The organism is Mesorhizobium sp. CNPSo 4689 (assembly GCF_057784325.1).
On sequence record NZ_JBWLUZ010000014.1, the window covers coordinates 56,327 to 110,565 of the forward strand.

Genomic DNA, 54,239 nt, shown 5'->3' on the forward strand with positions numbered 1-54,239 from the left:
CGACGTCGACTGGCTAAAGCCGGGCGATCGCGTCGCCTATGCCGTCAATGTCGGCGCCTATGCCGAGCAGCGCGTGGTTGCCGCCGACCGCGTTGTGAAAGTGCCGGACGGCGTCAGCGACGAACAGGCCGCGGCCATGATGCTCAAGGGCATGACGGCCGAATACCTTTTACGCCGCACCTTCAAGGTGAAGGCCGTCGACACCATCCTGTTCCATGCGGCGGCCGGCGGCGTCGGTCTGATCCTCGGACAATGGGCCAGGCATCTCGGCGCGACCGTCATCGGCACAGCCAGTTCCGCCGACAAGATCGAGCTCGCCAGGGCGCACGGCTTCGACCATGTCATCAACTACAAGGAGCAGGACTTCGTCGCCGGCGTCGCCGCCATCACCGGCGGCAGGAAATGCGATGTCGTCTACGATTCCGTCGGCAATGATACATTCCCGGCCTCGCTCGACTGCCTGAGGCCGCTCGGCACGTTCGTCAGCTTCGGCCAGTCGTCGGGGCCGATCCCGCCTTTCTCGATGTCGCTGCTGGCGCAGAAGGGCTCGCTGTTCGCCACCAGGCCGACGCTCTTCGTCTACAATGCCAAGCGCGAGGACCTCGAAGCCTCAGCGGCGGCATTGTTCGACGTCGTGCTCAGCGGCGCGGTCGAGATCAGGATCAACCAGCGCTATTCGCTTAAAGACGCCGGCAAGGCGCACTCCGATCTCGAGGGCCGCAGGACGACCGGAACAACCATTCTCATCCCTTAGTCCCGTCTGCCTTGCTATCCCTTGAGTTTCCGCTGAAATTCTTGAAGCTCTTTCAAGTCGTGTGCCGCTTTCCGACGGGAGCCGGCAGCGCATACCATGCTTGCGGGAACACAGAACATATCTGGCAAACCAGATGGGAGGCACTGTGAGTGCAAATCATGACAGCACGATCCTGCTTGAGGTTCGTGGACTGACCAAGATATTCGGCACGCTGACGGCGTGCGACCATGTTGATCTCAACATCGCCAAGGGTGAGATCCACGCCTTGCTCGGCGAGAACGGTGCCGGCAAGTCGACGCTGGTCAAGATGCTGTTCGGCTCGCTCGAGCCCAATTCAGGCGAGATCTTCTGGAACGGCCAGGCGGTCAGGATCACCAGTCCGGGCGCCGCCAAGAAACTCGGCATCGGCATGGTTTTCCAGCATTTTTCGCTGTTCGAGGCGTTGACGGCGGCCGAGAACATCGCGCTGTCGCTGGACGACGGCTCGCCGATCAGCAGCATTGCGGCGAAGGCGAGGGCGCTTTCCTATAGCTACGGCCTGCCGCTCGATCCGGAATCGCTGGTTGGCGATCTTTCGGTCGGCGAACGCCAGCGTATCGAGATCATCCGCTGCCTGCTGCAGACGCCGCAGCTCATCATCCTCGACGAACCGACCTCCGTGCTGACGCCGCAGGAGGCCGACAAGCTGTTCGAAACGCTCGAGCGGCTGCGCTCGGAAGGCAAGTCCATCCTCTACATTTCGCACCGGCTGGAAGAAGTGAAGCGCATCTGCGACCGCGCCACCGTGCTGCGCCACGGCAAGGTGGTCGGCCACTGCAATCCGCGCCAGGAAACAGCTTCATCGCTAGCCCGCATGATGGTCGGCAACGAGGTGAAAGCGGTGGTTCGTGCGCCGGCTGAAGGCATCGAGACCGCGCCGGCACTGCTCGATATCCGTGCGCTGACCCGCAAGCCGGCAACGCCGTTCTCGATCCCGCTCAAGAACATCAATCTGAGGGTACGCGCCGGCGAGGTGATCGGCATCGCAGGTGTGGCCGGCAACGGCCAGGGCGAATTCTTCGAATCCGTCTCCGGCGAGGTGCTGCAGCAGGACGCCGGTTCGGTGCGCATTCACGGCAAGGATGCCGGCGGCCTCACCATCACCGGCAGGCGGCTGATGGGCGCTGCCTTCGTGCCCGAAGAGCGGCTTGGCCATGGTGCAGCACCCCGCATGAAATTGTCGGAAAACCTGCTCCTGTCGCGCCACGCCACCGACGGCAAGGCTTTTGTCGGCTCCGGCGGCATGGTCAAAAGCGGTGCGGTCTACAGCGCCGCCCAGCGCATCATCGAAGCGATGGACGTGCGCAAGAGCGCGCCGGATCCGGAAGCCGCCGCACTTTCCGGCGGCAATCTGCAGAAATTCATCGTCGGCCGCGAGCTCGACCGCAGGCCGAGCGTGATGGTGGTCAACCAGCCAACCTGGGGTGTCGACGCGGGTGCGGCCGCGCATATCCGCCAGGCCCTGATCGAACTGGCCCGCAGCGGCTCGGCCGTGCTGGTGATCAGTCAGGACCTCGACGAATTGTTCGAGATTTCGGACGCCATCGCGGTCATGCACAATGGCGAATTGTCGAAGCCGCTGCCGATCGCCGAAGCCACATTCGAGAAGATCGGACTGCTGATGGGCGGTGCCGAACCCGGCCACGCCGAACACACGCTGGAGACGGCATGATGCGCCTCGAACTCGTCAAACGCCCGCAGCGCTCCATGCTGTTTTCAGCGCTGTCGCCCTTCATCGCCTTCGGGCTGACGATCGTCGCCGGCGCCATCATGTTCGCGCTGCTCGGCGTCAACCCGCTGAGCGCGTTTCGTATCTATTTCATCGAGCCGATCAGCCAGGTCTGGCAGCTGCATGAACTCGCGATCAAGGCAGCGCCCTTGATCCTGATCGCGGTCGGCCTGTCGGTTTGCTTCAAGGCCAATATCTGGAACATCGGCGCCGAGGGCCAGTTCATCCTGGGCGCCATCGTCGGCTCGATGATCCCGGTGTTTTTTCCTCAGTTCGAGGGACCGCTGGTGCTGCCGCTGATGCTTCTGCTCGGCATGGTCGGCGGCGCCGCCTATGCGGCAATCCCGGCTTTGCTGAAGACGCGCTTCGGCACCAACGAGATCCTGACCAGCCTGATGCTGGTCTATGTCGCGCAGCTCTTCCTCGACTGGCTGGTTCGTGGCCCGTGGCGCGATCCGCAGGGCCATGGTTTCCCGCAGACCATTCAGTTCAACGACTCGGGCATCCTGCCGGAATTGATGCCGGATGCCGGCCGCGCCAACTGGGGCTTCGTCTTTGCGCTGGTCGCGGCGGTGGCGATCTGGATCCTGATGAGCCGCATGCTGAAGGGTTTCGAGGTCCGCGTACTCGGCTCGAGCCCGAGGGCAGGGCGCTTCGCCGGCTTCGGCCTCAACCGCATGGTTTTCTTCGCCTTCCTGCTGTCGGGTGCGCTGGCCGGGCTTGCCGGCATCTCGGAAGTCTCCGGCGCCATCGGTCAGCTGCAGCCGGTGATCTCACCCGGCTACGGTTTCACAGCCATCATCGTGGCCTTCCTCGGCCGACTCAATCCGCTGGGCATCGTCGCCGCGGGCCTGGTGCTGGCGCTGACCTATCTCGGCGGCGAGGCAGTGCAGAGCGCGCTCGGCATCTCCGACAAGGTGGCACGTGTGTTCCAGGGCATGCTTTTGTTCTTCGTGCTCGGCTGCGACACGCTCATTCACTACCGCATTCGTCTGATCGGATTGCCCGCGCCGAAACTCGAGGCCGCGCCGAAGTTGAAGGAAGCCCGCTGATGGACATCACCGTCAACATCCTTTTGACCATCGCCACGGCGGCGACGCCGCTGCTGATCGCTGCGATCGGCGAACTGGTCGTCGAACGCTCCGGCGTGCTCAATCTCGGCGTCGAAGGCATGATGATCATGGGTGCGGTCGGCGGCTTCGGCGCCGGCTACCTCACCGGATCGCCATGGATCGGGCTGCTCGCGGCGGTCGCCATGGGCGCAGTGTTCTCGCTGCTGTTTGCCGTCATGACGCTGTCTCTGGCCACCAACCAGGTGGCGACCGGCCTGTCGTTGACGCTGCTAGGCCTCGGCCTGTCCGGCATGATGGGAACCAGCTTCGTCGGCCAGCCGGGCGAACGGCTGCCGAACCTCGACATTCCCGGCCTGACGTCGATCCCGGTCGTCGGCAGGCTGCTGTTCGGCCAGGACCCGATCTTCTACATCTCGATCGCGCTGACCGCCGCCGTCATGTGGTTCCTGTTCAAGACCCGCACCGGACTGACGCTGCGCTCGATCGGCGACAGCCACACCTCGGCGCATGCGCTTGGCATCAAGGTCATCCGCTATCGCTATCTTTCGGTGATCTTCGGCGGCGCCTGTGCCGGCCTTGCCGGCGGCCACCTGTCGCTGGTCTACACGCCGCAATGGGTTGAGAACATGACCGCTGGACGCGGCTGGATCGCGCTGGCCCTGGTCGTCTTCGCCTCCTGGCGGCCATGGCGGGTGCTGGCCGGCGCCTACATCTTCGGCGCCGTCTGGATCGGCCAGCTTCATGCACAGGCTTTCGGCATTCCGGTGCCTTCGCAACTGCTTTCTTCGCTGCCCTATCTGGCAACCGTCGTGGTTCTCGTTCTAATCTCGCGCAACAAGCGTCTGACGATGATGAACACGCCGGCTTCCTTGGGGCAGCCATTCGTTCCGGATCGTTGACAATAACAAAGACGGGAAGCTCCAAGGCTTAACTCAGAGAGGTAACACAATGAAAAAACTGCTTATTGCCCTGATGACCACCACCGCCGCCATGTCGCTGGCGGTAACCGCCGAGGCCGCGGACAAGTTGAAGGCCTGCTGGGTCTATACAGGCCCGATCGGCGACTTCGGCTACTCTTACCAGCATGACCAGGGCCGCCTCGAAGTGGAGAAGGCGCTCGGCGACAAGGTCGAAACCGCCTATCTCGAGAACGTCGCCGAAGGCCCCGATGCCGACCGCGCTTTCGAGCGTCTGGCACGCGAAGGCTGCAAGCTCATCTTCGGCACCTCCTTCGGCTTCATGGATCCGGAAGTGAAGGTTGCCAAGAAATTCCCCAAGGTGATGTTCGAGCACGCCACCGGCTACAAGACATCAGACAATCTCGGTATCTACAATGCGCGCTTCTATGAAGGCCGCTATGTGCTCGGCCAGATCGCCGCCAAGGAATCGAAGGCCGGCGTTGCCGGTTACATCGTTTCCTTCCCGATCCCCGAAGTGGTGATGGGCATCAACTCCTTCATGCTCGGCGCGCAGTCGATCAACCCGAACTTCAAGGCCAAGATCGTCTGGGTCAATTCCTGGTTCGATCCCGGCAAGGAAGCCGACGCCGCCAAGGCGCTGTTCGACCAGGGTGCCGATATCATCGTTCAGCACACCGATTCCACCGCCGCCCTGCAAGTGGCGGAAGAGCGCAAGCTGCACGGCTTCGGCCAATCCTCCGACATGATCAAGTTCGCGCCGAACGCGCAGCTGACCTCGCTCACCGACGAATGGGGCCCGTACTATATCAGCCGCGTCCAGGCGGCGCTCGACGGCACCTGGAAGCCGGGCAATGTCTGGCTGGGCATCAAGGACGGCGCCGTCAAGCTCGCGCCCTTCACCAACATGCCCGACGACGTGAAGGCGATGGCCGAGGCGACCACGAAGAAGATCGCCGACGGCTGGAATCCCTTCACCGGACCGATCGCCAAGCAGGACGGCACGCCGTGGCTGAAGGACGGCGAAGTCGCCGATGACGGCACGCTGCTCGGCATGAATTTCTACGTCAAGGGCGTCGACGACAAGCTGCCACAGTAAGTGTAGGAAAACTCAAACGAAAAGGGCGCCGCGAGGCGCCCTTTTTCATTCGGCGGGTTGCGCATCGGTGGAGGCGCGCCGAAATCGCGCCAGCGTGACCTCAACCGCGTGGCCAAGCCAGGTCTTGAGCGTGCGTTGGACCGGTCGCTCGAAATAGCGCCAGATCACCCATGAAGCAAAGAGCATGAGGGCGACGCAGCCCAGGGCGGCGGTCCATTTGCCGACCAGCGGTGCGGCGGCATTGATCGCGAGATAGCCGATGTTTTGGTGCAGAAGGTAGAGCGGATAGGTCAACCCGCCCAGCGCCAGCGTCAGCCCGGATGGGCCAATCTGGCTACGCAACAGAACGCCGCCGATCAGCATGGCATGCATAGCGAAATTGGCGATCACGAGATGCGGCTGCGAAACGGCAATGCCGTATTCGTTCAGCATCCAGTCGCGCGTCACCGATATCGTGCTGCAGGACAGCAGGAAGGAGGCTACGAGTAGCAGCAGGGCCACCGGTGAACGGTCATGCGCATGGATATGGTGGACCAGTATGCCGGCGGCGAAAAACGGGCCGAACTCGGTGATGAACAGCAGCCTTATTGCACGACTGCCGACGAAGAACTCGTTCAGCGCCGAGATTGCCAGCCAGATGAAGATCAGCTCCAGCTTGCGTTTCTGGAAGACGCCCGTGAACAGAGCGAGCGTCACCCATCCGTAGAAAGCCAGCTCGAGGACGATCGACCAGTAGACGCCGTCCATGAACGATTGGCCGAAGGCCGGCGCAAACATGGACAGGTTGGCGGCATATTGAGCGAAGGAGGTTGAAAACAGCGGTTCGCCGACAGAAAGGATGACGATGAAGGTGATCGTCATGCAAGTGAGAAAGCCCGGATAGAGACGCACGAAGCGCGCCATCGCAAACTGTTCCCAGTTGCGGCCTTCCGCCGACCAGGCGATGACGAACCCGCTGATCAGAAAGAACAAATTGACGCCGAGGTAGCCGTACAGGGCGAACGGCGCGGCAAGCGAATAGGCTTCGGCGAGAGCGCCGCCGGAGGCCGCGCCGCGAAAGAAATAGTGGAAGATGACGACAGCCAGCGCAGCCGCCAGCCTCAACAGGTCCAGCGTAGCGATGTAATCCTGCCGCGCCGGTTTGACGTGCATGCGAACCCCCGCATTGACAGTTTGAAACCATTAATGCGGATTGCGGCCGAATGGGTTAAGACGCCGGAACTATCGCCGGTTGTAGTAAATGCGGCGAGGTTGAAACGACGTCAGGCCGCCGAGCCGTGGAGGTCGCAGACGTCGCGCGGTCGATCTTGAAGGATCGCTCGACGGTCTTTCGCAAAGTGTTCAAGCCGGCATTTCTTGTGAGTTCCATGTCTTCGTGCGCCAGTCACAATATCCGTGATGCGGCTCCGTGACCGCCTTCACATACACCAACGGCTTTTACTTCCATGCTGATCTTGCGGCCCGGACTAAATCGGTCCACGTGACAAGCGTCAGCAGAAGGAGGTCTTATGCAATTGAATAAAAAACTCTTGGCGATCATCGGGAAACGCATTCCCGCCATCTTCGACGTCATCCCGCGCGGACCACAGGGGCGGCTTGTGCAGATCGCACTCAATCCTCAGCCGCTCCCGCCTCACGAACTGGGCGCCGCGATCGCCGACGAATTCGTCCGCTGCGCGTGGTTCGCCGAGCGAGGCGGGCTCGGTATGCAAGCGTTATTGAGCGACCTTGACGATTGGTGCCCCACGCGACCGAAGATACCGAAGCTTCCGCCGTGGTGGGGGCCATTTCCAGACCCGGAGCCGCGACCCGATTGGTTCGTGGACTATCATTTAGGATTTGCCGCACGCCTGTCGGTAGTCGCAGCCGAGTCGACGGGCATGCAACTGGATAAGACCCTCGATCAGGTGATCGATCGGTCCCTGGCTGCAATCGAGGCGGTGAAGCTCTGACGAAACGCAACACAGATTGCCGAAGGGTGTGCCAAAAAATCTGAGGGCGCCGGGAGGCGCCCTTTCGGCGGCTTCCGGTCTCGCAGGGACGTGGCGAACCGCATCGGCCCGCCTTAGATCCTGAGCCGGCTTCGTATCGCCCGTTCGAAAATGTTGATTCTAAACCGCCGAGCCATAGAGATCATAGGCATCGGCACGGTCGATCTTGACGGTGACGATGTCGCCGGCGCGCAGCGGACGGCGCGACTGGATATGTACCGAACCGTCGATCTCCGGCGCATCGTATTTGGTGCGGCCCTTGGCAGACGTGCCATGCGCCTCGTCGATCAACACCGGCAGGCGCTTGCCGACCTTCTTGGCCAGCTGCGTCGCCGAGATCTTCTGCTGGCGCTGCATGAAGCGATGCCAACGCGCTTCCTTGATCTCCTGCGGCACCTGTTCGAGACCGAGGTCGTTGGAACGCGCACCCCTGACCGGCTCGTATTTGAAACAGCCGGCGCGATCGATCTTGGCCTCGTCCAGCCAGTCGAGCAGCATCTCGAAATCCTCGTCCGTCTCGCCGGGAAAGCCGACGATGAAGGTCGAGCGGATGGCGAGATCCGGGCACACCTCGCGCCAGCCGCGAATGCGCTCCAGCGTCTTTTCGCCATGCGCGGGGCGGCGCATGTTCTTCAGCACCTGTGGCGAAGCATGCTGGAACGGGATGTCCAGATAGGGAAGGATTTTTCCCTCGGCCATCAGCGGGATGACGTCGGCGACATGCGGGTAGGGATAGACATAGTGCATGCGAATCCAGATGCCGAGCTTTCCGAGCTCTTCCGAAAGATCGAGGAACTTCGCCCGCACTTCGCGATCGCCGAACATGCTTGTTTGGTACTTGATGTCGATGCCGTAGGCGCTGGTGTCCTGCGAGATGACCAGGATCTCCTTGACGCCGGCCTTGGCCAGTTTCTCGGCTTCGCGCAACACGTCGGCGGCCGGGCGCGAGACGAGGTCGCCGCGCAGCGCCGGGATGATGCAGAAGGTGCAGCGGTTGTTGCAGCCTTCGGAAATCTTGAGATAGGCGTAGTGGCGCGGTGTCAGCTTGACGCCTTGCGGCGGTAGCAGGTCGACATACGGATCGTGGCTGGGCGGTGCTGCTTCATGCACCGCCGCCATCACGCTCTCATAGGCTTGCGGTCCGGTGATGGCGAGAACGTTCGGATGCTTTTCGCGGATGACATCGGGCTCGGCGCCAAGGCAACCGGTGACGATGACCCTGCCATTTTCCGAAAGCGCGGAACCGATTGCGTTGAGCGACTCGTCGCGGGCCGAATCGAGGAAGCCACAGGTGTTGACGACGACGAGATCGGCGCCGTCATGCTTGCGCGCGATCTCATAACCTTCGGCGCGCAGGCGCGTGATGATGCGTTCCGAATCCACCAGGGCTTTCGGGCATCCAAGACTGACGAAACTGACGCGGGGAGCTGCGGACATTTGCGGTTTCCAATGGACGCGGGCCGGAAACCCTGAGGTCCGGCCCGGAAGTCTCAATACATATCGATCTTTTGGGCTCTCGCGGGAGCCTGATTTGCGCGGCGCAATAGCACAGTTCCGCAGTCAAGCAAACCGCGAACGGGTCGCCGCGATGCGCGCCGACCGCCCAAGCTCAATGATGGCTCGGTCCGAACCAGGGCGCCAGGAACGCAAACCGCTCGGGAAACTGCTGCACGGCACCATCCAGAAACATCTTCACCGCGACGTAGAGAATGATCAGGAGGCCGATATAGGCAATCCAGCGGTATTTGTGCAGCAGCCGTGCGACAAACGAAGCGGCGAAGCCCATCAGCGCAATCGACAGCGCCAGGCCGATGATCAGCACCGTCGGATGGTCCATCGCCGCCCCCGCGACCGCAAGGACGTTGTCGAGAGACATTGAAACGTCGGCAATGACGATCTGCCATGCTGCCTGGGCGAAGGTCTTGCGCGGTCCCTTGCTGCCAATCGTTCCGTCCTTGTCGTAGTCGACATTGGACAGCGATTCCGTCGCATCATGTTCCTGCTCGTGGGTGACACGCAGTTCGCGCCACATCTTCCAGCACACCCAAAGCAGCAGCAGACCGCCGGCGATGAGGAGCATGGGGCCGATGGCGAGCAGCCACTGCGTGATCAGGGCAAAGAAGATGCGAAGCACAGTGGCCGCCGCGATGCCGACGAGAATCGCCTTCTTGCGCTGGTCGGAGGGAAGGCCGGCTGCGGCAAGGCCGATAACGATGGCGTTATCGCCGGCAAGTACGAGGTCGATGGCGATGACCTGGAGCAGGGCCGAGAGGCCTGCGGCGGTGAAAATTTCCATCGGCTGGAGGCCCTTTGCTTGTTCGCCGAGTGTCGGTCGTCGAATATCCAGACGCCCTAACGTGTATGGTTCGTGCGCGTCAAGAGATTGCAGGGAACAATGTCGGATGCCCGCCTTGCCGCATCAGCGATACACGGCAAGCAGCACTGTCGCCGAAGGCGGCCAAGGCCCGCAAATGCCAGGAATCGGGGGGTAGAGGATTCTAGTCGTAGAGATTGTACTTCGTCCAATCGGCCTGCGGAATTTCGTCGCCGATCCGGTATCGGAGCTGCAGCACCTGCATATGGTCCGGCGCGGTCTGGCACTTGAATTTCAGCCGATACCACTGGCCCTTGCTGCGGAAGGCAGCCCCTGGGCTTCTGATCGCGTCGGTGCCCATTTCCGGGGTCGCGAAGGCGTAGGCGACGACGCGATCCGCCTTGAACTTGCGGTCGTCGTGGGAAATCCGGTCCAGCACCTCTGCATCGCAACGCTGTTCGAGCCGCGTCTGTGGATCGAGTTTCAGCAGGCCGGCGCGTAGCGCGCTATCCATCGCGCTGGCCGGCCACGCCAGCGTGAGGGACGCCAGCACCATAAGGCAGAGCTTTTTCATGGGCGCGACAAGCAGCATATTTCGTCCAAGAAATCAACCAAGCGCGATCGCACGCTTCGTCTCGAAACCATCGGGCAGGCAGGCGCAGAACGGCCTGACGTCAGGCGTCAAGTTCAACTCGCCTGCCAATTCCGCATGGTGTATATTCGCCTCCAACACCTTCGCAGAAGCGCTTGTTCGCGGGCTCCCGCTACAGCGTCTGGCCAGTCGCCACAGGGTGATTTGGATGTGAGATTGATCACATCTCACGCGCAGCAGATGCGAGATGATGCGCTGCGATCCGTGACGTCAGCACTGGAGGCGGCAATGCGGGCAACCATTTCAATCTTCGTTCTGGCGGCAGCACTGGCGGCGTCGAATTCGTCGCTTGCCGACCCGGTCCAATCGTCGGAAGACATCATCAAGTTTTTCGCCAAGACGTCCGATCTGGGCGCATCGCGTGGGATATGCGTCGGCGCCCAGGATCAATGCGAGAGCAAGACCGATGCGCCGGCGCCAAGCGGCCTCGATATGCTGATCAACTTCAACCTGAATTCCGCCGAGCTGCTGCCTGAAGCGCGAGCGAAACTGGGCGAATTCGCCAAGGCGCTGAAAGACAACCGCCTGAAGACACACAATTTCGTCGTTGAAGGCTATACCGACGCTTCGGGCGCGCCGGCCTACAACGATCGCCTCTCGGAGCGGCGGGCTCAATCGGTGACGGCATTCCTTTTGTCGAGCGGAATAGAACCGGCACGCGTCAAGGCTGTCGGCCTCGGCGCGACCAATCCGCGCGTTCCCGACCCCTACGATCCGGTCAACCGGCGGGTCGAAATGCGGCTAAGCGTGCAATAGACGGCATTCACCTGACGATGATGCCTGCCAGATGGCAGGCTTGGGTTCTCTAGAACACGCCACCTATACCGATCCCGCCACTGATGTCGGGCGGAGGAGGTGCGGGACGCGAGGCTTGCGGTTTCGACGCTTTGCCGGCTTTGCGGTTGGTTACCGCCTTGCCGCGCGCCGGAGCCAGACCAGTGGAACCCCCCACCGGCTTGGCCTTCACAAGCACGGGATCCTTGCAGACCCTGCCGGAATGCAGGAACAGGTCGCTCAGAAGCTCGACCGTGGGTTCGGTCGTCGATGCTGTCTGCCTGGTGTTCCTGTAGTAGTCGGTGACGGCGCGGACGGAACCCTTGCCCCAGCTACCGTCAATCGTCGTCCGGTAGCAGCCGAGGCGACGCAATTCCGTCTGGATGCTGCGTGCGAGATCGGTTGCTTTCTCCTGGTCTGGCTCGCCCGACTTGCCGACGATCAGCGTTTCGAGGCCGGAGACGACGCTTTGCCGCGCGCCCTCGAGGCTGGCCATCTGCGTGCCGACAGGCTTGGCCGGTGCGGCTGAGGGCGGCGAAATCTCGACCGATCGCAATGTCTGCCCGACGATGATCACCGCGGTCTGCAGATCGCTGGACGCAAGCTCGATCTGCAGTTTTTCCTTGGCGACCGGATCCGACAGAATGCGCGACAGGCTGGCGCTGAGCTGAGCCGGGTCGAGTTCTTGCTGCTCGGTGAAATAGAACTGCTCGCGCAGGTTCGACTGGTCCCATGGCACTTGGCGGCCAACGGTCAGTGCTTCGGTCGCGTTGCGCACCCGGATCATCATGTCCGAAATGCTGAGCCCTGGAATCTCGATGTTCTTCAGCAGAGCCGTGGTGAAGGGGCTGTTGTCGCCCGACCCGTCGACCGTCGTGTTGCCGGGTTGCGTCGCGAAGGCGACAAACGTGTTTTCGCCGACCTCGACCTGAGCGAGACCATCCATGGCGCTCGCGCCTTTGCCCATGGGATTGTTCCGGCACGCATCGAGAAAAATGAACGTCTGCCGCTCCCGGCTGGCAAACCTCGAAATCACGTCGTTGAGCCTGACTGCGCGAGCGGTCAGCTCTGCAAGGTTTTGAGCATCGGGGGTATCGACCGGCAGCAGATAGTTTTCGCCCTGAAGCTGTACCCCGTGGCCGGCGTAGAAGATCAGCACGGCACTGGCGCCGGCAAGCTTGCCGTCGGCTTCCCGAAAGAGCCTGGCAAATCCGTCGGACGAAAGATCCGTTCCTGTCAGCACATCGAAGTTCAGCCTTTTCAGGCTTTCCGAAAGCCTTGTCGCGTCGTTGCCGGCATTCGCCAGATGGGGAAGGTGCGTGCTTTGATAGTTGGAATTGCCGATGACGATCGCCAGCCGTTTGCCAGGCTGCGGCGACAGCTCTTCCACGACCGCGGCCTGAGCTCCGATCGATCCGAACAATGAAACCAGCAGAACTGCCACAATGCGCAGGAAGGGACCGTAGGTCATGTCACGAGCTCGTTTCAGCATGCGACAATCTTCGAGTCACCGAAGTGTCCACCCGCCTGGCGCCGTCCCTCTTCGTGCGCCGAAACCAGTATCTCCGAAGACAGCGGCAATTTTTACACGAGAAACCATCCTGAAGGAAGGCTGCGTGGCAAGGCTCACTTTCGACCTGCGCGTGCGCATTGTCCTGAACATGCCGTCGAGCGCAACCACAGGGCGGCCCTGCCATCTCAGCATGCCGGGGCCAGCGCTTCACACGACTCCATATGCTCGCTGAACATAAAATGGTATGCTCCTTGCCAATAAAGGAGCAATTGTTGCTCTCGCATCTGCAGCAGTCAGTGACGTACTTCATAGTTCATCGGCGAACCGCATGCCCTGATATTCGAGTCTGATATCGCAAGCAGCCAGGAAGGGGACAATGAAAGCAGAGAATTGGCTTCTGCGCCTGTGCACGGCGAGCGCGTTCTCGATCGGCACGGGCTTCATTTTCATGCCCTCCACCGCGAACGCCTGCATCCTCGACAACGATGGGACCTTTCTCGACACGAGTTGCTATATTGGCGGCGCGGCCAACAGCGCGATTGTCGACACCTCCCTGGATGCGCTTGGCAACATTGTCGACGACATCGTCGATGCGGATGTCAGTCCCGCCAAAATAGCCCCACCGGGCCAGGCCGCGCCATTCGGTGTTTTCGCGTCCGGCCAGCTTGCCCATACCGAGCATGACGGTTTCAGGGTTTCGAACAGCATCGATACGTTCGACGGACCGCATTTCGACGTCGATGAATTCTCCGCTGCCGTCAGCGTGGACTTCAATGCCGCGAAGCATTTCGGCTTCGACAACGAGCACGGCCTCAACCTCGGTCTGTTTGGCGGCTATGCCTCGGCCGAGGTGGGCGTCGATGCTTTCGGGTTCTTCGACGGCGGTGAGGCCACGAACAGAAGCGGCATGTTCGGCGGCTATGGCCTCTATCGTCACGGCACAAGCTATGTGCTCGTGGCCGCATCGGCATTCCTCGGCAACACGGACGTCGACCGCTCCGGCACGTCCGGAAGCTACGACACGCAAGGCTATGCGGTAACCGGATCGGTCGGCCGTATCTTCAGCCTGACCGATCGGGTGCGCCTTGACCTGCGCGGCGGATTGCTGGGCGTCACGTTTACCGGTGATGCCTATACGGACGACTCCGACACGGATTTCGGAAAGAGCCGCTTGTCGTTTGGGGCGGTCAAATTCGATCCCGGTATCTATGCCGATTTTCAACTCGGGAACGGCATGGTGATCAGCCCCTATGCGCGGGCAGATATCCAGCAGCGCTTCGGTTATTCGAACACGGCCAGCGTTGAAGGCGTGGAGAGCGAGTTCGACGATGCGGACCTCTCCGTGGCCTTGTCCTCAGGCTTCAATCTCAAGATGACGCAGGCAACCACGCTCAGCAGTGAAATTCGCGGCAAGTGGTCCGAAGACAGCTCAACCATCAGCGGCAAGCTGGGCTTGAAGATCGCCTTTTGACATTCAGCAAAGCGTGGCTTGTGGCCGGATCGAACCTGTCTCGATCCAGGCAACAACTCGTTGCGGTGTTGCGCCGCTCGACTGTCCGAGATGAACCTCGCCGGACGCACGGGAAGGGGGCCGGGTGCCGGCTGCGGCCACACCGTAGCCGCCACAGGCTGCCCCACCGGACCCACTCCGCGACAAAACTTGACCATTTTCATCAAGAAATGTACTGAACCAGAGTCTCGATCAGATAGGGGAAAGCGTGTCCTTCGTTCCGCGCATGGAAAGCCGCATTCAGGGATTTTCCGTCATTGGCGGTTTGAAATGCCACGTCTGGGACGGCGCGGTTGCCGACCTCTGGGATGTGTCATGCGCTGACCGGGCCGAGGGCTTCTATGTCTCTCCCGACCCCCGGCTGTTTGTCGCTCTCGATGTCGAAGGCGACGGCGCCTTCTTCGTCGAAGGGGTCAAGGGCGAAGCGCGCCGCCACGACCGGGCCTTTTCCATGGCCTACATTCCGGCCGGGGTGCCGATTCGTGGCCGGGTCGATGGACTGCACCGGATCAGGCATCTCGACCTGCACTTCGAGGCCGCAGCCCTGACGCGCCGCTTCGGCCGCAGCCTCGATCGCGAGGCCCTGCATGTGTCACGCTTCCAGTTTCGCGACGACCGGATCGCCACGCTTGCCGGCCTGATTGCCGCCGAATGCGACGCTGGCCAGAAGTTGCATGATCTCTACGGCGAGGGCCTGCTCAACGCCTTGTTCGCGAGCCTTTTCCAGATAGACCAGCCGGTTGCCGCGCGGCGCCGGGCGCCATTGTCCCGCCGCAAGCTGCGCCTCGTCATCGATTACATAGACGCGCATTGCCTGGACAGGATCCGTCTCGCCGACCTCGCCACGCTGACCGGCCTGTCCGAAACCGCAACCAGCCACGCCTTCAAGGCGGCGACAGGCGTGCCGCCGCATCGCTGGCAGATGCAGGCGCGGATCGGCAGGGCACAGGCGATGATGGCGCATGATGCCGCCTCGCTCGGTGATATTGCCGAGGCGACTGGGTTTTTCGACCAGGCCCATCTGACGCGGGTGTTCAAGTCGGTCGTCGGCGTGACGCCGGGCGCCTGGATGAAGAGCGCCGTCCGTGAGTGACATTTCCGCAACATGACGCTGCGATGTCAGCCGTTTGGACAAGAACCGACAAACCGCTCAACTCCGTCCAATGACCAGCAGATAAGTTGAGATAAACGATCAGGTATCTCAATGTCGACGGGCGGGCACTTTCCCTATGAGCAGATTTTACCGGATGAAGTCGCTTCTGGCTGGCAGCGTCGCCGCTGTCGCGATGATCTCGCCGATGGCCGCGTTCGCGCAGACCGTGCAAACCGGCACCCAGCTAGAACCGGTGCTGGTCGAGGGCGAGGCGGGCGACAGCGCCACCGGGCCGGTCGACGGCGTCGTCGCCAAGAAAACAACGACCGGCTCCAAGGCGGCCACCGAGCTCAAGGACATCCCGCAATCGGTCTCGGTGATCGGCCGGCAGGAAATCGACGACCAGGGCGCGCAGAAGGCCGACGAGGCACTGCGCTACACCGCCGGCGTGTTCGCCCAGCCTTTTGGCCCTGACAGCGACACCAATTGGATGTTCATCCGCGGCTTCCAGGCGACGGCCACCGGCACCTACATGGATGGCCTGCAGCTGTTCAGCTACGGTTTTGGCGGTTTCTATGTCGACTCATTCGGATTGGAGCGCATCGAGGTGCTGAAGGGACCGGCCTCCGTTCTCTATGGCGGCAGCAATCCGGGCGGCATGGTCAACTATGTCAGCAAGCGGCCGGATTTCGAACGCAAGCGCTATGTCGAAACTGGCGTCAACGACGCCGGCAATGTCTATCTCGGCTTCGACATCGGCGACGTCGCCAACAATGGCGCGGTCAGCTTTCGGGTGACGGGCAAGGTCGCCGGCGGCGATACCTACAGCGACTTTCAGGACGGCTGGCGCGGCTTCATTTCGCCAAGCATCAGCTGGAAACCGGACGAAGCAACCACGCTGACCATCCTGGCCAACTACAGCCACATCGATGAAAACCACAATGGCGGCAGTTTCCTGCCTTACATCGGCACGGTGACGGACCGGATCGTCAACGGCGTGAACTACGGCCGCATCGACCCCGACGCCAACTTCACCGAACCAACCGTCGATCTCTACAGGCGCGAACAGGGCTCGATCGGCTACGAGTTCGAGCACACTTTCGACAATGACTTGACGGTGCGCTCCAATGCCCGCTTCACCGCCGCCGACATCAATGAAGTCAGCGTCTACCCCAACGACTGGGTGAGCCCTACGTCGACGCAGCTGAACCGCATCAACTTCGGGCACGACACCGACGCGATGACGTTCCTGTCGGACCTGCAGATCGAGGGAAAGGTGGAGACCGGCCCGCTCGAGCACACGCTGCTGGCCGGCATCGACTACAAATACTACAACATCGACCAGGTGCAGTCGTCGGCCCTCTTCGGAACGACCCCGCCGATCGACGCCTTCGACCCCGTCTATGGTGCGCCGCTTACAGAGCGGGTCAGCTATCTCAACCAGGATCTGACGCAGAAGCAGCTCGGCTTCTATGCCCAGGACCAGTTGCGCTTCGGCGACGGCTGGCTGGTGACGCTGAACGGCCGCTATGATCGCGGCTGGCTCGAAGCCGACAATAGCCCGACATATTACTCGGCGAGCTCCAGCACGCAGAACAGCACCGTTGGCGATTTCTCCGGCCGCGCCGGCCTCGCCTATGAGTTCGCCAATGGCATCACCCCCTATGCCAGCATCGCCACCTTCTTCAACCCGATCATAGGAACCGACGCCAACGGCGATCTGTTCAAGCCGGAAGAGGGCGTGCAGTACGAGGCCGGTATCAAATACGTGCCGACCTTCATCGACGGGCTGTTCACCCTGTCGGTATTCGACCTGACCCGTCAGAATGTGCCTTCGAATGTTACCCTGTTCACGCAGTTGCAAACCGGCGAGGTGCGCTCGCGCGGCGTGGAACTGGAAGGCAAGGTGAACATCACCGAGGATTTCCGGGCAACGGGCGCTTTCACCGCCTACGACATCGACATCACCAAGGACGAGGATGCGTCGCTGATCGGCAAGACGCCTTTTATCGTACCAGAAGTGATGGCCTCGGCCTCGGTCGACTACACTTTCCGCGGCGGCTGGTATGACGGCATCTCGATCGGCGGCGGCGTGCGCCATCTCGGCTCCTCATGGGCCGACAATGAGAACACTGCGAAGGTGCCGGCTGTCACGCTGGCCGACCTGAAGCTTGGCTATGAAAGGGAGAACTGGGGCGTCGATCTCAACATCACCAATCTGTTCGACAAGACCTATGTTGCCAGCTGCCAGACGACGCTGACCTGTTCGTATGGCGAAGGCCGGTCGTTCAAACTGAAGGCGCATACCAGTTGGTGACGACCCAAGGAGGAAGGCGGCGACGGGCCTTCCGCGTCAGCTTGTATGGTCCAGTAGTCTGGTGGTGGTGTCACGACGATGTTCTGAATTGGCGCGATCGATGCCGTCTACGGTGATCGCGAACATCCCGTTTTCGATCCTTGCGATCCAGCCTTTTGCCTTTAGATACCAGAGATGAAACTCCAGGTGTTCACGCGGACAGCCTGACAAGCGTTCGAGTTCTGTATCGCCAATGCCGGGATTGTTCACGTCTTGTCGGCGTTTGACATAAAGAAGCGAGAGCACTTTGGCCTGAATGACGACGTCCCGTTCGATCCCTTTGGTGTTGCCGGCTTCCTCGGTCAACTCGCGCCGAAGGTTCAAATGGTCTTTATACTGAATGTCATACTGCGCGCGCTTGACCGGATCTCTGAGCGTATTATGGGCCTCCACGATTTCGCTGAAGCGTGCTTCATCGCCGGTGTTTTGATTATCGGGATGGTAACGCATAGCAAAATGACGAAATATCCGTTCTATCGTTTCCGAATTCGCGTTCGGGCTGATTTCCAGAACTTCGTAGTAGTCAATGAACATAGTGGCGCCCCCACGACATCGCTATTGCGCACACCGGCGGGCCTCCGCCGGCGTCCGCTGGCGGAAGCGCAAGTTGTCTAGACTGTTTGGTGGGCCCACTGCGCCCCTCCCGAGTTCGACCACGCCGTAATATCAGCATAAAGCTTGTACGAACTCTTTACGAAAGTCGGAGATCGGACCTCTGCCGCCATTGCTCAGACCTCTCGCATCAGACTAGAGGACTTCGGTTGAGTCGGCATGATACAAACGTCGACAAATCCGCACATTCTTTGCCGTCGTGAGTTGTAACTGCAAGTGGTTGATTCCCGGGATGTAGGTGCTGGGGGCGCGCCACGGTCCTGCCAAGCATTTATTGGCATGTGCTGCCTGGTCAGCAGGAAGGCGCCGCAGCTGTGGTTGACGCCGCCCTCGATGCCGCTCTACAGGAATGAACAGCGAACCGGTCGGGAACGCTTCGGTGCCAATCCGGTGCCAACTGCTCAAAACTGACCGAACGCGACAATCCTAAGTGATTGAAAAATCACCACGGAGGGATGGCCGAGCGGTTTAAGGCACCGGTCTTGAAATTCGCTTACACCCGTACTGCCTTATCCCGTCCTGTCCCGCTCTGTCTCGTATTATCAATGGGATAAGCGGCATTCTTGCGCCTTTGGTCCCGTCTCGTCATTGGCCGTGCTACCGAGTTCGGTAGCAAAATGGTAGCAGCGTGTTCGCGGGTTGTTCCACAAACGAAAAAGCCCGCCACCGTGAGGCAGCGGGCTTACTGGGGTTGAAAATACCCCGGTACGATCAGCCGGCGGCTTTGCGATCGGCAATCACCTTGTGGTGGCAGGCGTCGGCCGATGCATTCAAGCGCTCCGCAAGGTCGCGGGCGATCATCGCCAGCGCGTGTATCTCGTCCGCGTGGGTGTTGCGAGAGCCGTCCGCGCGTTCGAATTGCTGCTCTGTCGTCTGGTCGTACAGGACCGCAAGCAGGTGAGCGAGATTGCCGATGTCGGACTGGAGGTCGTCGAGCGAGTTGGAAGGCGCGCTCATGACACTTTTCCTTCGATGGCTTCGTAATAGGCTTTCTTCACCTTCATCGACATCTGCATCGCCAAGCCTGCGACAAAAAGCAGGCGAGACCCTTCTGTTTCGGTGAGAATGTAGTTCCCTTCCGGAACCTTGCCGAATGCGTTTTCAAGCAAATCCTGAAGCACGTCGACCATGTTGTCGGCATCACAGATCAGGGGTTCCAGATCGCCGATGGTCATCTTCTCCTTGGCGTCGCCCAGCATGTGCGCGTTCATGACTGTGCCTCGAAATAGGCCAGCGCAGCGGCAAGCAGCGGGCCGTTGATGTCGCTTGCCTGGGAGACGACATTCTCCTCGGCGACGAGCCTTAGCGCTTCTAGGGCGCCCCTGTACGTCTTTGCGGGCTGCTCCCATTCCGCCAGCACCTCGAGCGACGGTGCATATGAGATTTCGGCATAAGCGTCAGCCTCATCGCTGTCGTCTGGCGCGTTGACGTTGTAGTCGTCCATGCCGGCGCGATAGGCGCGGATGGCGTCGAGAAGAGGGTCGTTGATGGTTTCTGGTGCGGTAGAGCCGGTTGACGGAAAAGCCTCTGTAGCGGCTCCTATGGCCGGCAGCGAGGCTATGGCGCCAAGTGCGGCGCGACGTGTGATCGTGGTCATGTGTGACTTCCTCTCCAAATGTTGAGGAAGCTGGGCAAACGCCTAGCGAATCTGTGACGGAGTGCTAAATCTGATGTGTGTCACTGCAGGCCCTGCAAGGCTTCCGGTGGCAAAGTGCCGGTCGGTAGCGACGAACTGCCGACCGGCGCGCCTAAGGTGTTCTAATCCGCTGGAATCGTCAAGCGCGCCACTACAGGAAGGGTTGATGACGTTCTCTTATATCCACGTCATAGGTGCTTTTGCCGCTGCTATCGCGATCGTCATGATCGTTCTCCTGACGGCACCGAACCTGACTGTTGGCACAGACCGCCTCAGGCTAGGGGTGACAGTCCTGTGCCGTACAGTTGCCAGCGTTGGCTACGTCCTATTTTTGGTCATGCTCGTCTGGGGTGTCACCACGCGCAGTGAAACTTTGATGTACACCTCTATGTTGCCGCTAGCGGTCGCACTTCTGACGTCAAAGTTTATGCAGCGCAATGGACTCTAAGCTACGCGATTTTTTGTTCCCGCGCCGTTCGCATATATTAGCTATCGCTTGACTAAGCCCACGCTCGCTCCAGAATCATGGAATGGCGCGGGGAATAGGCATTGGCGATCTGGTGGCGGTAACAGGCGCTGTTGTAAGGTTGCGGAAATGAAATTTATTGCGGAAATGAAGATTATCGTCACTGCAGCGCTCATCGCATCAGCACTCGCCGTCGCTTCCTTCCTACATGGCGGGCGGTATCAAGCGCTTGCGGTAGGCGAGAGCGCCTACGTGGTCGACCGGTTCACCGGGTCAGTGAGGTCTTGCTCCATCATTGGCTGCACTGTTCTCAAAAGTATCCGACGAACTGATCAATCGGATGCGCCAAGGGATCGTTGAGTCAGCCCGTTGATCGGCCGTGTGAAGCACCTGCGCGGCGAGGAAGACCTGCGGCATGCTTCGCTGCAGGATTTCAGGCTTTATCTGAGAATCGGTCATTTGGTTATTCCAAGACGAACGGCGCGCCGACCGTCAACGCGACGACCAAAATCGTCAGCATGAAAAGAACGACGACAAAAGAGCGATCGAGGCCGCAACAGAGAAGTTGCTGGCGAGCCTCCAGGCCGTCGACATCGTGCCGGATTAAGTCACGTACCATGTCGCCTTGGCGTCGGCCCCGGGATGGCGATCGCGGGCTAGCCGCGCGGGAACGCCGCAGTCGGCGCCGTGAAGCCGCTGTCGCTGTTGTAACGCGCCACGCCCTTGGTAATGCGAAGCTCTTTCAGATGGCCATTGAAACCATTGGTCGTTGATGTGGATCTCATGCCAATGGCCAGGACGGCGGATGAGTTGAAAAGCGCATTCGCGCCGATCGTGGTCGAGCTCGTCTCCATGACACCACCGGTATAGAGCCGAAGCTTGGAGCCTGATCGCTCAAAACACAGATGCTTCCAGGTCGTGAGAGGCACACCGCCGCTTGCACCAACCAGGTTGAATGTCGAAGATCCGTTGCTCGACCAGACGTTATCCTGCTGGTTAGACGCGTTGCACCGCCATGTGTAAGAGATGTTGCCGGACGAGCCTGCATGGACGAGCATATAGTTGCTGTTCGAGGTCGCAGCAGTGCGGGCGAACAATTCAATTGTGAAGTCGCCGGTCCCGAAATTGAAATCCTCACTGTCAGCGACAGTCAGATAATCACCCGTCCCGTCGAGCAAGAGCGATGACGTTCCGAATGGAGGCGCAACGCCGGTATCGAGTTGCGCGTTACCGAACACGCTCAACGAATGACCGGACAGGCTTTCATCCGTCATCGTCGTGGAGCCGTCCGTGCCGTCGAAGCCGCAGAGCAGAACGACGTTCGAAAAATACAGGTCGCCGTAGACCTGGAGATTGAACGGCGCGAGATCGGAAGTCGCGCCAACATTGTCTGTGACCCTGATCACAATGCCCGTTGAGGTTCCTATCGTGGTCGGTGTTCCCGAAACAAGGCCGGTTGAGCTGTTCAGGGTTATGCCAGTCGGCAACGTTCCAGCATGGACCGAAAAGGTATAGGGCGCGGTGCCGCCAGTCGCCGTGACGGTGAACCCGGCATAGGGCACGTCCTCTTGGGTTGAAGTGACCGGAGTTCCAAAGATGGATAGGGCGCCACTGCCGGTGTTGCCGAACATCTGGCCTGAAAAAAGCAGCACGTTTTGCCTCCTAGAGTTCGAAGAGTTCGAAAATGGCGTGGCCGGCGATCATCATTTGCAAGCCGCCTCTAGCGCTTGCCGGATTTCCCAGATTTCCGGCCAGGCTTGGCTCCACGCCGTGCCGTCGTTGCGGGCCCATACGGGCGGCAATGGCCCGTCGACTTCGAGCGGGTTCGGCTGCCACGGCTTGAGCTGCAAAGCATTGTGGAGGCCCTTCCAGTCAGCGGCCTTGAAGGCGTCGATCGCGGCGGGAGTGATCCAGCGCTTGATGTCGCGGCGAAGTGGCGTGCGCTTTGTGGCCATTCAGGGCGCTCCAAACTCGTCCAAGGCCCAAGGCGTTTCCCGCGTCTCGGTCGGCGTCCAAGAGGCCAGGAAGGCGCCTCCTAGGCGCTTCCAAGCCGCGGGAGCGGCGGCTTTGACTTCCCGCGTCGGTGAACAGCCCAAACGGCTCGAGGTCATGGAAGAAATCGAACTCGCACGTGAACGCGTCAGCCCACGCGGCAAGCTCTGCCGCACTGCCTACTTGTCGGCGCCGCAGTGGTGTTCGTTTCGTTGCCATAGCCTAGCCTTCCCATCCGCCGCCGCCGGAAGGCCGGCCAGGCCCGCCACGGACGGGCTCAAGATCCAGCCCGAGACGGGCGAGCGTGCGAATGCAAAGCGATCTCGCTGCCGTCTCGTGCTTCAGACCCGGATGATCCTTGAGCCCGGCCTTGGTGCGGATGACCGCGCCGTCAGCATCGATTTGCGCCTTAAGCGCCTCGGCTCTGTCGAGCGCCTGGCAGGCAGTAACCAAAAATTCGACGCCGGCAGCGTCTTCGATCGAATATTGGCTATGGACACTCGCCCAAAGAGCCCGCCCATGCTCGCCAAGGGGACGAGGTGGCGCCGGGCTCTTCGGCGGGTTGCTGGCTACTAGTTTCAGGTTTTTCGCCATTTATTTTTTGCCTCACCAATGAATTGCTCAATTTCATGAAAGAAAAGGGGCGGGACCGGTCGCTAGGTTTGACGCCCTGAAACCTCGATGGCCCCCCGCCTACTGCAGGTTGGTTGTCGGCGCATTCTCATCACTGAGCCAGCGCGTTACCTCGGCCATGCATTCGGCCTTCCACTCTGCCAGGACGGTGCGGCGCATTGCCAGGAAGTCGGCAACCTCTTGTTCGGTGGGGTCGCCATGGTCGAACAGGAACAACTCGTCGCGCTCAAGTTGAGCATCAATGGCGCGATCGAGCGCAGCGGCGTTCTTTGCCTCGATCTGGTCAGGTGTCAGTCCGTCGAGGTTGATGTTGATGATCATGTCCGGTCCTTTCCGTCTGCGCCTCGTTTGACCAACAATTGCCAGACCGCGTGATCGTCGGTCGGCGCTATGCCGGCATCGGCGGCCTTGAGCGCAACCCAGGCACTACCGCCGAAGCTGACGACGGTGCCGCGACTGTACGAGAGAGCGCGCTGATAGGTGCCACCGGCCTTGATGCCGTTATTCTCGACCTGGAAGAGCCTCTCTTCGAGCGCCTTGCAGCGCTGCGATAACCACAGCCATCGGGCCTCCTCGATCCCTCTCAGGGTCGCCACAAGTTCGAGGTTCACCCTGTCATCTGGGTTTGTGCCAGCCTTGCGCAAGGCGTCGTGCGAGGCCTGTATCCAGAATTCGCGGAAACGGTCCTGGCCTTCGTTCCAAACGTCGCGGTCACCTGGACGTGCCGCCTGTGGATATTCTGGAGCGCCACCCTTCAGGATGGCCTCATCTATTTCCCATTTTGCATGCTCGCGAACAGGTGACGGCGCCACGGCAGCGACAGGCTCGACGTAGACGCCGGCCATGATCTCGGCCCGCTTCGTTTCGAGTTTCTGCAGGTTGGAACGGGCGATCCCCAGCGCCTTCCAGGTAGCGTTCCATCTGGCATCGTCGAGCTTGTATTCAGCGTCGGCGTACTCGGCATCGAGCTTCTTGATCCGCGCCTTCACTTCCCGGATCTCGCCATCGACATCGTGCCAGGGCTGGCGGGTAATTGCCTTGCCGCTGGCCGCATCGAAGTCGTACTTTTTCACGTTCAGGATTGATGCTTCGACGTTCGCCGCGATCGTCACTGCCGAAAGTTCAAGCCACAACCATTTCTTCCAGCGAGTGCCGTAAGTGCCCTACGACAGCGGCGCCTTCGTCTTTCCGGGAATGTCGGCACAAGGCGACGTGATGTTGAACTTGCCGTTTTTGGTCAGTGACCAGGTAGCGGCCGGCAAGCTCATCCTGGTCGATGCGGCCGGCGTCATGGGCAATAGCGACCCGGTGCTGCTCGATGTTTTCAGGCACGCAGATGTTCAACTCGACAGCGCGCCGGATTCGCCAGCGCTCTAGTGCCTTCTCGATCGCGTGTTTGTCGTCGGCCATGTTCGGATCGAGATAATCTTTCAGCAGCGCCGTTATGTGCGCTTCGTCGTGAACCGTCTTCAGAACGATAAGGCCGTCTCGTTCTCTCTGCCGACAGATGGTGTAGCGCGAAGGCTTTGGAGGAGGAGCGCTGCCGTTGGCTTTAGGCGCCTCTTCCCTCCAAAGCCCTGCGGCGTTGATGACGGTCTCGGCTGTCGCGATTTCCTCCGGTCTAAGGTCTCGGTCTAAGGTCTTGGTCTTGGTGTGTGCACACCCTGTCACAGGGTGTAAATCTACCCCTACAGACGGTGTGGACAGGGTCTCGACAGGGTCTCGACAGGGTGTCTACAGGGTGTCATCGGCCACCTTGCATCAGCCGGGTGTTCATCAGCCTCGACGTGCTGCCAATGGTTTCCGCGATCGACTTGACGGTTCCTCTGGCTTTCTCTGCCCGCTCGGCTGCCTTCTGGACCTCTCGTTCTATGCGAGCCGCGTTGACCTCATCGAAGGCTGACACGGCCTTCTCTCGCAGTCGCTCGCTCTCGATGGCCTGGAGCCGGCGCCTGGTGCCGATGGCGTGGTCGTCGTTGGTTGGCGGGTTATGCCGAAACCATCGTTCAATAAGGATCACGTCGCCGTCGCGGTCGATGAGTTCCGCGTTGACCAGTTCCCCCAGCACGCACTCATAGGCTGCCGCCGGCCAGCCAAGATCCGCACAGGCATAGCCTGGCGGAAGCTCATACACCCCGGCGCTGGTGACATGCGCGTTGGTCAAGAGGTAGAGGAAACCGACCTTGGCTTCCTCGGCCAGACCGATGAACCGCCGGGACCGCCACACTGCCGGCGATACCTTGGTGAAGCTGCGGGCGCTCATGGCTCTTCCCTCTCGATGATACGCGCATGAGGAAATGCCTCTTTGCGAAGGTCGAGCGCCGCACAGCAAGCGCTGTACCGATCGAGATGGGCACTGCGATAATCAATCTCAGTGTAGCCGCCGCCGGGTACAGTGACCGTGTACCAGCCGACGAGTTGTTGCGATGCCTCCACCAGAATGTAGAAGTTGTCGTTGACGGCTTTCATGATGCCGCCTCGCACTTCAGCCGCAGGTGCTCCCGGCGATGATGCAACCTGCAAACCCAGATCACGTCAGCAGGTTTTCTGTAGTCCGGATGATGCCCGTCCACATTGTCGGTTGTGCCGCAGACTTCGCACGGCTGCCGCTCGATGAGACCCCGGCGGAGCGCTGAGCGGTAGGCGGAGTGACTCCATACCGCCCAAGGGTTTTCATTCCTCCAGCGCTGCTGCGGCGTAATTGCATTTGCTTGAGGTTTGCGCGGTTTCCGTCTAAGCTCTTTGCGTTCCACTACTTCTATTTTCAAGGCCGGTCCCGTCGCGAGCGGGCCGGCTTTTTCGTTGTCAGAGAGAGACATTTGCGCCTCCCTGTCTGCGGAGGAGGGTGGCTTGCCGGATGGCTTCAATTGCCGACATCGTGTCCAGGCCAAAGCGGACCTTGAGCGTCGGCACCAGTGCCTTGCCAGTGGGATCAGGATCGCTCGCCAGCCACCTTGCGGCGGCGGTGATGGCTTCGTCGGGTTGGAGGTCGATGCTCATGCTGCCGCGCCCGACAGCATGCGCTCCAACTGCGCGCGAGGGATTAGAAGCCGCTTCCCAATCTTGATTGACGGTATCTCGCCACGGCGCGCGGCTTCGTAAAGCTTGGTTGCGTCCGATCCCGAGACGACGGGCCGCCTCCACGACTGTAAGAGTGGCACGGGTCAGTTCTTGGCTGTCTTTCATGAGGGGCATTCTCCTTTTCTGTACCTGCGCAGAAAATAAACGCCCTTTGCGTCCTTTACAAATGTTTTCTGTGCCCGTATAGAAATTAGGCACAGGAAGGGAGTAGCAGTCATGAACTCTGACAAACCGAAACGGGGACGCCCAACTAAGCCCGTTGAGGCGGGCGAACGCGCGTCACTTGGGCTGCGGGTGACGCCATCCCTGAAGGATCGCCTCGAAGCTTCAGCGGCGGCAAGCGGCCGATCTCAGAGCCAAGAAGCCGAGTTCAGGCTGGAGCGTTCGTTTGCAGACGACGGGATGTTTTCCAGTTCGGAGATGAAGTTCTGGGGCGTCTTCATGGCCAGCACTTTCCACAAGGAAGGTGCCTACCACGCCGCCGTTCGGGGTCATCAGAATTGGACTGACAAAGATTGGATGAACGATCCCGAATGCCGTACGGCAGCGACTTTCGAGGTCATCGACTCGCTTATCAAAGACCTTGTGCGTCAGCCTGGAGCCGATCTCGATCACATCGCGATCTATGTAGAGGATATGAAAAGCCGCCTTCTCAACAACGCGATCGCGGCAGGTAAAGTCCGCGTTGTGCTGGGGAGCGACGACCAATGAAAGGCCACGTCAAAGAGCGCTCGCCCGGCAAGTGGGTCATTGTTCTCGACATCTACGATGCGGCCGGCAAGCGGCGGCGCAAGTGGCACACGTTCGAAACCACGTCGAAGCGGAAGGCGGAAGAGGAATGCGCCCGGCTCATCACAGAGTTGAAGAGCGGCAACTACGTCGAGCCGACAAAACAAACCATCGCCGAGTTCTTGGATGAATGGCTGATCTTCATCAAGCCATCAGTCGCGCCGAAGACACATGAGCGATACGCCGAGATACTGCAGAAGGGTGTTGCGCCGCTCCTAGGCGACGTGACGCTCGCTAAGCTGAAGACTGACAGGATTGACGGCGCCTTCACGAAAGCGCTCACAGAAGGCCGCAGGGACGGGAAGGGCGGTCTTTCGCCCCGGACGGTCCACCACATGCGCCGGGTGCTCATCAAGGCGCTGGGGCAGGCTGTGACGTGGGATAGGCTGGCGAAGAACCCGGCCTCGGCGACGACGCCGCCAAAGGTCGAGCGCAAGACAATGCTGGCCTACGACGCCGAGCAGACTGGCGATCTGCTCGAAGCGTTAAAGCGAACCAGGATCTATGTTCCTGTGCTGCTCGCCGTCATGTGCGGACTTCGGCGCGGCGAAGCGATTGCGCTGCGCTGGGGCAATGTCGATCTCGACGGCAAAAGCATCGCCGTGGTGCAGAGCGCCGAGCAGACGAAAGACGGGGTGCGCTACAAGGAACCAAAGTCCGGCCGCGCCCGCACGGTGGCGATTTCGGCGACCGTCGTTGACGAATTGCGGGCTTGTCGAGCCCGGCAGGCTGAGGAACAGTTAAGGCTTGGTATTCGCCTCAATGACCATTCGTTTGTGGTTGCCCAGCCGGACGGCCAACCTATTCAGCCCCGATCGTTGACCCATGAGTGGGTCAGGATCATCAGCAATACCGCGTTGCCCCGCATTCGCTTCCATGATCTTCGGCATACCCACGCTTCACAGCTCTTGGCTGCCGGCGTGCACCCCAAGATTGCGAGCGAACGTCTCGGCCATTCGTCAATCGGCATCACGTTGGACCTGTATTCGCATGTCATGCCAGGAATGCAGGCCGACGCAGCAGAACAGGTTGACGCTGTGATCCAGCGCGCGGTAAAGGCCAAGGCACAAAAGGCCATTCGGTAGCAATTCGGTAGCAGCAGCCACTTTAGACGCAGCTTGAAAGCCAGAAAAGCTAACGAAATCAAGCCTTGGAGGGATGGCCGAGCGGTTTAAGGCACCGGTCTTGAAAACCGGCGTGGGCGCAAGTTCACCGTGGGTTCGAATCCCACTCCCTCCGCCAGATTTTCGGCTATCGACTTGATAATGCAATACTTTTTCATGTCGCCTTATTTGGTGCCTAACTTGGTGCCTAACGCCTGCAAACGATGAAACAGGCGCCCGCGTTCAAGTTGGGGAGGGCAGGCCGATCGACAGGAAGCTGTCGGGGTTGCCATCTGCGTTGAGCTGTTCGAGCGTTTCAAGGTGCTTCGCGGTGGCAAACCAATTAACAATAAACTGGCCATGGTTGATCCAAAGGCCGCCGCCTGGTGGCATTAGGTTCGTGTTGATGACTGATGTCCTGCTGGAGTAGCGGAGGGGCATCTCTCCCGCGTCACCATTCTCAGCATTGATTTTCTCGATGGCCTCTTTGTGCTTTGCAGTGGCCTGTTGGGAAACGATGAACTCACCACCGTGCATCAAGCCACCCAATTCAAAGATGCCTCCCCCAACATGAACGTACATCGGAATATCGTCGTTTGTTCCATGTCGACCGACCACAAGCCCACCATGACGCGCATCAGTAATGTGCATGGCTTCCATTTCCCCAAAGAATTCCGTGAACGTGAGGCGATAAGTGGGCGTCGAGCACTCTGGACATTCGCCGCTTTGAAGAGGCACAGCCGTCTCGCAAACCCGACACGGTGATTCAGAGGCAATATCCACGCAGAACTGAACCATTTCGCGATCCTCGCCTGAAATGTGATTCGCCAATGATGGGCACAAGCCGAGAAAAGAATAGCCCGCCACCGTGAGGCAGCGGGCATCTAGTGTCCGAAGGGCAATTGATCAGAAGGCCGTTCGTTCGAGCGCTTCGTAATAGGCCTTCCTCACCTTCCCGGTCATCTCGACTGCGACGTTGACAGCGAAGAAGATCAACTCCTGATCACGTTCCGTGATAACCCCATCGGTGCGGGTGAAGCCGGCCTGATCCAACAGGTTCACAAGAACGTCGAGCATGTTGTCGGCGTCACAGATCAGCGGCTCCAGATCGGCAAACGTGGTCTTTTCCTTGGTGGCGGCCATCGTCATGCCTCCACCGGAAGGAACGACAGCAACAGGGCGTCAACGTCCTCGGGCTGAAGGTCGCCGTATTTGCCGGTAGCGAACTTCTTCAGGAACTCGGCTTTGACCCGGTGCTCCTCCATGCTGGTACAGCGGTAGGCGCAGACGGCATTCAGCGCCTCCCGTTCGGCGTCGGATGCATTGTTGCGCTCCTCTATCGCCTGCTCCAGGCCGACCGCGACCCTGCGCGCGCGTTCTTCCTTGACGAGGCGCTTCAGTGCTCGCAAGTCGAATTGTTCCGCCTTGCGAAGCGCGCCGGTTGACTGCTTGGCAAGATCGGGCGCGACTTTGCGCAGGGCGGTCAGCTTTTGCTCCTGTTCGCGGTAACGGCGCTTGATCTCATCGCGCAGATCATCGGCAACGCGGTCGAGTTCAGAAAAGCGCAGGCTGTGCGATTGGGCGCCGCCGATAGAAAGCGGGATGAATAGCTCTGCCGTCTTCGGCAGGTGAGCGTCTTCCAGCGGCGTGGCGCGGTCGATTGCCTCGATGAAACGAGCATAGGCTGCATGCTTGGCTTCGATGAGTGCTAGGAGCTCAGCTGACACTGGCGCTGCCCTGGCGGGAAAGCCGCTGGCAGCAGTGGTGATTGCGCCTGCGGTAGCTGCGAGCGCGGTGCGGCGGGTGATTTTGGGCATACCTTCGGCGGTTGCCCGAACATGGGTGTTCGGCATTGGGTAATCTCCCGATTTGTGGTTACCATTACCAACTAAGTTGGTTTTTTTACCATAGGCGTTGATGCCCGTTGCTGTCAACAGCAATTTGTGTATGATACCAAAGTTGTTTAGGATGGAATTAAAATGCCGATTACTGGATACCAGATACGGGCGGCGCGCTCGCTCATTGGAATGGAGCAGATTGCTCTTGCCGACAAGGCCGGCGTGAGTGCGAACACGATCAGGAACATGGAGGCTTTCGGCGCCGAGCGTGTAAAGGTCCGCACCGATACCCTTGACGCTGTGACCGACGCGCTTCGAGACGCTGGCGTCGTCTTCCTTGATGATGGTGATGCAGCCACAGGAGGGCCAGGCGTCCGCCTGCGGTCTAGTCCGTGACAGAGAACACGCCCCGTGCTCGCATGTCGGCCAAGCGTCGACAAGCCATCTTCAGCGAGCATTGCACTGCCCACAACGTCGCGCCGTGCTGCCTGTGCGGGGAGGCTATCCGCCGCCACGAAGACCGCTGGATTATCGAACACAAGCGCGCCCTTGGCCTTCTCGGTCGGGACGTGAACACCAACTGTGCACCGGCTCATTTCAAATGCGCCGAGGTCAAGACGCACACCCAGGACTTGCCGAGGATCAGGAAGGCCAAACGCCAGCAGGCCCGGCACGAAGGCACAAAAAAGCCGGCTCGAGGCTTTCAGACCCCGGCCGGCTATTCGTTCGATTGGTGCAGCAGACGCTACGTGCCCTTGGCCTTGCCGTAGCCGGTCGGGCTGGTGTCGGGAGTATAGATCACGCCGACCGCCTTGCCGCCGCACTTGGCGCATTTCAGCTTTGGAATGACGTCATCCGCCATGGCCGGCGTGTCCGGGCCGAATCGATCGCGAAGCTTGGCGAGGTCGAGCGCTTGCCTATGGTGACAGGCTGAGTTGTGGCAGTGCGCCGTCACCATCATCTTTGCGTCGATCAGTGTTTGAAAAGTCCAACCCTTGCCCATCGAGCCGATATAGCGCGGCGTGGGGAGCGTCGCTAGGTCAACCGGATTCGACTCTTGGGGCTCATCCAATTTGAGGGCAACCGGACACCGCCGTTTTGCCAAGTTGGCATCGACGCAAGCCGGCCTGTAGCCTCGCCCGCCGGCGAATTGTGTCTCTCCGTTTGTCGGTAGGTCCGGCGATCGAGCCCAGCCAAACCGGCCCCGGTCCGCTGGACAAAGGTCGCCGGGCCGCAGCAACGGAACCATTCCCAGTTGGCCACGTTACGCCGCTAGGGAGAATCCTAAAATGGTTGACGAGCAAGGAAGGCCACCGGCCGCAACGGACGGCCTTGTTCGCCGTTTAGTCATCGATTCCGGCATAACAGAAGCACAAGCCCGCGAGCTTATCGCCTTCCTTGGGCCGCACAATTGGTCGTCGCTTATGCGAGAAGCGCGAATATTGAACAGGAAGATCTAGACCACCTTCCGCACTATCCATTCCAGCAAGTCGGAATCGACCGTTTCAGCGGTGCCGGTGAAGTCGCGGATCATTTGCGCCGCCTAGTCCCGCCATCGATCTTCAGCGATTTCTTCTTCGCGGACGGCTTTATGGAATGCACTTCGTAGGACGTCGCAATCGAATGCAGACACCTTGGGGTGTGACATTTCAATCTCCCGCAAATGGGCGGAAGCGCTGTCATCTCCCAAGCGTCCGTTTGCCTCGGTTGGGTGCGGACGACAAAGCCCATGCTACACCCGGCATGGTTGCTTAGCGAATCCTATTAGCAATCGCTTGACGAAGGCGCCGGCCGCTCCAGAATCGTTGATATGGCAAGGGGCATCAAACCGGGCGACGAGGTCGCTATCACCGCAACGGTGCGCCGTCGCGTGACCGAGGACAGGATCAGTGTCTCCATCCCGTCCTACGGCTTCCCCCATTCGATAGTGGACAAGACATCGAAGGTGAGGAGAGGCCAGCAGATCGAGCTTGTAGGCGATGTCATCCGGGTCGATGAGGACACCGTCACGATTGACCTAAGTCCAGCGGTAACGGTCGCTCGATCCAAGGTGCGACTGGTGCAGCCCTACGTCCCGCAAACGCGCAAGGCGCCGCTCATAGACAGGCCGGACTAAGTAGAGGGGATAATTTTGGCGGTCATCGTGCTCAACCTCCGCGCAAGGCGCTGACAATTTCCGTCCAGTAGTAGGTGACCAATGAACCCAGAGCCGCGAAGGCTATCCCTGTCACTCCCAGCGCGCCCATGCCCATGAGCTTCCAGCGCGTCACTTCGGCCGTGACTTCCTTGACCGTCGTCATGTCAGTGTTGAGCTTGCTGACCGCAACTTCTGTAGCTGCGACGCGTTCGACAAGTTCATCCGTCTTGACATACATCTTGGCGCGGCTGGCGGCGGCGCGCTGTTCCGACTGCTCATAGCTCAGCGCGGCCCTAGCGTCAGAATCCTTGATATCGCGACGGATTTCCGTGATATCCCGCTGCATGTTCTGCGTCGCCTCCATCAGGCCGCCGATCATCATTTCCAGGCTCTTGTTCCCCGTTGGCATTTCAGGCTTTCCAGCCGCAGAGCTTGGCGCCCTTCAGGTTGTGCTCCAATGCCGTCCTCGCCTCGATCGGCGTCATGTCCTCAACGGGGTTGCGATTCGGCTTTTCGACATCGCAGAAGCTGCCGCCGGTATGCTGACAGGCGACGAGCGCTAGGAGCGCGGCGACCATCAGCGTCCTGAGCGTGACCATTTGGCCTGCTCCTTCAGAACTTCAGCGTCAGACATGCCGGCAACAGCCTGGTCGATCTTGTCGGCTTCGGTGCGGGCCGCGAGTCGTTCCGCCGCCTGCTTGTTCCGCTCTGCTTTGGCACCCGCCAGACGCTGTTGAAGGCCGAAGCCGAGCGCACCGATGATTGCCGCGCCTATGGCGAGGATGGTTGGATTGCTTAGAATCCATGCGAGGATCGCGGTCATAGCAGTTTCAGCCCCCTCATTACGGCCAAGGCCATGAGGATCACCACGCAAACCCCGGCGAAGCTGAGCCATGCGACGATGGCTGTGATTGCCACGAAGATGGTCATTGCTCTGCCTCCTTGGTTATCACGACCGTTGCCTCATCGTTGATGAACCAGCCACAGGCAAAGACGATGACTGGGGACAGCGCAGTCCACATGGCCGGGTCTGACCAGCCCGGCGCAAAGTTGGCCAGCGCGGTCCGCGCCACTTCAACGATTGCAACACCGACGACAGCCGCAGTGAGTTTCCGGGATGGGTTCGAGTTCGGCATAGTGACAAGGTCAGCCATGGTCACCTCCACCCAAAAAATGCTGCCATAGCCGCGATGATGACTGCGATCAGAGAGATGATGCCCGTACCCCTGTTGGATGGGGAATTGGGCACCTTCGTCACCACAGGCGGCTCGTTGCCCTGTTGCGTCACCACGACTACGCTAGGCTTGTCTGGCGCAGCCTTCGGGATGACGATTGGCGCCGGTTGCGCGGCCATGGCAAGCGCCTGAGCGCGCACCGAGGACACGCGGGAATTCCAGCCCTTGCCGAAGGTCGGCCATGTACCAAGGCGCTTCAGGAACGCCAGACGGGCATCGCAGAGCGCGTTGACAGTCTGGGCAGACGGCTTAGCCTGCGCGGCCTTGACGGTTGCTGGGCCTATGCGCCCGTCCTGTACAGTGCCCAAAACGCCCTGCAGATACTTCGCCGCCCGAGATGGGCCAGAGTTCACGCCGAAATCGAACACGGCATAGTCAACGCCATCAGGCAATTCCGCACCGGCCACAGCGTCCCAGTAGAACCGCCGATAGACCGTTGCCACCTGAGCATCAGTGATATGGCGAAGGTCATTCTTCGTCGCATCCGCTTTCACATAGCGGCGGAAATTGGCAAGCGTGACGCCCTTCATGGTGGCGCCACCCGGATCGGCCGGATTGTCCGACCAGCCGCCTTCGGATTTCAAAACGAGCGCAAGCGCCCGCGCAAAGTTGCGGTCCATGGAAAACCTCTTGATGTTATGAGGCCGGGTCCATATCCCGGCAGTTTTCAAGGTTGGCGTTTTCGGGTAGAGAACCCACAAGCGGAAGCGCTGGCGGAGGAATGCAAAAGTGAAGTCTAGGATCGCAGTTTTTTACTTGGCGCGAAGAGCTGAGGGCTCAAATCTCACAGAGGAGGACTTCCTCGCCGTTCAATCCTTCGTTGAGTCCTACCGGCGCCACGATGCGGGAATTCCGCACCACCTCGTTATAATCGCCAAGGGGTATAGCAAGGCGGGTGAAATTGCCGCGCTCCGGAACATCCTGGCCGATACGCCGCATAGCATCCACTTTGTCAGCGACGACATCGGCATGGACATCCATGCCTACAAACATGCGGCCGAGCACTTCGATTTCTCACACGCATGCTTCATCAACACGTACACCGAAATCAAGGCTGATCGCTGGCTGGAGAAGCTACACCTGAACCTTTCAAAGCCGGGTGTGGGGATGGTCGGGGCATCGGGATCGTTCGAAAGCCTCTATAATTCCTGCAAGGCGCTCGAAAAGGTCAATTGGCTGGTCCGCCAATCGCCCCGATTCGACGCCAATCTTGCGCGGAACTTCCGATGGTGGCTTGGCCTGGTCGCGCAACATTGGATTGTTCCATTGCGGTCGCCCTATAATCGCGTCCGCCGCGCCATCGCAGACATCCTCAAGCGCCGTCGACATTGGTCAAGCTATGCACGCGGCTTCGATCGCCACTGGTCTATCGCGACTCTGCACGGCGGACCACAGCACCAATGGATAACGTTTCCGCGCTTTCCGAATCCTCACATCCGCTCGAATGTGTTCATGCTCTCGAAAGAAGCATTCGACAGAACAGCGATCCCAAGCCATGAGAACATCAAGATCGGCTGTTGCGAGTTCGAGAGCGGCGACAGAGGCTTGTCCCGAAATGTTAGGCGCGCAGGGTTTAAGCTTGTCGTGGTCGGGGCAGACGGCAAAGGTTACGAGGTGGCCGAGTGGCCCGCGAGCGGCACTTTTCGGTGCGGCGATCAAAGCAATCTTCTCGCTACAGACAACCAGACAAGGTCATTTGACGGGATGAGCGTTGGTGAAAAATGGGTCCATGCGTGCTTTGCGTGGGGCGGCTATTCCAAAGACATCGGCGGCCCGCCAGCGCTCCTTGACCATGAGTTTTCTGCAGATAGACCACTCAATGAAATCACCTCAATTCCAACCGTCAGAACACACCCGGATATGTCGCGGGAGAGTAAAGTCCTATGGCTGATGCAGATAGGCGAATGCTCTCGTAAAGACGCCGAGGAAATGGCAAACTTTGGAATCGACACCGCGCAGCGCCGTTTTGAGCGGATGCTCCCTGATTTCCGCGAAGGCTAGAAGCCTGCCGCGATTAGTCGCCCTCAAGCAGCATATCAGCCGGCCCGCAGACATTCGGCCCGTAGTTGCGGCCGATAGCTTGCTTGATCAGCGTGATTTCCTCGCTCTTGACCTCGCAATTTGCCGGCTCGTTGTTGATGCGAAGCGCAAGCCTAAAGGCGTTGACGTTCTCATCGAACGGCCTCGGATCGCGGGACGGGATAAGGAGCGCATTGGTTACCACATCTGCCAGTGTGGTGTCGGGCGAGTTCGGGTCTTCCGTCATTTTCAACGGCGTGCCCTTGATGGTCAGCAGCGGCTTGGTGAAGTCGATTTTCATGTGTTCTCCTTTAAGAATTTACGCCCTTGATGACGGTGAATTGGATGACGATTGCATCTGACAACGAACCAGCAGTGTTATTGCGAACATTTATTTGGGCCGAGCCAGCGCCACACTGAGCATTGAGGGTATAGGCGCCTATCGTGCCGCCGAAGATGTGGTTAAGCACCACTACATCGGCCGCACCTATATTCGCATTTGTCCACGTAAACGACACAATGGCACCAGCCGCAAGGGCCGCGTTGTTCATGGTGATCTGACCACACATAGTGGCAAGCGCTACGGTTGTGGACTTCGAAGTGGCCTGCGTCACGGAGCCGCCAGCGCCGGTTGCGTAGCCAATGCCCCCAGATGGACTATTTGATTTTATCGACGACGAACCCGTAACGGACCCGAGTACCGTTAGCACCCCGGTATTGCTTAGGGCCATCAACTGAGTGCTGACCGCTTGGTTGTCCCACTGGAAGCCGCTAGTGCCGCCTGTAAAAGTCAGTATGTTGGCGTTCTGGAAGATGCCGGGGCCAGCGACCGCAGTGCTGCCAGAAAACTGGATGCCGAGTGCCGACATGGAGCCGGCGCCATCTACATAAAAGCCGGGACTATCGAAGGCATGGTTTGAGAATGTGGCACCGGTCAGACTGATGCCGTTGGTCCTCGCCCCCGTTGCTGTAAGAATATTGGTCGCGGTGCTCTCCGCCCGGAAATCCGAGTGCGTGACCGACTTGATGCCGTTCAACCAGGTGGCAAAACCGTAGGTCCAGTTAATTCCGGAGCCAGTTGCGGAGAACGCCGCCGTGCTGTCAAACCCACCAGCGGCAACGGCGATGAAGCCGTATGAGGCTGTGCCGGAACCGAGGGTCGCAGCGGTCGCGCCAACATTGTTGATGTCCACTTCGCTGCCGGTGACGAGATAGCCGCCAGCTCCGGCATGTCCTTGTACGATGGTGTTGGTGCCATAGATGCAGGCCGAATTGGCGCCGCCAATGACGCTGAACGTAGCCGCGATTTTGTAGGCCGTGGTTTGATTGGCGATGCCCAAATTCGAAGTCATCGTGAACTGCGCGCCGATTTCTGGCACGGTCGCACTCAATGCGGCGCTGGTCTGGTTGACCCATATGTTGGCGGCCAGGCCCGATCCGGTGAAGGTGTGCGAGACGCCCGCCCCACCAGACATTGAGATGCTGGCCGCTGTGGCCGCGCCTATGTTGGGCGTGACGAGGGTTGGTGACGTGGCAAAGACTAGAGCGCCGGTGCCCGTCACCGCGCCAACCATCAAGGAGCGGAGATTGGCCGCAGTCGGCGATGCAACGAACGCGTCGAAGCCTGTGGCGCGGGTGATTGCCGCCCAGCTAGTCAATTCAGCATCGAAGGGCTGAACCACCTGACTGAAGGCAATGCTTGCGGTACCAATGGTGATTGGATTCGCAGTTGTTACCTGCCACTGCCCGGCCCCCACCGTTCCGTCTGTGACCGAAACGTTCGTTCCCTTGGTCAAATCGCGGTTGCTGTCCATGTCGCGGGCGCGCTGCCAAAGACCCGTCGAAGCGATGTAAATGCCGTTTTCGCGGGCGTCGGTCTGGTCCTTGACCAGCACGCGGTCATTGGCTGCCGTCAGGCTTCCGTCGATCGTCTGTAAACCACTCAGGGCGATGTTGCCCGTGGTCGCTAGGCGACACGGAGCCTTGTATGCTACGGTTTCGCCATAGCCAGTGACTTGATCAACCGAAGTGGTCGCCATTTTGTTAGACTCCGCAATGAAAAAGAGGATCGTTCCGCCCAAGCCAAAATTCTGGGAGGATCCGCGCTATAGTGGTTTTGGTATTTTGATCGCGCTTGCGATTGTGACTGTAATGGCGATGGCCATCACCAGTTTTATACCCGCCGGCAGCGGCAGTTCTGATAAGTGCTGGAACTACGGCGGCCGGTCCGACGACACCTATAATTGCTAGTCGGAAACCGCTTCCTTGAGCTGTGGCTTCAGGCCGGCGTCGCCGAGGCCGAACCCGCCTTCAATGATCCACCGCCAATAGGGCAGCGAAGCGAATGGCGTCAGGCCAATCGTGCGGTTGACGTCTGCTTCCTTCAGGTCGATGTCGCCGTGAGTTGCCCGCGCGCCGATGCCGAGCATTTGCGCTACATCGGTTCCGAGCTGGAACGATGGACCGAGCAGAGCGCCGAACGCATCACGGTTTGCATAGCGCGAGGCCGGCGCCCGTTGCGTCGCATCGGGAAACGCCGCACCCGCCAGAGTGTAGATCCCCGAGCCGCCCAGCTTTTCCCAGGTGTTGTTGACCTCGAACGCGAGCTGAAAAATCCCAGAGCGGTCTAAGCCTTCAGCCACCCACCGGCCGGGGTTGTCGTTCAAGGGCCGGTTAGATTCGACTTGCTTCAGGTAGTAGGTCAGCATGCCCATAGTCATCATGCCTGCCATGCCCGTGATGAACGAGCCCGGCCCTTCCTGAAGACCGCGCATCAGCACCCTTTGATTTGAAGCCAGGGCGAAGCTTTTGAACTGGAGGAGGGCGCGGCCAGTCGGGGTATGGGCGAACAGCGGCACATCGGCCACCGACTTGGTAACGATGATCGAATCCACATCCTTGTTGACCGAAGCGGCGAAGGCGCGGCGCGCACCTTCATCGGTCCAGTCGGCAATCCCTGGAATATGGACGTTGCCGTCGACATCGCCGAACTCGGCAAACTGCTTTGAAATCCGTTCGGCCATGTGAGCATCGATGCCGAGGAAGCCCATGTATTTCAGTTCGGCCGGCGCCAGCTTTTCATAATCGACCGTGGCGTTTATCAGCAGCCGGTTTTGCACCAGGACCGAGGCGATGGACTTGTGCATGTCGTTCCACCAGGGCAGCAGCGTCATCTTGGAAAAGACGTTGGCGGCATTGTCGATGAAACGCTCGAAAGGCGAGATGCTTGAATACGGGTCAGCCAGTTCGGCCATCGTGGCAAGGCGGCTTTGCAGCGACCGTTCCGTCACGGCGCCGAGCAGCTTCGCATCCTCGACCGCCAGTTTGACTGATTTCATATTGGTGATCAGCGGCGCAATGCCCTCGCTCATGTAGCGGCCCATGCCGTGAACCATCGGAGGCCGAGCAGCATCCGACAGGGACGACACCACGACGCCGCCCAGCGAACGCATGAAGTTGAAGACGCCGGCCATGCGCAGCACCCGCGCATAGTTCGTGTGTTGGATTTCGACCTTGTACTGACCGCGCAGAAGATCCCGCACGCTGCCTATGTCTTCGACATCGTTCTTCTCGCTTTTGGCGAGGGCCTTCAGAGCGTTTTCGCGCGCCTTCGGTTCAAAATCGGGATTGGCGTTGATCTCTTCCCGAAGGGTCAGATAGTCGTTCTTCACCCGATCGAGCTGGCTTGCCAGTGTCGGCTTGCCGGCGCCACCTTGGCGTTTGTCCATCTTCGTCAGCTCGACATCGGCTGCCATCACGCGAGCATAGCGCCGGCCGATCAGTTCAATGTCGTGCTCGAGGAATTCTTCAATCAGGTGATCGGGGATGTTGAAGGTGCGTTCCTTGAGAGGCCCGCGCGAAGACATCGTCATGTCGTAGGACGGCATGCCCTGATTTGCGCGGCCGGTGAGCTGCGAAAAGATATCGTCAACGATGCCTTTGACGTAGTCGGCCCGGTCTTCCGGTGACACGAAATCGGGGATTTCCTGCTTTACCTTGGGCATCATCGGTTCGAGCTTGTCGGCCTTCACCTTGAGCCCGTCGATGCTGGCGCGCAGCCGGTCCAGTTCGATCGACTTGGCGGCAAGTTCGGCCAGGATTTCATCATTGGCGCCGCCTTCGGCATCGAGCCGCTTCAGCGCTTCGACGCGCTTTGAAAGCGAGCGTTCCTTCAGCTTCGATTTGAACAGGTCGCGTCGGGTCGTGCCGTAGTCGACTACCAGCGCCACGCGCGGCGACGAGTTGGCCAGATCCTTGACCGCATCAAGTTCGGCTTCCAGCTTTTCGAGCTCTTCGCCGACCGTCTTTGCTTCGGCGCCAGTGATTTTGCTCTCATTGACGATGGCGTCGGTTGTGCGGTCGAACTCTTCAATTTCCTGTTCGAAACGCGAGATACGGGAATCGATGCCGGCCGTGTTCTTTTCGGCGCCGGTCACGCGGGCGATGAAGTCGCGAACGTCCTTCACCGAGGCGTTAGGAGCCAGCCCCACGCGGTCCAGCCATTCGGCCGCCACCTTGTCCAGATTATCCAGCGCCGCTGCTGTAGCCTCTTCCTCAGCCGTGCGCAGGGGATTGCCGCCGAGCTCCGAGCGGATCGATTCCATAACCGCCACCGGGTCGACATAGCCGGCGCCATCGCTTGGCAGCCCAGCGAAGATTTCATCTTCCGACTGGACGAAGTTGTCGACGTCGCCGATTCCGCCCCTCTTGATGAACAGCCCCGGATGCGTCTTGGGCGTGACGCCCATTGCCCGCAATTCGTTGTCAAGCTTCGAGCCGACGCGGACACCGCCCTTTTCCTTGATCAGCGCCAAGACCGGCGAGCGGTCAGCGAAAGCCTGCTTCTTGTTTGCCGACCGTTCAGCCGCGCGAGCCTGCTTTACCGTGTCGACCATGACGGCATTTTCATCGGCGCCGCGCAGCATCCGCACCACGTCGGCCGGCGCGCGTTCTTTCAACACGTCTTGCCGCGTCTGTTGCAGTTGACCGAGCGCGGCTTTCTTCCGCTCCCGGATGCCTTGCCGATCAGCCAGGCGGCTTTCGATGTTGTCGAGCCGTTCCGAGACTTTGCCGAAGGTTTCGCGCTGCTTCTCGGCATCGACAATCCGGTTGCCTACCCTGATTTCGTCGGCCTTGAACTCCAACTGCGCTAGCTGGTCATCGATCCACGGCCGGACGATTTGCTTGAAGCGCTCTTCGCCGGCATTGAGACGCGGAGCGTTCCAAAGCCGGGTCAGGTAGGATGTTGCCGTCTTGACGTTCACATCGGCGGGCAGAAGGCCAACCTCGATTGCCTCATCCTTCAGCGGGTCGAACAGCGTCTTGCGCCAGGATTGCGCCGCCGCCGACACCGCATCGTTTTCGCCGACATCACCACGGCGCATCGCCTTGCTGACAGCCGTTCGAAACTCTTCCGCCGTCATGTCGAAGCCAGGCCTTTGCCGCGCCTTGGCGTAGGTGCCGCGCATGTCGTCCAGCGCCTTGGTCAGCGCACCACGGTCCCAATACTTGACCGCGCTTTCGACCGCGAGGTTGCCTTCGCCGCGCACGTTCTTTTCGAGGTAGAAGCCGGTTTCCGCCAGATCGGCCATGACCGAGCGATGAACAGCCGATGGACTATGAGCCGCCCGCAGCAGCGGGTTGAAACCGGATTGCAGCGCGCCGACCGACTTGCCGCCCGAGGCGATGCCGTAGTCACCAAGGACAGGCTTTTCGACGGCTTGCGCGCCCATGCCGACGCCTTCCGCATGCGCGGCTACTTCGTCAGGGGTCGGGACATGATCCTGCAGAGCCCTTTCGACCGAGGCGAGGGCGGCCTTCCTTTCGGCATGGGAGAACAGGGCACCAGCGCCGGCACCGAGAAAGCCACCCAGAACCGCGCCGCTGCCAATTGCCATCGCGCTTTCGGCCAGCGGTCGCGTCTGTTGCGTTGCCTGGAGCGCGACTTCGGACACGCCAGCGCCGAGCGCCCCGGCAACTGCCGTCCTTGCGCCAGTCATCAGAGCAGCGCGACCAACGCGGACGCCCGCGACCAGTTCGCCGCCAGGAATAAGCGAAGGCGCGTCGATGACGCCCGCCAGTCCAGAGGTTGCGGTCCCCAACCAGCCGGCCGCGTCGATCGTGCGCCGGTCTTCAGCTTCCATGTCGATTTGTGCCTTCATTGCTTCGAAGGCAGGGCGGTTGAAGACGTTGGCGAACCGATCCCAATTCTGTTCGTAAGGCGTCCCCTTGATCTGGTCCCACATGACATCGCCAGTGAAGCCGTCTTCCCGCGTGGCGGTGTCGACGCCGGCCAGCTTGTTCGAGGCCATCGAGCCAATCGTGTTGTCTTGCCTGAAACTGGCGCCGAGGACCGTTGCAATATCCGGCGCCAGTTCGGTTTCCTGTGCCGGCTTGTTGTCGACGGCGCCGAACGTGCCGAGGGCAGGGCGGTCTTCGGGATACTGGACAATCGGCATTAGAATTTGCCCCCGGAGCCGCTACGGAACGCCTTACCGGCATTGGGATCACCGCCGCCGCGCGGATTCTGCGCTTCCGGCGGCGCGGCCGGCGCTTCATCTTCGGCACCCTTCGCGCGCACCAGATCCGATTGAACACGGCCGGCGCCGATGGTTGCTTCAGAACCCAGCGCCTTGATGAAGTCTTGCGTGTTCGGGTCTTCGTTGATCGCCTTGGCCTTCGCGGCGGCAGCGCGGTCGATGTCATTGGCCTGGTCATTGACGTTGTGGCGGGCCAGGAAGCGCTGCTTTGCCTCTTCAGTTCCCTTGGTGACGCCTTCGCTCAGGGACTTCGGATCGATGCCCCACGGCCCGGCAAACACCTCATCGAACTTGGTCTGCCCGTCTTCCGAGTATTGATAGAAAAGCCGGTAGCGGGGAGGGCGCTTCATCTCGATATCAGCGCGCGTCGTCGCGTTCGGGATGATGGCGATATTCTCGACCTTGCGGCCATCGTGGAGTCCGGCGACATAGCTTTCCGCCGTCTTCATCGCGTCAGCACGGAGGTAATCAAATTTGCCGTCGATCGGCGGATAGTGCAGCTCAGGCGGCAGGCGCATCAGGTTCGGAGAACCGGAAATGTTGCTGATATTCCACCGGGTTTTCAGTTCAGCCAGAGCTTGCGCCTTCGCCGCACCAGTGTCGCCGCCGGTATCGTAATACTTCTCTTCGGCGATTTCCTTGTATTCGGCCATCAGCGCGCTTGTCTGCAAAGGCATGATGCCGGCGCCGGGCTCAGACGAGAGCAAGCCAGGGTCGAAGGAATTCGTGACATCGGCCACGGTCAGCGTCTTCGTGAACTTTTCCAGACCGGGCTTCAGAACGTCGCGGTTCACCTTTTGCGCCGGATCATCCATCGCAAGAATCCGCTGCGAAGCCTCTTCGCCCGACATGCCCCGGTCATTCACGAAATGCCGGAACGCCGCCAGCTTGTCGCGAATGTCGGCCGCGCCTTCGACGGCGCCGAACGAGACAGGCGCGACAGTCTGCAGAGCGTCGGCTTGCGACATTGCGGCAGCGAAGAAGGCGGGGTCTTTCGACGCGGCGCCCTGCCTTACTTGAGCCTGCAGCGTATCGGGAATGTAGCCAGTCGCCTTGACGAAGCCTTGCGTGACAATAGGCTGTTGCTCTTCCGGCGTGACCTTCAGCATCTGGTCATAGGCCTTGTTCGCCGTCGACTTCTGGTCGCTGTCGAAGCTGTTGACCGAGGCCGCAGGGCTTCCGGCCAGGATAGCCGACACCAGCGCACCGACGCCGCCGTCTTCCTTCTGCTTCGAGCGGAAGGCCTTCAACTGCTTGGTGACGTCGCCATCGTCCAGCACCGGGTCACTAAGGATTTGATCCTCGCTGACAATCTTGCCGGTCTCGATATTGAGGCCCATGGCGTCGTCATAGGCCTTGTATTGCGCCTGCTGCCGAACGCGGGCCGCCGTGGCTTCGGTCGCAATGTCCTTCTGTGCCGACTTCGCGATGGTATCGCGCGCCACATAGTCCATATCGGCAAAGCGGGGATCGACCTTGAAGCCGGCGCCACCACGTTGGCCGAGCGGTTCGGCCTTGCCCGCCATGTGTGCGGCAATGGCGTCGCGCGCCCAGGTCGGAACGCTGTCCGAATGATGAGAGGCGCCCCAGGCGCGCCGCGGGCCGATATCGAGATGCAGGGAATTGGCATAGACGCCGATCCCGGTGAAGCCGAGAGAGGAGGCGGTCTGGATTAGCCGGACGCGCTCTTCGTTCGACAGCTTGCTGACATCAAGGTCCAGCGCGTTGCCGTGCATATGTTCGGACTTGCGAGCACCGCCAGCCTTGGCGTTGCGCACCGGATCACGAAACCCCGAGACGATCGGCACCGAGGCGCCGAACGCGTTCTGCACTTGCTTGAAGCGCGACATGACCACGCTGTTGACGCCGGCAACGTCAGGACTGCCAACGCGACCTTGCCCGGCAGCGTCGCCAATGATGATCGGTTGCTCTTTGCCAGTGGTTTCTGCGGGCCCGCGCCCGTCCTTTGTTCGAGCCAGAACTTTCTTGTAGTAGTCGGCCGATTCCTGCGGGATCACGCCATCATTGCGCCCGCTGGCAAGCCATTTGTCTGCCCGAGCGGCACCGCCATTGTAGGCGATAAGCGCGGCTTCCGGGTCGCCATCGTAGCGAGCGAGCATCTTGTTGAAATAGTACGTGCCGTACTTTTCGGAGACAGCCGGGTCTTTCAGATATTCGGCCTGCGCCTCAGGCGTGCGCGGGAAGTTCGGATCTTCGATTTCCTGCGCAATCTCGACCGCCGTGTCCGGCATGACTTGCATCAGGCCGAGCGCGCCAGCGTCAGAAACCGCGTTCGGATCGCCACCGCTTTCGACGGCTTTCATAGCGTTGATGATATCATCTTCGCCAGGAGCCTCCCCAAGAGCCCGGAGCCGATCGGCTGGCTTCATACCGTTCAGAGCGGCCATCTGCGCCTTGGCCTTCCAACCCCGGCGCAGTGCGTCCTTCTCGATCGGATTCACGTCTTCGTCGGGAATGGCGTCGATGAAGTTGTTGCCCTCGAAGACAGCGTCATCGAATTTCGACGGGTCGCTGTAGAGCCGGCTCTCAATGGCCGTCAGGCCTTCATCGACACTGGTTTTGTAATAGGCCTTGCGCTGCTTCCGTTCGAAATCGGAAGCGCCGCCTTCGCCGTTGACGAGCGATTCTTCCGTTCCGAACAGCTTCTGATCATAGATCGGCTTGAGCTGCGCCGGGACGCTCTGCATGAACTCTTTGGCAGCTTCCTTGTAGGAGCCCTGAAACTGCTCCTTGAAGCCAAAGGCGCCCGGTTCGGCCTTGTCGCCGGCAGCAGTCAGCGCCTGGGCCTGACCCGACTTGAATTGCTGGTAGCGGCTTTCCGTGTCGAATAGCTGGGTCTTGTCGACCGTCTCTTTCGCCTGTGTTTCCTTCACCTTCAGGCTGTTCGACAACGACTGCAGGCCAGCACCGAGTTGCGCCACGCCCCGGCCGATAGCAGAGGTGTCATAGGTCGCAACCGGTCGACCGGAACGCCCGCTGACAGGCGCGCCCAGGTCTTCAGCGCCAGGCAGTTTCAGAGCCATCAGTAATAGATCCCCGAGGCCGGACCGGCATAAGCCGGTTGGTTCCAATCCTTCGCGAACGACCCAACGCCATCCATCAGCGTGCCGGCGGCGCCGAAATACGAGCCGGTTTTTGCTGCCTTGCCTTCCATGCGAGCGGCGGCAGCTTGCGCCCGGCGACCCTTCGCCCGCTCTTCGCCGCCGTAGCGGATCATGCCTTCGTTGACCGCCCCCTGCGTGGCGACATCGCCGGCCAGGTCTTGCACGGTTTCATCGAGCGCGCCGAGGCCAGAGGCGCCTGCCACGGCCTGTTGACGCGACAGGACGAAGTTCGTCTCCTTCTTCGCCCGTTCCGCCTCACGTTGCGCCGCTGCCTTCTCTTCCTTGGCCTGTTGTTCGAGCTGGGCGGCCTGATAGTCGGCACCGCTCTTCTGTGCCGCGCCCGCCGCGAGCGTTCCGGCCGCCGAGACGCCCGTACCGACAAGGCCGAGGATTGTGGTTAGTCCGAAGTCTGCCATGTCCACACATCCCCATCGTCAGGCTTGAAGCCAAGCCGCGAGAGCCATTTCGCCGAGGTCGGTTCGTCGCGGTCGCAGAGTGCAATGATGCGCTTGTGACGCGCCTTGGCGTCTTCCATGATTGCGAGCGCCGTCCGGTGGATGGCGTGGCGATATGGCCGCGCCTCTTCCTTCAAGGAGCAGAACGCAATCACGTTGCCGCCCGAGAACCAGAAGCCGGCAACCGCCACCAGTTTGCCATCTACCAAGCCGGCGATGCCGCGCACCGTTGGCCCGTTGCCCTGGTCCCCGTACCACTCCAGGAGATGGTCCCGCGTGAGCGGCACGACTTCGTGAGCCATCAGACCTTGTCGTTTGTCTCGACTGAAACAACAGCCGCGTTGAGCACGCAGGGTTTCGGCGCCGTGGCGCGGATGCAAAGGCGGCTATCAGGCTTCCATTCACCAGGGAACGCCGTCGCCGGCTCTTCGTAGTCTTCGAACATTTCATCTGCCGTGACGGGCCGGCCCTGGTAGAGCCGCGGCAGCCTGTCCATGTTGGAGAAATCGCGGCCGACTTCGATGCCGTCATTGTGGACGCGGCCCATGATCAGGCCGACATAGTTGACCCGCTTGATTTGGCTGAGAGCCGTTCCCGCCGCCGCCGCATAGGCCAGCTTGGTCGACTTGTAGAGCGCGGTATAGGGCAGACCGACCATGACGTCAGTTGCCGTGACAGCCGCGCTGAGAGTGATGGCCCCAGCCGACACCGTATAGGCGCCAAGATACTTCCCCGCGCCCCAGGCGACCACGCTAAGTCCGTTCAGATGCGACAGGCCGGTCACGCTCGTTCCGGTCACAGACGGCACCACAATGAACGCGTCGGCCTGCTTGTTCATCGTGCCGCCCAGGCATTCCGATTCCATCGCCATCTTTTCCAGATAGCGGACCGTCGAGGCGCTGACCGTGCGGCGAACCCGATAGAAGACTTGATCCTCATCTTCCCCCGGCAAGATCGACACGCCTTCAATGAAGCCGGCGCCACCCGCAGTGAGCCTGGACCAGCACGTCACGTCTTCGGATGGCTCATAGGTCAGCAGCACGACAGACCCATCATCGAGCCAGAAATGAGCCCGAGTGTCGGGCTGGCGCTGGGTTGCCATTCCGACGACCTTCGCAGAGCCGGTCAGATCCGGGCATAGAAGCGTTAGATCACGCGGCGCGTATTCATAGGTGTTCGGGTCGAAGATCAGTTCAAACAGGCGCTTGCCCGAGCGCTGGGCAAAGATGCCGCGACCGTCGATTTTGACCGCTGCCACGCCTGCCCGAGAGCCTTGTGTAGACGGCGTCCCGGCTTGCGCATTTTGTGGCGTCAGCGGCTCATCGAACGATGTCGACTTAATAGAGAACTCAGCGCCAGGCGTGCCGATAATTGGCCGGCTGAGCGAGAGCATGAAGTTGATGGCGTCAACCGGGCCAGAGCCGAGCGTCCTGTTGATCGGCCCAGCATCGCCTTCGAAGTCAGGGTCAAAGTTCTCGTAATCGTCAGTGACGGAGAAGATGAAGCGCGACTTGCCCGACCAACCCAGCCGGCCTTTGTCGAAGGCAACAGCGCCCGGCCAACCCTGCCGATCCGACCAGATGCCTTCCTGCCAATTGTCGGTGTACTCGGTGGTGTTGAAGCGATCCAGCACTTCAATTTCGACTTGGGTTGCCGAGGTGAACGCGATAACCCGGCAGATGCCGTATCCGCCGCCACCATCATAGTCGATGGTTACCGTTGCCGTGCCGGAGGTATAGTCACCATCCTCAAAGCCCAGCTTGTAGTAAACGATGGCGTTGTTGTCATCGTCATCATTCTGGGTTGAACCAAGATTGGTAGTGATAGGCACAGTGGAGGACGATTGCTCGTAGGGGAAATCCTTGAAGCCACTGTCCGGGCCGTCGAAAGACCGCTTCCACCTGAGCGTGCCGGACCAAACGCCGGAGACGGTATAGAACCAATTCCGATCATCGTAGTTGGACGTCACGACGCCGGTCACCCGAAGCGGATCGGTGAATGAGCCACCAGCACCCAGTTTGTAGGTCTGATCGACGCCTTCGTTGAACAGGCGAAACAGAGCCCCGACATGGGTGGCTTTGAAGAACGGCAGATCGGAAGTCAGCGAGGTATTACCGTTGGTGGCGGCTACCTTGAGCTTCACCTTGGCTGATCGCGTGCCGAAAAATGGCCCATTCTCGGGACGATAGAGCACGATCGACCAGCTATCGACCGCGCGGCGCTCGATGCGCCGCTGCTGAAAACCAGCGCACGCCAAAAAGAGAACGTCCGCTGATTGGTCCCAGCGAACAAATGGCAGGTCTGCGGCGGCGTAGGGGATATCCAGTTCCATCGTACCAGCCGAAGCGACTTGGCAGGATGCAACAATCTTGTCGATGTCCAGATCCGATTGAAACTGGACGTAGAAGTCGCCGGTCGGCGTGAACGCGAGACTATGGGCGCCAGTGCGCAGCGTCGTTTCGCCGATATACTCGTCGCCTCCCGAGGTAGAGCCGCAGCGGAAGGTAACCGGGCCACGCGTCACCGAGATGTTGAGCGCATGGCGAGCCCCGATGTTGCCGCCGGAAACTGTGATCTGCCGCCGGCAGACCGCCAGCCCGCCCACGTTGACCGCGTCCAGGACAAGGCCGCTGCCGCCGAACGTGAGCGTGCCGCCATTGGTCGACGCGTCCGTCCAACTCGCCGAGGTGGCGAAATTGCTGTTTGATATCGTAGTGGTGACCGACGCCCGAGAGACCAGCACATCATTGACGCGAACCCGCATCTTGCCGTCAGCCATTTCGATCAGAGCTGTGTCGGTTGTCGATGCAACGAACGGGATATCGATCCCGAAGGCGTTGTTTCGACTGGCGCCGAGATAGCCGAAGCCTGGACGGAGGAACATCGAGCCGGCCGTTTTCGGCAGCCAGTTTTCCATCACCTCCGCAGACAACCGGATGCGATCGACATCAACACGCGTCAGCGCAGAGCTAGAGACCAGCCCCCGGTTGAAGGCCAGCAGAGGCGCATTGGTTTTCGCCATCAGCGAAGCCCGTCAGGCCTACGGCGCGAGGAGGAGCCACGGCTTTGGACAAGCCGGCCAGGAGGTGGATACCGCGTCACGGCCTCGTTCATGGCGTCGGTGTTCGATGCCTTGTATTTGGCCTTATCCCGCGCCTTTTCGAGCTTGTCTTTTCGATCGGACGAGCCCGTCACTTCCTCGCATGTTGCCCAGGCAAGATAGGTCTCGACATAATCGACAAAGGTTTGCGGCCATAGGCCGAGATCCAGCCCATAGTCCTGATCATTCGAGACGTAGCGAAGGTAGATGACTGAATTGTCGGCGAGCAGATAGTTTGACCGGTCATCGTAATCGAGCAGCGGCACCTTGCCGTAGGGGTCAGTCGTCACCCCAGCCGTGCGCAGCCAATCATCCGGCTTGTCGAACACATACTGGTAGCCGAAGTCACCCGTCGCCGATGGCGTAGCCTCCATCTGGACGAACCGCATTGCGAAATTCCAGAAGGCCGCCTCGAGACAGCCCTTCACCGTCTTCGCGTATTCGGCATCGAGCGCACGGCGCGCTTTCCCCTCATCCGAGAGGGCGTTGAGGCGCGGCTGACCGAGTTTGATCAGCGCGCCGTTGTAAAGGGAAAGCTGGTCCGTCATGGACTAGGCCGCCTTGAGGTTTTCCGATATCCAGGCAAGGCCGGCTTCTTTCGAGTCCAGCATTTCAGCCAGAACGACCTTATCCTTCGTGCGGATGACCCGCCAGCCGCCGTTCGGGCCGCCCCAGCGCACTTCATGCTCCGAAGGCTTGGAAAGCGTCGCTTCGTTGGTGAGCTTCACAGGGCCGAGCGTATAGGCGACACGAGCCCCGCCGCTGGCACCCTTGCCAACTTCGAGGACCATGACTTCGCCGAACCACGCCTTGTCGAAGCCGACCACTTCAATTCGATCGTCAGCGCGGAGCTGTGGGCCGACATGGACCCAGAAGCTAGGGTCAAGAAGGTCTTCCGGTTTGGTGTTCGCGTAGAGCGCCACGCGGTAGACGTTGCGCTTGCTTTCGGCCAGCAGCAGGCCGTTGACGTTCAGGGGCATGTTCGTTCCTTTCGGGATCATCAGGCGTACATGATGGTCAGAGCAAGAACATCGCCGGCGGCGATGGCGGTGGTGTCGGCGTCCGTGGCAAGGGCGGTGATCGCCCACGCTATGCCGGTGCTGAAGTAGTACCCATCACCGAAATCGAAGTTGAAGGGCTGGGAAGCGATCAGGGGGAGCACGATCACCGGAGTGTCAGTCCCGACTGTGGGAGCGGTGGCCTTGTTGTAGATTTTGAGAAAGCAGTTGGCAGCGGTGGCTTTCAGCCCTGTAATCTTCTTCAAATCCCCCGCCGACGCTTTTCCAGCGGTGGCGTTCGTAGTGGCGGCCGAGGACATGAGCCGAGAGACGGCGTTGGCTTTACGCTGGCGATCCCACGAGGTGCCATTGAACTGGTAGGCGTAGCCAATGGTGGTGAGTTTGTTGACCGTGGCGGTGACGGCAATCGCATCGGCGTTATTGACCCCAGCCACGAGAGCAACGTTACTGGCGTAAAGGGCGGTTGCAACCTGGTGAGTGGCGTCGATCGGGTTGCCAAGAGCGTCAACAAGCAGGACGGGCTTGACTTTGGTCGAGCTCGGATCGCCGACCACAAGGGGAAGGGCTTCGGCCATCGCCGGTTCCTTTCGTTGAAAGAGAAAGGCGGGAGCCGAAGCCCCCGCCGTTGACGCCTCAGTCGGTGTCGGTAGTGCCGACAGCGAGACCGTCGGTCAGGTCGACGGCAGCGGCCGAAGCCAGGTTGACCGTGTGGATGGTCGTGGCGTTCGAGCTGTCCGTGTCAGTGACAAAGACGATGTCGTTGACGCGCATGCCGAGCTGCCAGCCGTTCGTGAAGTAGCCCGAGACGCGGACCAGCGTGGCCGCGTCGACGGATTCGTACTTCCAGATACGGAAGCCAGCGATGCCCTGAGTAATCAGGACCGGAGGGTTGGAGGTCGAGTAAGCCATTATGTCAGCCCTCCTTAGACGCCGACGATGGCAGAGCCATCATGGTTCATGACAACAACGCCGCTGTTCTGCAGCAGCTTCGAACCCATGAAGGCGGAGGCGCGAGCCCAGGAATAACCCTGCTCTTCGTCATAGCCGACCTTGGATTCGAGGGTTTCGGTATCGGTCGCTTGGCCGATAGCGGAGCGGTGGTAGAGGAACGCCTTTTCGGCGCTCGTGCCGACACCCGGAAGGGTGGGGTGCACCAGCCAGTTGACGCCCGCCCAGCGCATGACGCGCTTGATGGGACCGCCGGCAAGCGGCTGCACATCGACGTAATCGCGAGACGTGAAAGTCGCGTCGCGCATGAAGTACGTCAGCATTGCGGGAGTGATGAGCCCCCACATGTTTTCGATCTCCTGAATTGGCACGGATGCCAGACCCAGGATGCCGATTGCCTTGGTGACCAGGGTAAGCGAGCCGGTCACAGCGGCCCCGGTGTCAACGGTGCCGTTCGCCAGTTCGGTGATGATGTCCGCGTCAACCTTGCGGTTCATGACCTTGAGCGAAGTGTCCTGCATGATGCGCTTCTGGTCGCCCTGGGAAGCGAAGATGTTGAAGTCGGTCTTGCGCACCAGGTCGTGCCATTCCACCAGCGTAGCGGTGTTCTGGGTCAGGTTGTCGCCACGTGCCGTGATAAGGCCGTTGACGCCGCGCGTACGAGCTTCCGCGCCGCCACTGTCGGCCACGAGGAAGATTGCTTCGTTGCCCTTGCGCACGAACTCGGTCGTGACAGACATGCGCAGCGGGCTTTCACCGGCTTCGAAACCGGCGATGTATTCCTGTCGATACTGTTTCTGGAATGCCGTGTCGGCCATGGTCCAGATTCCTTCTAATGAGGGATCGGGAGCCGTAGGCAGGTTGTCCGCAGGCCAGGGTCGCGGGTTGTCCGGGTTGAACCGGAGCCGCTAGACCGCCCTTCGGCGCTGACTTCGTGCTGGTTTGGGTAGAGCCGCTATCGACGGAGCCGCGTGGCGGGTTGGCCGTCTTCGAGCGGGATATCAGGCCTTGAGCTTGTCGCGGGCCGTGATCAGTTGGCGATAGCGCTCTTGCGCTTTCGTGTCCTTGTGCCAGGCGGCGCGGTCTTCCTTCATCCGCTTTTCCATCGTGGCGATTTCGGTATGAAGGCCTTCAGCCGACGAGCCGCCGGCCGGAATAATCGTGGCCATCGGGTTTTCAGCGACCGCCTTTGCGGCGAAGAACCTCAGAATGTCCGGGTGATTGCCGATTTTCCGACCGTCAGCCATCCGGCCGCCCATCAGGTTGTTGAACAGCTCCGGGTTGACGGTCTCGAAATAGGGCCGCATCGCCGCGAAGTTGCCGGCATAGTCGCCGCCCCATTCCTTTTTCAGGTCTGCCTCAGCCTCTTTCTTGAAGGTGGCGTCGGCCGTCGCTTGCTGGAATTGCTGTTCTTCCTGCAGCGCATAGTATTCATCGACCATTTCGGCCATGTCGCCGGGCGCGATGCCCTTCTTGATGGCACGTTCGGCGAAGGCGGCGACAACCGGCTTGTCATCGTCGCCGATCACCCGCTTGTCAGGCAGGACAATGGCTTTGACGAATTCATCGACGGCTTCAGGAATGTTGTTCTGCTTGCGATAGGCCGCCCATTCTTCGGCCGTGGCCTTCTCGCCGGGCTTGCCCTTCGGCTTGAGCCCTTCGGAAATCTTCCGCTGTGCTTCCTCTTGCGCCACGAGCAGGGCTTCAGGCGACGCGAACCGCTTGAGCATGGCGAGTTTCTTTTCATCGCCCTTCGCCAGCTTGTCGCGCCAGTCCTTGCCCCAAGGCCCTTCCTCTTCGGCAGGCGGTTCCTTGCCGGCTTCAGGAGCCGCCGCTGGCGCCGCCGGAGCGGGAGCAGGGGAGGCGGCAGGAGCGGGTTTGCCAGCTTCGGCAGTCTCGGCAGCGGGAGCAGGTTTTCCCGCTTCAGCAGCACCCGGAGCGGGGTTTTCGGCCGAGGCCGCGCCCGCTGCTAGAGTGTCATCAGACATCAAGCTTTCCTTTCGGTTTCGTCAGCAAATGGATTGGTGTGTTGACCAGCTTCAGGATCTGGTTTCCGACGTTGCGCCGGCCGGTCAGGTGATGACCGACATCAGGTTGCCCAGGGACAAACACTTCTTCGTAGGTCATCGCCGCCTTGTGCACGATCCAGGCGATAGCCCGCTTCTGTTGACCCTCAGAGGCATTGCCGGCGGCTACAGCTTTGATGGCCTCGACATCAAGGTCATCGTAGATGGCAGGCGCCATCGGATTGAGCCGAGGAGCCGCGCCACGCACAGGGTGTTGCGTCATGCGGCTTGCGCGCCCTGAAGAGCCCGAACCATGGGAGCGGCCTTGCCAGCGGCTTCAGCAGCCCCGCCAACGGTCGCCGCGACGTTTTCAGCCTGTGCCGCCGCTGCCATCTGTTCGGCCGCAGCCTGCAGCATCTTGTCGTTGTTGATCCACTCTTCAGGCCAGCCGGTCCGGCGCAGAAGGTCTTTCGCAATGGCCATCGCGTTGGGCAGCTTGGCAACGGTCGGGTCGAGCGCAGCGGCTTCCTTGATGACGCCCATGCCTTCGATGAGCTTCTGTTGCATGCCTTCGTCTTCGAGATCCTTGATAGGCGACTTGAAGGAGAATTCGACACCGGAGCCGCGCAGCGAATCCGGGATTTCATTGGCAGGGAAGGCGCCAAGCGAGCGCATCACCTTGAACGTCTCGGAGCAGAGTGGTTCCGAATATTCGATTTCCACCGGCTCAAACATCGGGATGTGAGCCCGCATCTGTTGTTCGATGACCTTGCGCACCTGGTAGGCGGTCATGTTCGACGTGTCTGGGATCGCCACCTTGTCCGTCATCATGCCCATGCGGATGGTCATATCGAGCCGATCCGACATGTTCTGCCCGGCAGGGAGGCCGGAATAGTCCATCTGCAAAGGCCGCAGCGCTTCGCCGAGGCGTTCGTCATACTCTTTGTCCAGCCAGGTAATGCCCCCGGCGCCGAGGCCGATATCGGACCGGACGACATCCATGGTGGCAATCATCGGCGGGTCGATCGCCTTTTCACCGGCTTCGAGCAGGATGCGTTCGATTGCCTGTTGCGTCCGGCTGTCGGGGAGAATTATCGAGGTGAAGACCGAGCGGGCGTATTGCGAGCCTGAGACAGTAGGACCGCGAGGCACGATGTAGCCGCGATAGGTGCGGCCGATGTTTTCGAGGACTTCGCCTTCGCAGTCCGGCAGCACCCACAGGGAAATGAACTCCTGTTCGGAGCGGACCTTGATGCCGGTATCGTAGGAGGCTGCGGGCACGACGACATGACGCGCCGAGATTTTCTTGTACGGGTCTTTCTCAGCGTCCCTGGTTAGAGCCTCAGGCACCTTGCCAGGGAAGAGCTGCATGAGCTGGGTTATCGTCGGCTTGCAGTTGCGATGCACGTCCGACACCGAGCCGGCATAGTCTTCCGACCACGCACAGTCGCGAAGGTGCCAGTTGCGATAGAACAGGTTGCGCCTGTCAGTCGTCGGAGCGACTTCGATGACAGCCTGTCCAAACGTCAGGTGATCATGATCCCCGGCTTCCGTTGCCCGCGTGAAGCCGGCGCCGTTCCGGTACATGACCGCCCGCTGCATAGTTGTGGCGTATTCCAGCCAAGAACGAGCATCAGGCATCTTGTTGCGGGCATCATCGAGTGATTTTACCTCAAAGAAGTCTGATGGCCG

General features: G+C 60.4%; 61 protein-coding genes and 1 tRNA gene (2 of these 62 running past the window's edge). 18 read left to right on the forward strand and 44 right to left on the reverse strand.

The features are described 5' to 3' along the window. The 5 genes from AC04SI_RS18980 to AC04SI_RS19000 all read left to right on the forward strand — a co-directional run. Positions 1 to 754, forward strand: the 3' portion of a protein-coding gene (locus AC04SI_RS18980) for a quinone oxidoreductase family protein (RefSeq protein WP_488474654.1). The gene continues 224 nt to the left of window position 1, outside the view; the window shows 754 of its 978 coding nt (coding positions 225–978); the start codon falls outside the window, past its left edge; it ends in the stop codon at positions 752 to 754. A 133-nt stretch (positions 755 to 887) separates the two neighbouring features. After that, positions 888 to 2,465, forward strand: a complete 1,578-nt coding sequence (locus tag AC04SI_RS18985) for an ABC transporter ATP-binding protein (RefSeq protein ID WP_488474655.1) — start codon at positions 888 to 890, stop codon at positions 2,463 to 2,465. Then, positions 2,462 to 3,574, forward strand: coding sequence for an ABC transporter permease (locus AC04SI_RS18990; RefSeq protein ID WP_488474656.1), 1,113 nt, complete (start codon positions 2,462 to 2,464; stop codon positions 3,572 to 3,574). Before AC04SI_RS18985 ends, AC04SI_RS18990 begins: the two co-directional genes overlap by 4 nt. Next, a complete protein-coding gene (locus tag AC04SI_RS18995) occupies positions 3,574 to 4,494 on the forward strand; it encodes an ABC transporter permease (protein WP_006199782.1) in 921 nt (306 codons plus the stop codon). The genes AC04SI_RS18990 and AC04SI_RS18995 overlap by 1 nt, the downstream gene beginning before the upstream one ends. A 49-nt stretch (positions 4,495 to 4,543) precedes the next feature. Then, the gene (locus AC04SI_RS19000) at positions 4,544 to 5,611 is read left to right on the forward strand and encodes a BMP family ABC transporter substrate-binding protein (protein ID WP_488474657.1); all 1,068 of its coding nucleotides are present in this window, start codon (positions 4,544 to 4,546) and stop codon (positions 5,609 to 5,611) included. A gap of 45 nt (positions 5,612 to 5,656) precedes the next feature. Here the strand turns inward: AC04SI_RS19000 and AC04SI_RS19005 are convergent, their stop codons facing one another. After that, entirely contained in the window at positions 5,657 to 6,763 is a 1,107-nt protein-coding gene (locus AC04SI_RS19005) for an acyltransferase family protein (RefSeq protein WP_488474658.1), read from the reverse strand. Between the two features lie 356 nt (positions 6,764 to 7,119). Here AC04SI_RS19005 and AC04SI_RS19010 point away from each other — a divergent pair, with 356 nt between their 5' ends. Further along, complete coding sequence (locus AC04SI_RS19010) at positions 7,120 to 7,563, forward strand: hypothetical protein (RefSeq protein WP_192181129.1); 444 nt, start codon at positions 7,120 to 7,122, stop codon at positions 7,561 to 7,563. 159 nt (positions 7,564 to 7,722) lie between these two features. On the opposite strand, the gene rimO is transcribed toward AC04SI_RS19010, so the two are convergent. From rimO to AC04SI_RS19025, 3 genes are all read right to left on the reverse strand, one after another. After that, positions 7,723 to 9,039, reverse strand: a complete 1,317-nt coding sequence (gene rimO, locus AC04SI_RS19015; protein WP_488474659.1) for a 30S ribosomal protein S12 methylthiotransferase RimO — start codon at positions 9,037 to 9,039, stop codon at positions 7,723 to 7,725. Between the two features lie 172 nt (positions 9,040 to 9,211). Then, entirely contained in the window at positions 9,212 to 9,898 is a 687-nt protein-coding gene (locus tag AC04SI_RS19020) for a TerC family protein (RefSeq protein ID WP_488474660.1), read from the reverse strand. A 202-nt stretch (positions 9,899 to 10,100) separates the two neighbouring features. Continuing rightward, positions 10,101 to 10,508: a DUF930 domain-containing protein gene (locus tag AC04SI_RS19025; RefSeq protein ID WP_006199789.1), complete on the reverse strand. Its 408-nt coding sequence runs from the start codon at positions 10,506 to 10,508 to the stop codon at positions 10,101 to 10,103. Between the two features lie 288 nt (positions 10,509 to 10,796). Between AC04SI_RS19025 and AC04SI_RS19030 the strand changes: the two genes are divergently transcribed. Beyond that, positions 10,797 to 11,324, forward strand: coding sequence for an OmpA family protein (locus AC04SI_RS19030; protein WP_404277121.1), 528 nt, complete (start codon positions 10,797 to 10,799; stop codon positions 11,322 to 11,324). Positions 11,325 to 11,373: 49 nt separating this feature from the next. Here the strand turns inward: AC04SI_RS19030 and AC04SI_RS19035 are convergent, their stop codons facing one another. Beyond that, positions 11,374 to 12,813, reverse strand: a complete 1,440-nt coding sequence (locus AC04SI_RS19035) for a caspase family protein (RefSeq protein WP_488474661.1) — start codon at positions 12,811 to 12,813, stop codon at positions 11,374 to 11,376. Between the two features lie 418 nt (positions 12,814 to 13,231). On the opposite strand from AC04SI_RS19035, the gene AC04SI_RS19040 reads away from it, so the two are divergent. The 3 genes from AC04SI_RS19040 to AC04SI_RS19050 all read left to right on the forward strand — a co-directional run bounded on the left by AC04SI_RS19040 (position 13,232) and on the right by AC04SI_RS19050 (position 17,775). Then, complete coding sequence (locus AC04SI_RS19040) at positions 13,232 to 14,326, forward strand: autotransporter outer membrane beta-barrel domain-containing protein (protein ID WP_192181134.1); 1,095 nt, start codon at positions 13,232 to 13,234, stop codon at positions 14,324 to 14,326. A gap of 247 nt (positions 14,327 to 14,573) precedes the next feature. Further along, a complete protein-coding gene (locus tag AC04SI_RS19045) occupies positions 14,574 to 15,458 on the forward strand; it encodes a helix-turn-helix domain-containing protein (protein WP_404276631.1) in 885 nt (294 codons plus the stop codon). Between the two features lie 136 nt (positions 15,459 to 15,594). After that, complete coding sequence (locus AC04SI_RS19050) at positions 15,595 to 17,775, forward strand: TonB-dependent siderophore receptor (RefSeq protein ID WP_488474662.1); 2,181 nt, start codon at positions 15,595 to 15,597, stop codon at positions 17,773 to 17,775. A 36-nt stretch (positions 17,776 to 17,811) separates the two neighbouring features. Here AC04SI_RS19050 and AC04SI_RS19055 read toward each other — a convergent pair whose 3' ends face one another. From AC04SI_RS19055 to AC04SI_RS19070, 4 genes are all read right to left on the reverse strand, one after another. Continuing rightward, on the reverse strand, positions 17,812 to 18,348 hold the full coding sequence (locus AC04SI_RS19055; protein ID WP_404276629.1) for a DnaJ domain-containing protein: 537 nt from the start codon (positions 18,346 to 18,348) through the stop codon (positions 17,812 to 17,814). A gap of 789 nt (positions 18,349 to 19,137) precedes the next feature. Beyond that, positions 19,138 to 19,383, reverse strand: a complete 246-nt coding sequence (locus AC04SI_RS19060; RefSeq protein WP_404276627.1) for a hypothetical protein — start codon at positions 19,381 to 19,383, stop codon at positions 19,138 to 19,140. Beyond that, positions 19,380 to 19,637, reverse strand: a complete 258-nt coding sequence (locus AC04SI_RS19065) for a hypothetical protein (RefSeq protein WP_404276625.1) — start codon at positions 19,635 to 19,637, stop codon at positions 19,380 to 19,382. The genes AC04SI_RS19060 and AC04SI_RS19065 overlap by 4 nt, the downstream gene beginning before the upstream one ends. Further along, a complete protein-coding gene (locus AC04SI_RS19070) occupies positions 19,634 to 20,023 on the reverse strand; it encodes a hypothetical protein (protein ID WP_404276623.1) in 390 nt (129 codons plus the stop codon). Before AC04SI_RS19070 ends, AC04SI_RS19065 begins: the two co-directional genes overlap by 4 nt. 205 nt (positions 20,024 to 20,228) lie before the next feature. Between AC04SI_RS19070 and AC04SI_RS19075 the strand changes: the two genes are divergently transcribed. Then, positions 20,229 to 20,510, forward strand: a complete 282-nt coding sequence (locus AC04SI_RS19075) for a hypothetical protein (protein ID WP_404276621.1) — start codon at positions 20,229 to 20,231, stop codon at positions 20,508 to 20,510. 291 nt (positions 20,511 to 20,801) lie between these two features. On the opposite strand, the gene AC04SI_RS19080 is transcribed toward AC04SI_RS19075, so the two are convergent. The 11 genes from AC04SI_RS19080 to AC04SI_RS19130 all read right to left on the reverse strand — a co-directional run bounded on the left by AC04SI_RS19080 (position 20,802) and on the right by AC04SI_RS19130 (position 26,339). Next, positions 20,802 to 20,987: a hypothetical protein gene (locus AC04SI_RS19080; RefSeq protein WP_404276620.1), complete on the reverse strand. Its 186-nt coding sequence runs from the start codon at positions 20,985 to 20,987 to the stop codon at positions 20,802 to 20,804. 197 nt (positions 20,988 to 21,184) lie between these two features. Next, complete coding sequence (locus tag AC04SI_RS19085; RefSeq protein ID WP_404276618.1) at positions 21,185 to 22,180, reverse strand: LamG-like jellyroll fold domain-containing protein; 996 nt, start codon at positions 22,178 to 22,180, stop codon at positions 21,185 to 21,187. Between the two features lie 51 nt (positions 22,181 to 22,231). Continuing rightward, positions 22,232 to 22,483, reverse strand: a complete 252-nt coding sequence (locus tag AC04SI_RS19090; protein WP_404276616.1) for a hypothetical protein — start codon at positions 22,481 to 22,483, stop codon at positions 22,232 to 22,234. A gap of 259 nt (positions 22,484 to 22,742) precedes the next feature. Continuing rightward, the gene (locus AC04SI_RS19095) at positions 22,743 to 23,114 is read right to left on the reverse strand and encodes a hypothetical protein (RefSeq protein WP_404276614.1); all 372 of its coding nucleotides are present in this window, start codon (positions 23,112 to 23,114) and stop codon (positions 22,743 to 22,745) included. Between the two features lie 99 nt (positions 23,115 to 23,213). Continuing rightward, a complete protein-coding gene (locus AC04SI_RS19100) occupies positions 23,214 to 23,474 on the reverse strand; it encodes a hypothetical protein (protein WP_404276612.1) in 261 nt (86 codons plus the stop codon). Beyond that, positions 23,471 to 24,286: a hypothetical protein gene (locus tag AC04SI_RS19105; protein ID WP_404276610.1), complete on the reverse strand. Its 816-nt coding sequence runs from the start codon at positions 24,284 to 24,286 to the stop codon at positions 23,471 to 23,473. Before AC04SI_RS19105 ends, AC04SI_RS19100 begins: the two co-directional genes overlap by 4 nt. Next, a complete protein-coding gene (locus AC04SI_RS19110; RefSeq protein WP_488474663.1) occupies positions 24,276 to 24,824 on the reverse strand; it encodes a hypothetical protein in 549 nt (182 codons plus the stop codon). The genes AC04SI_RS19105 and AC04SI_RS19110 overlap by 11 nt, the downstream gene beginning before the upstream one ends. 73 nt (positions 24,825 to 24,897) lie before the next feature. Continuing rightward, entirely contained in the window at positions 24,898 to 25,416 is a 519-nt protein-coding gene (locus AC04SI_RS19115) for a hypothetical protein (RefSeq protein WP_488474664.1), read from the reverse strand. Further along, on the reverse strand, positions 25,413 to 25,622 hold the full coding sequence (locus AC04SI_RS19120) for a hypothetical protein (protein ID WP_404276604.1): 210 nt from the start codon (positions 25,620 to 25,622) through the stop codon (positions 25,413 to 25,415). Before AC04SI_RS19120 ends, AC04SI_RS19115 begins: the two co-directional genes overlap by 4 nt. Then, positions 25,619 to 25,972, reverse strand: coding sequence for a hypothetical protein (locus AC04SI_RS19125; RefSeq protein WP_404276602.1), 354 nt, complete (start codon positions 25,970 to 25,972; stop codon positions 25,619 to 25,621). Before AC04SI_RS19125 ends, AC04SI_RS19120 begins: the two co-directional genes overlap by 4 nt. Next, on the reverse strand, positions 25,959 to 26,339 hold the full coding sequence (locus tag AC04SI_RS19130) for a hypothetical protein (protein ID WP_488474665.1): 381 nt from the start codon (positions 26,337 to 26,339) through the stop codon (positions 25,959 to 25,961). The genes AC04SI_RS19125 and AC04SI_RS19130 overlap by 14 nt, the downstream gene beginning before the upstream one ends. Before the next feature lie 111 nt (positions 26,340 to 26,450). Here AC04SI_RS19130 and AC04SI_RS19135 point away from each other — a divergent pair, with 111 nt between their 5' ends. The 3 genes from AC04SI_RS19135 (at position 26,451) to AC04SI_RS19145 (ending at position 28,265) form a co-directional block, all read left to right on the forward strand. Continuing rightward, positions 26,451 to 26,945 carry a TraY domain-containing protein gene (locus AC04SI_RS19135; protein WP_404276596.1) on the forward strand — a complete coding sequence of 165 codons (495 nt, stop codon included), beginning with the start codon at positions 26,451 to 26,453 and terminating at the stop codon, positions 26,943 to 26,945. Further along, positions 26,942 to 28,108 carry a site-specific integrase gene (locus AC04SI_RS19140; RefSeq protein WP_488474666.1) on the forward strand — a complete coding sequence of 389 codons (1,167 nt, stop codon included), beginning with the start codon at positions 26,942 to 26,944 and terminating at the stop codon, positions 28,106 to 28,108. The genes AC04SI_RS19135 and AC04SI_RS19140 overlap by 4 nt, the downstream gene beginning before the upstream one ends. A 67-nt stretch (positions 28,109 to 28,175) precedes the next feature. After that, positions 28,176 to 28,265, forward strand: a tRNA-Ser gene (locus tag AC04SI_RS19145). Between the two features lie 104 nt (positions 28,266 to 28,369). On the opposite strand, the gene AC04SI_RS19150 is transcribed toward AC04SI_RS19145, so the two are convergent. The 3 genes from AC04SI_RS19150 to AC04SI_RS19160 form a co-directional block, all read right to left on the reverse strand. Continuing rightward, positions 28,370 to 28,924, reverse strand: coding sequence for a hypothetical protein (locus tag AC04SI_RS19150; protein ID WP_488474667.1), 555 nt, complete (start codon positions 28,922 to 28,924; stop codon positions 28,370 to 28,372). Between the two features lie 108 nt (positions 28,925 to 29,032). Next, positions 29,033 to 29,269, reverse strand: a complete 237-nt coding sequence (locus tag AC04SI_RS19155) for a hypothetical protein (protein ID WP_488474668.1) — start codon at positions 29,267 to 29,269, stop codon at positions 29,033 to 29,035. Positions 29,270 to 29,271: 2 nt separating this feature from the next. Further along, complete coding sequence (locus AC04SI_RS19160) at positions 29,272 to 29,979, reverse strand: hypothetical protein (RefSeq protein ID WP_488474669.1); 708 nt, start codon at positions 29,977 to 29,979, stop codon at positions 29,272 to 29,274. Between the two features lie 126 nt (positions 29,980 to 30,105). Between AC04SI_RS19160 and AC04SI_RS19165 the strand changes: the two genes are divergently transcribed. Next, a complete protein-coding gene (locus tag AC04SI_RS19165) occupies positions 30,106 to 30,360 on the forward strand; it encodes a helix-turn-helix domain-containing protein (RefSeq protein WP_488474670.1) in 255 nt (84 codons plus the stop codon). 349 nt (positions 30,361 to 30,709) lie between these two features. Here the strand turns inward: AC04SI_RS19165 and AC04SI_RS19170 are convergent, their stop codons facing one another. Next, positions 30,710 to 31,069 (reverse strand): hypothetical protein, encoded by a 360-nt coding sequence (locus AC04SI_RS19170; RefSeq protein ID WP_488474671.1) that lies wholly within the window; start codon positions 31,067 to 31,069, stop codon positions 30,710 to 30,712. 705 nt (positions 31,070 to 31,774) lie between these two features. Between AC04SI_RS19170 and AC04SI_RS19175 the strand changes: the two genes are divergently transcribed. Continuing rightward, positions 31,775 to 32,080: a hypothetical protein gene (locus AC04SI_RS19175; RefSeq protein ID WP_488474672.1), complete on the forward strand. Its 306-nt coding sequence runs from the start codon at positions 31,775 to 31,777 to the stop codon at positions 32,078 to 32,080. 31 nt (positions 32,081 to 32,111) lie between these two features. Here AC04SI_RS19175 and AC04SI_RS19180 read toward each other — a convergent pair whose 3' ends face one another. The 5 genes from AC04SI_RS19180 to AC04SI_RS19200 all read right to left on the reverse strand — a co-directional run bounded on the left by AC04SI_RS19180 (position 32,112) and on the right by AC04SI_RS19200 (position 33,956). After that, on the reverse strand, positions 32,112 to 32,510 hold the full coding sequence (locus AC04SI_RS19180; RefSeq protein ID WP_488474673.1) for a DUF1515 family protein: 399 nt from the start codon (positions 32,508 to 32,510) through the stop codon (positions 32,112 to 32,114). A gap of 1 nt (position 32,511) precedes the next feature. Beyond that, complete coding sequence (locus AC04SI_RS19185; RefSeq protein WP_488474674.1) at positions 32,512 to 32,700, reverse strand: hypothetical protein; 189 nt, start codon at positions 32,698 to 32,700, stop codon at positions 32,512 to 32,514. Further along, a complete protein-coding gene (locus AC04SI_RS19190; RefSeq protein ID WP_488474675.1) occupies positions 32,679 to 32,924 on the reverse strand; it encodes an ABC transporter permease in 246 nt (81 codons plus the stop codon). Before AC04SI_RS19190 ends, AC04SI_RS19185 begins: the two co-directional genes overlap by 22 nt. A gap of 103 nt (positions 32,925 to 33,027) precedes the next feature. Continuing rightward, positions 33,028 to 33,255 (reverse strand): hypothetical protein, encoded by a 228-nt coding sequence (locus AC04SI_RS19195; RefSeq protein ID WP_488474676.1) that lies wholly within the window; start codon positions 33,253 to 33,255, stop codon positions 33,028 to 33,030. Positions 33,256 to 33,257: 2 nt separating this feature from the next. Next, positions 33,258 to 33,956 (reverse strand): glycoside hydrolase family 108 protein, encoded by a 699-nt coding sequence (locus AC04SI_RS19200; protein ID WP_488474677.1) that lies wholly within the window; start codon positions 33,954 to 33,956, stop codon positions 33,258 to 33,260. Positions 33,957 to 34,065: 109 nt separating this feature from the next. On the opposite strand from AC04SI_RS19200, the gene AC04SI_RS19205 reads away from it, so the two are divergent. Further along, on the forward strand, positions 34,066 to 35,337 hold the full coding sequence (locus tag AC04SI_RS19205; RefSeq protein ID WP_488474678.1) for a hypothetical protein: 1,272 nt from the start codon (positions 34,066 to 34,068) through the stop codon (positions 35,335 to 35,337). A 13-nt stretch (positions 35,338 to 35,350) separates the two neighbouring features. Here AC04SI_RS19205 and AC04SI_RS19210 read toward each other — a convergent pair whose 3' ends face one another. Both AC04SI_RS19210 and AC04SI_RS19215 read right to left on the reverse strand, forming a co-directional pair. Further along, the gene (locus AC04SI_RS19210; protein WP_488474679.1) at positions 35,351 to 35,656 is read right to left on the reverse strand and encodes a hypothetical protein; all 306 of its coding nucleotides are present in this window, start codon (positions 35,654 to 35,656) and stop codon (positions 35,351 to 35,353) included. Between the two features lie 10 nt (positions 35,657 to 35,666). Then, positions 35,667 to 37,394 carry a hypothetical protein gene (locus tag AC04SI_RS19215; protein WP_488474680.1) on the reverse strand — a complete coding sequence of 576 codons (1,728 nt, stop codon included), beginning with the start codon at positions 37,392 to 37,394 and terminating at the stop codon, positions 35,667 to 35,669. 16 nt (positions 37,395 to 37,410) lie between these two features. Here AC04SI_RS19215 and AC04SI_RS19220 point away from each other — a divergent pair, with 16 nt between their 5' ends. Next, on the forward strand, positions 37,411 to 37,605 hold the full coding sequence (locus AC04SI_RS19220; RefSeq protein WP_488474681.1) for a hypothetical protein: 195 nt from the start codon (positions 37,411 to 37,413) through the stop codon (positions 37,603 to 37,605). Here AC04SI_RS19220 and AC04SI_RS19225 read toward each other — a convergent pair. The 13 genes from AC04SI_RS19225 to AC04SI_RS19285 form a co-directional block, all read right to left on the reverse strand. Then, positions 37,602 to 41,813, reverse strand: coding sequence for a hypothetical protein (locus AC04SI_RS19225; protein ID WP_488474682.1), 4,212 nt, complete (start codon positions 41,811 to 41,813; stop codon positions 37,602 to 37,604). The two genes, AC04SI_RS19220 and AC04SI_RS19225, sit on opposite strands and share 4 nt — an antisense overlap. Next, the gene (locus AC04SI_RS19230; RefSeq protein ID WP_488474683.1) at positions 41,813 to 44,938 is read right to left on the reverse strand and encodes a transglycosylase SLT domain-containing protein; all 3,126 of its coding nucleotides are present in this window, start codon (positions 44,936 to 44,938) and stop codon (positions 41,813 to 41,815) included. The genes AC04SI_RS19225 and AC04SI_RS19230 overlap by 1 nt, the downstream gene beginning before the upstream one ends. After that, on the reverse strand, positions 44,938 to 45,435 hold the full coding sequence (locus AC04SI_RS19235; protein WP_488474684.1) for a hypothetical protein: 498 nt from the start codon (positions 45,433 to 45,435) through the stop codon (positions 44,938 to 44,940). Before AC04SI_RS19235 ends, AC04SI_RS19230 begins: the two co-directional genes overlap by 1 nt. Then, positions 45,417 to 45,776 (reverse strand): hypothetical protein, encoded by a 360-nt coding sequence (locus AC04SI_RS19240; RefSeq protein ID WP_488474685.1) that lies wholly within the window; start codon positions 45,774 to 45,776, stop codon positions 45,417 to 45,419. The genes AC04SI_RS19235 and AC04SI_RS19240 overlap by 19 nt, the downstream gene beginning before the upstream one ends. Then, the gene (locus AC04SI_RS19245; protein WP_488474686.1) at positions 45,776 to 48,496 is read right to left on the reverse strand and encodes a phage tail protein; all 2,721 of its coding nucleotides are present in this window, start codon (positions 48,494 to 48,496) and stop codon (positions 45,776 to 45,778) included. Before AC04SI_RS19245 ends, AC04SI_RS19240 begins: the two co-directional genes overlap by 1 nt. Beyond that, positions 48,496 to 49,122: a phage connector family protein gene (locus tag AC04SI_RS19250; protein WP_488474687.1), complete on the reverse strand. Its 627-nt coding sequence runs from the start codon at positions 49,120 to 49,122 to the stop codon at positions 48,496 to 48,498. Before AC04SI_RS19250 ends, AC04SI_RS19245 begins: the two co-directional genes overlap by 1 nt. A gap of 3 nt (positions 49,123 to 49,125) precedes the next feature. Further along, positions 49,126 to 49,554 carry a hypothetical protein gene (locus AC04SI_RS19255; RefSeq protein WP_488474688.1) on the reverse strand — a complete coding sequence of 143 codons (429 nt, stop codon included), beginning with the start codon at positions 49,552 to 49,554 and terminating at the stop codon, positions 49,126 to 49,128. Between the two features lie 20 nt (positions 49,555 to 49,574). Beyond that, entirely contained in the window at positions 49,575 to 50,168 is a 594-nt protein-coding gene (locus tag AC04SI_RS19260) for a hypothetical protein (protein ID WP_488474689.1), read from the reverse strand. Positions 50,169 to 50,226: 58 nt separating this feature from the next. After that, positions 50,227 to 50,502, reverse strand: coding sequence for a hypothetical protein (locus AC04SI_RS19265; RefSeq protein WP_488474690.1), 276 nt, complete (start codon positions 50,500 to 50,502; stop codon positions 50,227 to 50,229). 14 nt (positions 50,503 to 50,516) lie between these two features. Next, complete coding sequence (locus AC04SI_RS19270; RefSeq protein WP_488474691.1) at positions 50,517 to 51,359, reverse strand: phage capsid protein; 843 nt, start codon at positions 51,357 to 51,359, stop codon at positions 50,517 to 50,519. Positions 51,360 to 51,542: 183 nt separating this feature from the next. After that, a complete protein-coding gene (locus AC04SI_RS19275) occupies positions 51,543 to 52,529 on the reverse strand; it encodes a hypothetical protein (RefSeq protein ID WP_488474692.1) in 987 nt (328 codons plus the stop codon). After that, positions 52,522 to 52,785, reverse strand: a complete 264-nt coding sequence (locus tag AC04SI_RS19280) for a hypothetical protein (protein WP_488474693.1) — start codon at positions 52,783 to 52,785, stop codon at positions 52,522 to 52,524. Before AC04SI_RS19280 ends, AC04SI_RS19275 begins: the two co-directional genes overlap by 8 nt. A 41-nt stretch (positions 52,786 to 52,826) precedes the next feature. After that, positions 52,827 to 54,239 carry the 3' portion of a portal protein gene (locus tag AC04SI_RS19285; protein ID WP_488474694.1) on the reverse strand. The gene runs 228 nt beyond the window's last position, so only the last 1,413 of its 1,641 coding nucleotides appear in the window; the start codon falls outside the window, past its right edge — the gene reads right to left on this strand; the stop codon is at positions 52,827 to 52,829.

Coding starts and splice junctions, on each gene's coding strand:
- AC04SI_RS18985 (WP_488474655.1), top strand. CDS start 888: ATGGGAGGCACTGTGAGTGCAAATCATGACAGCACGATCCTGCTTGAG.
- AC04SI_RS18990 (WP_488474656.1), top strand. CDS start 2,462: ATGATGCGCCTCGAACTCGTCAAACGCCCGCAGCGCTCCATGCTGTTT.
- AC04SI_RS18995 (WP_006199782.1), top strand. CDS start 3,574: ATGGACATCACCGTCAACATCCTTTTGACCATCGCCACGGCGGCGACG.
- AC04SI_RS19000 (WP_488474657.1), top strand. CDS start 4,544: ATGAAAAAACTGCTTATTGCCCTGATGACCACCACCGCCGCCATGTCG.
- AC04SI_RS19005 (WP_488474658.1), bottom strand. CDS start 6,763: ATGCACGTCAAACCGGCGCGGCAGGATTACATCGCTACGCTGGACCTG.
- AC04SI_RS19010 (WP_192181129.1), top strand. CDS start 7,120: ATGCAATTGAATAAAAAACTCTTGGCGATCATCGGGAAACGCATTCCC.
- rimO (WP_488474659.1), bottom strand. CDS start 9,039: ATGTCCGCAGCTCCCCGCGTCAGTTTCGTCAGTCTTGGATGCCCGAAA.
- AC04SI_RS19020 (WP_488474660.1), bottom strand. CDS start 9,898: ATGGAAATTTTCACCGCCGCAGGCCTCTCGGCCCTGCTCCAGGTCATC.
- AC04SI_RS19025 (WP_006199789.1), bottom strand. CDS start 10,508: ATGCTGCTTGTCGCGCCCATGAAAAAGCTCTGCCTTATGGTGCTGGCG.
- AC04SI_RS19030 (WP_404277121.1), top strand. CDS start 10,797: ATGCGGGCAACCATTTCAATCTTCGTTCTGGCGGCAGCACTGGCGGCG.
- AC04SI_RS19035 (WP_488474661.1), bottom strand. CDS start 12,813: ATGACCTACGGTCCCTTCCTGCGCATTGTGGCAGTTCTGCTGGTTTCA.
- AC04SI_RS19040 (WP_192181134.1), top strand. CDS start 13,232: ATGAAAGCAGAGAATTGGCTTCTGCGCCTGTGCACGGCGAGCGCGTTC.
- AC04SI_RS19050 (WP_488474662.1), top strand. CDS start 15,595: ATGAGCAGATTTTACCGGATGAAGTCGCTTCTGGCTGGCAGCGTCGCC.
- AC04SI_RS19055 (WP_404276629.1), bottom strand. CDS start 18,348: ATGTTCATTGACTACTACGAAGTTCTGGAAATCAGCCCGAACGCGAAT.
- AC04SI_RS19060 (WP_404276627.1), bottom strand. CDS start 19,383: ATGAGCGCGCCTTCCAACTCGCTCGACGACCTCCAGTCCGACATCGGC.
- AC04SI_RS19065 (WP_404276625.1), bottom strand. CDS start 19,637: ATGAACGCGCACATGCTGGGCGACGCCAAGGAGAAGATGACCATCGGC.
- AC04SI_RS19070 (WP_404276623.1), bottom strand. CDS start 20,023: ATGACCACGATCACACGTCGCGCCGCACTTGGCGCCATAGCCTCGCTG.
- AC04SI_RS19075 (WP_404276621.1), top strand. CDS start 20,229: ATGACGTTCTCTTATATCCACGTCATAGGTGCTTTTGCCGCTGCTATC.
- AC04SI_RS19080 (WP_404276620.1), bottom strand. CDS start 20,987: ATGACCGATTCTCAGATAAAGCCTGAAATCCTGCAGCGAAGCATGCCG.
- AC04SI_RS19090 (WP_404276616.1), bottom strand. CDS start 22,483: ATGGCCACAAAGCGCACGCCACTTCGCCGCGACATCAAGCGCTGGATC.
- AC04SI_RS19095 (WP_404276614.1), bottom strand. CDS start 23,114: ATGGCGAAAAACCTGAAACTAGTAGCCAGCAACCCGCCGAAGAGCCCG.
- AC04SI_RS19100 (WP_404276612.1), bottom strand. CDS start 23,474: ATGATCATCAACATCAACCTCGACGGACTGACACCTGACCAGATCGAG.
- AC04SI_RS19115 (WP_488474664.1), bottom strand. CDS start 25,416: ATGAGCGCCCGCAGCTTCACCAAGGTATCGCCGGCAGTGTGGCGGTCC.
- AC04SI_RS19120 (WP_404276604.1), bottom strand. CDS start 25,622: ATGAAAGCCGTCAACGACAACTTCTACATTCTGGTGGAGGCATCGCAA.
- AC04SI_RS19125 (WP_404276602.1), bottom strand. CDS start 25,972: ATGTCTCTCTCTGACAACGAAAAAGCCGGCCCGCTCGCGACGGGACCG.
- AC04SI_RS19130 (WP_488474665.1), bottom strand. CDS start 26,339: ATGAAAGACAGCCAAGAACTGACCCGTGCCACTCTTACAGTCGTGGAG.
- AC04SI_RS19135 (WP_404276596.1), top strand. CDS start 26,451: ATGAACTCTGACAAACCGAAACGGGGACGCCCAACTAAGCCCGTTGAG.
- AC04SI_RS19140 (WP_488474666.1), top strand. CDS start 26,942: ATGAAAGGCCACGTCAAAGAGCGCTCGCCCGGCAAGTGGGTCATTGTT.
- AC04SI_RS19150 (WP_488474667.1), bottom strand. CDS start 28,924: ATGGTTCAGTTCTGCGTGGATATTGCCTCTGAATCACCGTGTCGGGTT.
- AC04SI_RS19155 (WP_488474668.1), bottom strand. CDS start 29,269: ATGGCCGCCACCAAGGAAAAGACCACGTTTGCCGATCTGGAGCCGCTG.
- AC04SI_RS19160 (WP_488474669.1), bottom strand. CDS start 29,979: ATGCCGAACACCCATGTTCGGGCAACCGCCGAAGGTATGCCCAAAATC.
- AC04SI_RS19165 (WP_488474670.1), top strand. CDS start 30,106: ATGCCGATTACTGGATACCAGATACGGGCGGCGCGCTCGCTCATTGGA.
- AC04SI_RS19175 (WP_488474672.1), top strand. CDS start 31,775: ATGGCAAGGGGCATCAAACCGGGCGACGAGGTCGCTATCACCGCAACG.
- AC04SI_RS19180 (WP_488474673.1), bottom strand. CDS start 32,510: ATGCCAACGGGGAACAAGAGCCTGGAAATGATGATCGGCGGCCTGATG.
- AC04SI_RS19185 (WP_488474674.1), bottom strand. CDS start 32,700: ATGGTCACGCTCAGGACGCTGATGGTCGCCGCGCTCCTAGCGCTCGTC.
- AC04SI_RS19190 (WP_488474675.1), bottom strand. CDS start 32,924: ATGACCGCGATCCTCGCATGGATTCTAAGCAATCCAACCATCCTCGCC.
- AC04SI_RS19195 (WP_488474676.1), bottom strand. CDS start 33,255: ATGGCTGACCTTGTCACTATGCCGAACTCGAACCCATCCCGGAAACTC.
- AC04SI_RS19200 (WP_488474677.1), bottom strand. CDS start 33,956: ATGGACCGCAACTTTGCGCGGGCGCTTGCGCTCGTTTTGAAATCCGAA.
- AC04SI_RS19210 (WP_488474679.1), bottom strand. CDS start 35,656: ATGAAAATCGACTTCACCAAGCCGCTGCTGACCATCAAGGGCACGCCG.
- AC04SI_RS19215 (WP_488474680.1), bottom strand. CDS start 37,394: ATGGCGACCACTTCGGTTGATCAAGTCACTGGCTATGGCGAAACCGTA.
- AC04SI_RS19220 (WP_488474681.1), top strand. CDS start 37,411: ATGAAAAAGAGGATCGTTCCGCCCAAGCCAAAATTCTGGGAGGATCCG.
- AC04SI_RS19225 (WP_488474682.1), bottom strand. CDS start 41,813: ATGCCGATTGTCCAGTATCCCGAAGACCGCCCTGCCCTCGGCACGTTC.
- AC04SI_RS19230 (WP_488474683.1), bottom strand. CDS start 44,938: ATGGCTCTGAAACTGCCTGGCGCTGAAGACCTGGGCGCGCCTGTCAGC.
- AC04SI_RS19235 (WP_488474684.1), bottom strand. CDS start 45,435: ATGGCAGACTTCGGACTAACCACAATCCTCGGCCTTGTCGGTACGGGC.
- AC04SI_RS19240 (WP_488474685.1), bottom strand. CDS start 45,776: ATGGCTCACGAAGTCGTGCCGCTCACGCGGGACCATCTCCTGGAGTGG.
- AC04SI_RS19245 (WP_488474686.1), bottom strand. CDS start 48,496: ATGGCGAAAACCAATGCGCCTCTGCTGGCCTTCAACCGGGGGCTGGTC.
- AC04SI_RS19250 (WP_488474687.1), bottom strand. CDS start 49,122: ATGACGGACCAGCTTTCCCTTTACAACGGCGCGCTGATCAAACTCGGT.
- AC04SI_RS19255 (WP_488474688.1), bottom strand. CDS start 49,554: ATGCCCCTGAACGTCAACGGCCTGCTGCTGGCCGAAAGCAAGCGCAAC.
- AC04SI_RS19260 (WP_488474689.1), bottom strand. CDS start 50,168: ATGGCCGAAGCCCTTCCCCTTGTGGTCGGCGATCCGAGCTCGACCAAA.
- AC04SI_RS19265 (WP_488474690.1), bottom strand. CDS start 50,502: ATGGCTTACTCGACCTCCAACCCTCCGGTCCTGATTACTCAGGGCATC.
- AC04SI_RS19270 (WP_488474691.1), bottom strand. CDS start 51,359: ATGGCCGACACGGCATTCCAGAAACAGTATCGACAGGAATACATCGCC.
- AC04SI_RS19275 (WP_488474692.1), bottom strand. CDS start 52,529: ATGTCTGATGACACTCTAGCAGCGGGCGCGGCCTCGGCCGAAAACCCC.
- AC04SI_RS19280 (WP_488474693.1), bottom strand. CDS start 52,785: ATGGCGCCTGCCATCTACGATGACCTTGATGTCGAGGCCATCAAAGCT.